Below are 53,640 nucleotides of genomic sequence, written 5' to 3'. Positions count from 1 at the left end.
GGTCCCCACCCCTCCAACTGTGGCAACACCAGAGGGGCACAACCAGCGGCGGGCTCGCCGTACCGCCACGACCCCGACCCACCCACCAACCGCGCACCCACCAGCCGCGCACCCACCAGCCGCGCGCCCACCAGCGGCGCGCCCACCAGCGGCGCGCCCACCAGCGGCGCACCCACCAACCGCGCACCCACCAGCCGCGGGCAAAAACGCCGTGTGCCGTCCACACCCGAGGATTAGGCTCCCCGCCATGCCCCCGGCCAAGAAGCGCGCGCGTACGTACGACCCCGTCAAGACCCGCACCGCGGTCCTCGCCCAGCTCGGGAACGTACGCCAGGCCGCAGGAACGCTCACCCCCGAACAGCTCGCGCTCCCCACCCGCCTCGGCGACTGGACCGTACGGGAGCTGATCGCGCACATCGGGATGGCGGTCACCGCCGTCCACCGGGGGCTCGACAAACCGGCCCCGCCCGCGCAGGACGCCGTGATCCTCGACTGGCCCTTCGCCACCGCCGCCAACTCCGAGGCCATCGCCGACTTCACCCGCACCCTCGCCGCACAGCACCCCGACCTCGACGCCTACCTCGCCGACGTCGAACGCACCCTCATCGCGCACCTCGACACCCACCCCGGCACCCGGCTGCTCGAAACCAACGTCGGCGCGATGCCCCTGGCCGACTACCTCGTCACCCGCACCGTCGAACTCGTCGTCCACACCGACGACCTCAACGCCGCCGTCCCCGGCCTCGACATCCCCTACGACCGCCAGGCCCTCGCCGCCTGCACCCGCCTGCTGGCCGACGCCCTGGCCGTGAAGGCCCCCGGCGGCTCGACCGAGGTGCGCGTCCCGCCGTACGCCGTCGTGCAGTGCGTCGAAGGACCCCGGCACACCCGCGGCACCCCGCCCAACGTCGTCGAGACCGACCCCCTGACCTGGCTCCGGCTCGCGACCGGGCGGACGCCGTGGAAGGACGCCGTAGAAGAGGCGAAGGTCAGCGCGAGCGGCGAGCGGGCGGATCTGAGCGGACTCCTGCCGATCATGGGGTGATCCGCGGAACCTCAAGGGCGCCAGGGAACCGCTCCCCCACCCCTCCCGTCCCATCCCCATGGACAAACAGCGATTCACCCTCGCCGTCCTGACCATCGTCCCGCTCGTGGTGGCGTGCGGCGGCGAGAAGGCCAACAGCGGTAGCGGATCCGTCGACGCGCAGCGGCCCGTCACCGGGGTCGACTGGCGGGTGCAGGGCATCACCGTGGACGGTTCGGCACGGCAGGTGCACGGCACACCGCGGCTCACCTTCGACGCCAAGAGCGGCGAAAACGGCAGGAGCGGCGGCAAGGTCGGCGGCCGGCTCGGGTGCAACGCCGTCAACGCGACGGCCACCGTACGCGCCGGGCACATCACGCTCGGCCGTCCGTCCACTACCCGAATGATGTGCGACGCCTCACTCATGGGCACCGAACGTGCCCTGCTCGGCCTCTTCGGGGGCCAGGTCGGCTACCGAGTCGATCACGACACCATCACGCTGACCAGCGGAAACGGCACGATCGTCCGCGCCGTCGCCGCCAAGTGATCCACTACCGGCGAGTAACCCGAATTCGGACCAGTGGTCGATCTCGCCTACACTCGGTGCCGTGCCACGTGGTGACGGTCGACTCAGTCATGATCTGCTCCCCGGCGAGAAAGGACCCCAGGACGCTTGCGGCGTCTTCGGAGTCTGGGCTCCCGGTGAAGAGGTCGCCAAGCTCACTTACTTCGGGCTCTACGCCCTCCAGCATCGAGGCCAGGAATCCGCGGGAATCGCGGTCAGCAACGGCTCGCAGATCCTCGTCTTCAAGGACATGGGCCTCGTTTCCCAGGTCTTCGACGAGACCTCCCTCAGTTCGCTCCAGGGTCATATCGCGGTCGGACACGCCCGCTACTCGACCACCGGCGCCTCCACCTGGGAGAACGCCCAGCCGACGTTCCGCGCCACCGCGCACGGCTCGATCGCGCTCGGCCACAACGGCAACCTGGTCAACACCGCCCAACTGGCGGAGATGGTCGCCGACCTGCCCAAGCAGGAAGGCCGTACGCCCCGCGTCGCGGCCACCAACGACACCGACCTGCTCACCGCGCTCCTCGCGGCCCAGGTCGATCCCGACGGCAAGCCGCTGACCATCGAAGAAGCCGCCCACGCGGTCCTCCCGCAGGTCAAGGGCGCCTTCTCGCTCGTCTTCATGGACGAGCACACCCTCTACGCCGCCCGCGACCCGCAGGGCGTCCGCCCGCTGGTCCTCGGCCGGCTGGAGCGCGGCTGGGTCGTCGCCTCCGAGTCCGCCGCCCTCGACATCTGCGGCGCCGCCTACGTCCGCGAGATCGAGCCGGGCGAGTTCGTCGCCATCGACGAGAACGGCCTGCGCACCTCCCGATTCGCGGAAGCGAAGCCCAAGGGCTGCGTCTTCGAGTACGTCTATCTCGCCCGCCCCGACACCGACATCGCCGGGCGGAACGTCTATCTCTCCCGCGTGGAGATGGGCCGCAAGCTCGCCAAGGAAGCTCCGGTCGAGGCCGATCTGGTCATAGCGACTCCGGAGTCCGGCACCCCGGCCGCCATCGGTTACGCGGAGGCCTCGGGCATCCCGTTCGGCGCGGGTCTGGTGAAGAACGCCTATGTCGGCCGTACGTTCATCCAGCCTTCGCAGACCATCCGGCAGCTCGGCATCCGCCTGAAGCTGAATCCGCTGAAGGAAGTCATCAAGGGCAAGCGCCTGGTCGTCGTCGACGACTCGATCGTGCGGGGCAACACCCAGCGCGCCCTGGTGCGCATGCTCCGCGAGGCCGGCGCCGCCGAGGTCCACATCCGGATCTCCTCGCCGCCCGTGAAGTGGCCCTGCTTCTTCGGCATCGACTTCCCCACCCGCGCCGAACTCATCGCCAACGGCATGACCGTCGACGAGATCGGCACCTCGCTGGGCGCCGACTCCCTGTCGTACATCTCCATCGACGGCATGATCGACGCGACCACCATCGCCAAGCCGAACCTGTGCCGCGCCTGCTTCGACGGCGAGTACCCGATGGAACTCCCGGACCCCGAGCTGCTCGGCAAGCAGCTCCTGGAGACCGAGCTGGCGGCCGGTCCGGCCGCCACGGCCGCGGCCGACGCGATCCGTCGCCCGTAAGCCCCGCCGTATCAATCAACGCGAAAGATCCCAGGCAATGTCTGCTGCATCCGATCAGTCGACTCCGTCGACGGGCTCCCCCTCCGGTGCTTCCTATGCGGCTGCCGGCGTCGACATCGACGCGGGCGACCGCGCCGTAGAACTCATGAAGGAGTGGGTGAAGAAGACCCAGCGCCCCGAGGTCCTCGGTGGCCTCGGCGGTTTCGCCGGGCTCTTCGACGCCTCCGCCCTCAAGCGGTTCGAGCGCCCCCTGCTCGCCTCCGCCACGGACGGCGTCGGCACCAAGGTCGACATCGCGCGCCGGCTCGGCGTCTACGACACGATCGGCCACGACCTGGTCGCCATGGTCATGGACGACATCGTGGTGTGCGGCGCCGAGCCGCTCTTCATGACCGACTACATCTGCGTCGGCAAGGTTCACCCCGAGCGTGTCGCGGCCATCGTCAAGGGCATCGCCGAGGGCTGTGTGCTGGCCGGGTGCGCCCTGGTCGGCGGCGAGACCGCCGAACACCCCGGTCTGCTCGGCCCGGACGACTTCGACGTCGCCGGCGCCGGTACGGGCGTCGTGGAGGCCGACCGGCTGCTCGGCGCCGATCGCATCCGGACGGGTGACGCCGTCATCGCGATGGCGTCCTCCGGACTTCACTCGAACGGGTACTCGCTCGTCCGGCATGTGCTCCTGAACCAGGCCGGTCTCGACCTGGAGGCGCGCATCGAGGAGCTGGGCCGCACGCTCGGCGAGGAACTCCTCGTGCCCACCAGGATCTACTCGCTGGACTGCCTGGCGCTGACCCGCACGACCGACGTGCACGCCTTCTCGCACGTCACCGGTGGCGGGCTCGCCGCCAACCTCGCCCGGGTGATCCCGGACGGCCTGCACGCGATCGTGGACCGCTCCACCTGGACCCCGGCGCCGATCTTCGACCTCGTCGGAAAGACGGGCCAGGTCGAGCGCCTGGAGCTGGAGAAGACCCTGAACATGGGCGTCGGCATGATCGCGATCGTCCCCGAGGAGTCGGCGGACGTGGCCCTCGACACCCTGGCCGACCGCGGGGTCGAGGCCTGGATCGCCGGCGAGATCACCGAGCGGGGCGACCACGCGACGGGCGCGGAGATGGTCGGCACGTATTCGATCTAGAAGTGCCGCTTCGATCCAGAAGTGCCGCGACCTGATCAAGGGCGGCACATGCTGATCAACGGCAGCACAAAACCCGGTCCGGCGGTGTAGCCCCGGACCGGGTGAGGTGCAGTTGTTCCGGAAATGGCGGAAACTGCGAGGGGCGCTGTTGCGTCAAGCGCCGCGACGTTGCGACTGGGGACCGGACTCGTCGTCCTCGTCCTCATCGTCGTCGTTATAGAGATCCGCGTACTGAGCGTACGGGTCGTCTTCTTCCTCGTCGTCGTCCTCGAACGGCTCGCCATTCGGCGGCTGGCTCGAAGTCGAAGCGCCCAGCTCATTGGCCAGACGCGAGAGGTCAGTCCCGCCGCTGCTGTACTTCAGCTGGCGGGCGACCTTCGTCTGCTTGGCCTTTGCCCGGCCGCGCCCCATGGCTCGACCCCCTCGGATACGGGGCTCGGTGGCCCCAGAGTCTTGACACGCGTTCATGTTCTGGAACGGACTCTCCGTGGAGAGACCGGTCCGTAGGGCTTCCACGGTACCTGAGCCCGCGCCCATACGGTACGTCGCCCGCAGCACGTGCCGGGCTCCAGGACCCGCGAGGTGCCCTGTACTCGCTGGTCAACCGCGATTTTAACCACTTCTTGGCAGGCGACCCGCCGACGAACGTGAGAGTTCTCTCTAAGTCGTCGCCGACGGGTACCGGCAAGCCCCTCCGAGCGGCCGAACGGAACCTCAGAATCCGCGTACCGCGGCCGCCTCGTGCATCCGCTGCTCGGCGATCCGGTCGGCCGCGGCGGCCGGCGGAATACCGTCTTCCTTCGCACGTGCGAATATGGCCAGCGTGGTGTCGAAGATCTTCGCGGCCTTCGCCTTGCACCGCTCGAAGTCGAACCCGTGCAGCTCGTCGGCGACCTGGATCACGCCGCCGGCGTTCACCACGTAGTCCGGCGCGTAGAGGATCCCGCGGTCGGCGAGGTCCTTCTCGACACCCGGGTGCTCCAGCTGGTTGTTGGCGGCGCCGCACACCACCGTGGCGGTCAGCACCGGCACGGTCGCGTCGTTCAGGGCGCCGCCGAGCGCGCAGGGGGCGTAGATGTCGAGTCCCTCGACCCGGATCAGCGCCTCCGTGTCCGTGACGGCGCTCACACCGGTCGGGTGCTTGTCGAGAATCCGTCGTACGGACTCCTCGCGCACGTCCGTGATCACGACCTCGGCGCCCTCGTCCCGCAGGTGCTCCACCAGGTGGTGCCCGACCTTGCCCACGCCCGCGATGCCGACCGTACGGCCGCTCAGCGACGGGTCGCCCCACAGGTGCTCGGCGCTGGCCCGCATCCCCTGGAAGACACCGAAGGCGGTCAGCACCGAGGAGTCGCCCGCGCCGCCGTTCTCCGGGGAGCGCCCGGTCGTCCAGTGGCACTCGCGGGCCACGACGTCCATGTCGGCGACATACGTGCCGACGTCGCACGCGGTGACGTACCGCCCGCCGAGCGAGGCCACGAACCGGCCGTAGGCGAGCAGCAGTTCCTCGGTCTTGTCGCGCTCCGGGTCACCGATGATCACGGCCTTGCCGCCGCCGTGGTCCAGACCGGCCATGGCGTTCTTGTACGACATCCCGCGGGCGAGGTTGAGCGCGTCGGCGACGGCTTCTTCCTCGCTCGCGTACGGGTAGAAGCGCGTACCGCCCAGGGCGGGGCCCAGGGCGGTGTTGTGGATGGCGATGACGGCCTTGAGGCCGCTGGCCCGGTCCTGGCAGAGCACGACTTGCTCATGACCGCCCTGGTCCGAGTGGAACAGGGTGTGCAGGACGCCGTTGTCTACGTCGGTCACGGTGGTGACTCCTGGGTAAGTGGCGGCGGTTGGAGACAGGCTCCCGTAAGGGTGGCGGGGTGCCGTGGCATGAGCGTAGAGCCTGCGTCAGGCCGCCATCCGTGCAGTGTTCAGGATCACCTACCGAAGGGGGGTGTCCGTGCGACGATTTGCATAGTTTTCCCGCGCGTTTGTGAGCGGGTTCCGGAGGTTTTCCTGGCGGACGGCGGGGGAGGGAGCAGGCGTGCCCAAGAAGGTGTCCTCGGTGATCGTCCCGTACGCGACCTATCTACGGGTCTACGAGCCGCTGGCCGCTTTCCCCGAGCCGGAGCGCGGCCACTGGACGCGCTACGCCCGCCGCCCCGACCGTCCGTCGTACCAGGACGAACTGCGCCGGGCGCTGGCCGACTTGCTGCCCACCCCGCCGGTCCCGGTGCCGGTGCACGAGAGCGCCGACGCCTTCGTGGTCGAGGTCGACGGCGTGGTCTGCGTCTGCCCCTGGCGCACCCGGCTGCGCGGCTGGCAGGCCCTGGGAGACCTCGTGGAGGAGCTTCCGCCGCCGGTCCTGGACGCCGTACTGCCGCCGCTCGTACGGCACCAGGCCACTCAGGACTACGAGCGCTGGCTGGCCCGGAATCCGGACGCCCGGCCGTGGATCCGCACGGCGACCTGGCAGGTGCCGCTGAACTGGTTCGTGCTCGTCGGCGACGAGGAGCGGCGCTACGACAAGGCCTCCGGGGACGACCCGCCCATGCTGCGGTACCGCACGCCGATGGTGCAGGCGCGGCGGCGCGTGGCGCGGGCGCTGCGGGCCCTGAAGGACGCGATGGACGACGGGCCGCTGATCGACGGTCTGGTGGACGTGGGGCGCTGGCTGGAGGAGTTCCATCCGCGGTCCCTGGTCGAGCTGGACTACGGCGGGCTCGTGCACGTCGTGCCGGCCGGCGAGCTGGAGGACGACCACTCGGCGGCGGACGTGGCCGCCGGCATCGAGGCGCTGCGGACCGGGGACGGGGCGGCGGCGGGCGAGGCGTACGGGCGGCTCGTGGAGCGCTGGCGGTCGGTCAGGGACCGGCGCTCGGCGAACTGACGCGGAGACGGACGGGGCCGGCGCGCCTTCGAACGTGGCTGACATCTTCGAACAGATGCGCATAGGATTCTTACGGTTCGTCAACACGGGACGTAGGTCCCGATCCGGACGATTGATGCCAAGCGTGACGGACCGCACGTGCAGATGCCTTGCGCCGCTTGCCCCTCCTCATGCCAAAATAGGACAAGGAGTCCGGGGAGGACTCCATCCGTCATGCTTTGGGCGGAATCTCGGCATTGCGCGCTTTGGGGGGTCTGGATGACTCCTGATCGCCCCTGTGACTGATCGTCACAGTGGTGTGACTGTCCGCTATGGCATGGTCCATCGGCTTCCGTCGCTGATGGACGCCTGGGAGGGCAATTCCATCGGTTTGGCCTACGCGGTTGGACAGATGGTGTAGTTGTAGTGCCGAGGACAAGCCGTTCGTCCTATAACCGACTCGACCCGCGTCCGCCATTTCGGGCAACGCGGGTCAAGGTGCAGAATTTAGAGGAATGAACCGAGAAGGTTCGGTTCTCCCGAGGAGGCCGCTCATGACCGCTCGCACCCCTGATGCCGAGCCGCTGCTGACCCCGGCTGAGGTCGCCACGATGTTCCGTGTGGACCCCAAGACGGTCACGCGGTGGGCGAAGGCCGGCAAGCTCACTTCGATTCGCACGCTCGGCGGACACCGCCGTTACCGCGAGGCGGAGGTCCGTGCCCTGCTCGCGGGCATTCCGCAGCAGCGCACGGAAGCCTGACCAACTGAATAAGGGCACAAGGCGGGCCCCCCAGCCGGCCGCGGTGTCCGACATCACAGCTCCAAGCGACGCGGGTTCTGCCCCAACAGGGCCCACGCCCAACGCTCTTGAGCCAAACGAACAGGGTGCGTCGTAGATCGCGCTGGACTCCGCCGGGTCCAGCGCGATCTTTTTTGTGCCTGGTGGGGGCTCCGTGTGTGCCGATCGCGCGGTCCTGTGAGGAACCTTGTCGGAGTCTGGGGAGGGGTGTCGGATCTCCTGTGGACCATCCCTCGTGGGGGTGCAATTGCACATATTAAATTGACCAGTTGTAGGTGAGTCGTAAGTTCCGACGTTTCAAAAACTTATGCGGTGACACCCGTCACATGCCAGATGGCTTGTTGCCTCTGACCTATGTGCGCTAGGAGGGTCCACTCTCCGGATCATCCTGAGGTTCCCGCGACTCCCACGGCGGAGGGGAGTCCATGGCCAGCCGCAGCAGGCGGTGGCAGATCGCGCAGTGCCGGGTCACGTGGCGGTAGGAGCTGGCGGCCGACAGATGCGCACGGAGCAACGCCCGCGTCTCGTGCCTGACCGAAACCGCCATGCGCCACCTCCAGTGGCCCTGCGTGGAACGGGCCCTGGTTTCTGGGTACCTGGCGGATGTGGGGGCGTCAAGGGCGCCGTAGAGGCCGTGAGGATGCCGGCACACACGAAAGCCCGGGTCCGAAGACCCGGGCTCTTGTTTGATCTACTGCGGTCCTGACGGGATTTGAACCCGCGGCCTCCACCTTGACAGGGTGGCGAGCACTCCAAGCTGCTCCACAGGACCTGGTTTCACGGCACTCGATGGTGCGCTGTGCCGCGAGATGAGACTGTACAGGAGGCGGGCCCGCCTGGTCGAACTCACCCAGTGTGCAGGCGCTGTTACGGTGCGGCCGCGTCGATCGCCTTCACGATCCGCTTGTCGGAAACCGCGTACGCCGTGCCCAGCGCGTGGGCGAAATAGCTGACCCGGAGCTCCTCGATCATCCAGGGGATGTCCCGGACGGAGGAGGGCACCGGGCGGCCCTGCGGGAGTTGCTCCAAGAGCCACGCGTACTCGTCCTGCATCTCGTGGACCTTCTCCATGCGTGTGGTGTCCCGCTGGACCCCCGTCGGCATCTGCTGGAGACGACGGTCGGCGGCCACCAGGTAGCGCATCAGGTCGGGCAGGCGACGTATCCCCGCCGCCGTGACGAAGCCCGGCTTCACGAGGGCGTCCAACTGGGCGCGTACGTCCGCGAGGTTGGGGAGGAGGGCGGGGCTGTGCGCTGCCTTCAGGCGGCGCTCACAGGCCTGCCAGGCGGCCAGCACCTGTTGGACCTGGCTCACGGCACGGACCGTCGTGTCGACGATCTCCGCTCGCACCTTCTCGTAGAGCTTCCGGTACGACTCCTCGTCCCACGCCGGCCCGCCGAAGTCACCGATCAGCTTGTCGGCCGCGGCCATCGCGCAGTCGTCGAACAGCGCCTGGCTCGAACCGTGCGGATTCGCGGACAGGGCGAGCTTCTGCGCGTTCGTGAGCTTCTCGGACGCGAACTTCGCCGGGTTGACCGGGATGTTGCGCACGATGAGCCGGCGCGTGCCCTTCCACATCGCCTCCGCCTGCTCCTCCTCCGTGTCGAAGAGCCGTACGGAGACGGTGTCGCCGTCGTCGACCAGCGCCGGGTACGCCTTCACCGGCTGGCCGGCCCGGCGGGTCTCGAAGACGCGGGTGAGCGAGCCGATCGACCAGTCGGTGAGGCCCTTGCGCTCCAGGGACTCCCCGCCCTCGCGCTCGGCCGTCGCCGCGGCCGCCTGCGAGATGGCCTGGCGCGCCTTCGGCTTCAGCCAGACCTTCAGCGCCTCCAGGTCCTTGTCCTCGGCGATCTTGCGGCGCCGTTCGTCGACGATCCGGAAGGTGATGAGGAGGTGGTCCGGGACCTTCGACCAGTCGAAGTCGTCGGCGGTGAAGGGGACTCCGACCATGCGCTTCAACTCGCGGGCCATGGTGGTCGGCAGAGGTTCCTGGAGCGGGACCGCGGCTGCCAGGAAGCGCTGGGCGAAGTTCGGGGCCGGGACGTAGTTGCGGCGGATCGGCTTCGGGAGGGAGCGGATCAGCTCCGTCACGACCTCCTCCCGCAGGCCCGGGATCTGCCAGTCGAAGCCCTCGTCCGTGACCTGGTTGAGGACCTGGAGCGGGATATGGACCGTGACACCGTCCGCGTCCGCACCCGGCTCGAACTGGTACGTCACCCGGAACTTCAGCCGCCCCTGATGCCAGGAGTCCGGATAGTCGTCCTTGCTGATGTCCCCCGCGCGCTCGTTGATGAGCATCGAGCGCTCGAAGTCCAGGAGTTCGGGCTCCTCATGGTGCTTGTGCTTCCACCAGGAGTCGAAGTGGGCGCCGGAGACGACGTGTTCGGGCACCCGCTGGTCGTAGAAGTCGTAGAGCGTCTCGTCGTCGACCAGGATGTCCCGGCGCCGGGCGCGATGCTCCAACTCCTCGACCTCGGTGAGGAGTCTGCGGTTGTCGGCGAAGAACTTGTGGTGCGTGCGCCAGTCGCCCTCGACGAGCGCGTTGCGGATGAACAGCTCGCGGGACGCCTCCGGGTCGATCCGGCCGTAGTTCACCTTGCGCTGGGCGATGATCGGGACGCCGTAGAGCGTGACCTTCTCGAAGGCCATCACGGCCGCCTGGTCCTTCTCCCAGTGCGGTTCGCTGTACGTCCGCTTCAGGAGGTGGCCGGCGAGGGGCTCGACCCACTCGGGCTCGATCTTGGCGTTGACGCGCGCCCAGAGGCGTGAAGTCTCCACCAGCTCCGCCGACATGACGAAACGCGGGGTCTTCTTGAAGAGCGCCGAACCCGGGAAGATCGCGAACTTGGCGCTGCGGGCGCCCAGATACTCGTTCTTCGCGCCGTCCTTCACGTCCTTCATGCCGATGTGCGAGAGCAGACCCGCGAGGAGGGAGACGTGGACGCTGTGCTCGGCCGCGTCCTCCTCGTTGAACTGGATGCCCATCTGCTTGGCGACCGTGCGGAGTTGGCTGTAGATGTCCTGCCACTCGCGGATCCGCAGGAAGTTCAGGTACTCCTGCTTGCACATGCGACGGAAGGCCGACGAGCCGCGCTCCTTCTGCTGCTCGCGGATGTACCGCCACATGTTCAGGAACGCGAGGAAGTCGCTCGTCTCGTCCCGGAAGCGCGCGTGCTGCTGGTCGGCCTGGGTCTGCTTGTCGGCGGGACGCTCGCGCGGGTCCTGGATGGAGAGCGCGGCGGCGATCACCATGACCTCGCGCACACAGCCGTTCTTGTCGGCCTCCAGCACCATGCGGGCGAGCCGCGGGTCGACCGGGAGTTGGGCCAGCTTGCGGCCCGTCTGCGTGAGCCGGTTGCGCGGGTCCTTCTCGCCCGGGTCCAACGCGCCCAGTTCCTGGAGGAGTTGGACACCGTCGCGGATGTTGCGGTGGTCCGGCGGATCGATGAACGGGAACTTCTCGATCTCACCGAGACCGGCCGCGGTCATCTGCAGGATCACGGACGCGAGGTTCGTCCGGAGGATCTCGGCATCGGTGTACTCCGGGCGGGCGAGGAAGTCCTCCTCGGAGTAGAGCCGGATGCAGATGCCGTCCGACGTACGACCGCAACGGCCCTTGCGCTGGTTGGCACTTGCCTGGCTGACCGCCTCGATGGGCAGCCGCTGCACCTTCGTACGGTGGCTGTAGCGGCTGATCCGGGCGAAGCCGGGGTCGATGACGTACTTGATGCCCGGGACGGTGAGCGAGGTCTCGGCGACGTTGGTCGCCAGAACGATCCTGCGGCCGGTGTGCTGCTGGAACACGCGATGCTGCTCGGCGTGCGAGAGCCGGGCGTAGAGCGGGAGGACTTCCGTGAACCGGTAGTTCTTCTTCGTCAGCGCGTCCGCCGTGTCGCGGATCTCGCGCTCGCCGGACAGGAAGACGAGGATGTCGCCCTTGCCCTCGCCCTGAAGCTCTTCCACGGCATCGCAGATCGCGGTGATCTGATCGCGGTCGGAGTCCTCGGACTCGTCCTCCAGGAGCGGGCGGTAACGCACCTCGACCGGATACGTCCGGCCGCTGACCTCGATGATCGGGGCCTCGCCGAAGTGCCGGGAGAAGCGCTCGGGGTCGATGGTCGCCGAGGTGATGACGACCTTCAAGTCCGGCCGCTTGGGCAGCAGTTGGGCGAGATAGCCGAGGAGGAAGTCGATGTTGAGGGACCGCTCGTGGGCCTCGTCGATGATGATCGTGTCGTAGGCGCGCAGTTCGCGGTCGGTCTGGAGTTCGGCGAGCAGGATGCCGTCCGTCATCAGCTTGATGAACGTCGACTCCTGGTTCACCTGGTCCGTGAAACGGACCTTCCAGCCGACGGCCTCGCCGAGCGGGGTGTCCATCTCCTCCGCGATGCGCTCGGCGACGGTGCGCGCGGCGATACGGCGGGGCTGGGTGTGCCCGATCATGCCGCGGACGCCGCGGCCGAGTTCGAGACAGATCTTGGGGATCTGGGTGGTCTTGCCGGAGCCGGTCTCACCGGCCACGATCACGACCTGGTGATCACGGATCGCTGCCGCGATGTCCGCCTTCTTCTGGCTGACCGGCAGTTGCTCCGGATACGAGATCGCGGGGATACGGCGGCGCCGCTCGGCCATCCGCTCCTCGCCGCGGGCCACCTCGGCCTCGATCTCGGCGAGCACGGCAGCGCGGGCCTCCGGTTTACGGATCTTGCGCGCGCCTTCGAGCCTGCGCCCGAGCCGGTGCGCGTCGCGCAGAGTCAGCTCGGTCAGGCGGGGGGCGAGGTCGCCGAGGGCGGGAGCGCCGGGTGCGGAGGCGGGGTGCGTAGACATACGCCGTCCAGGATCTCACCTCGCCGAAATTCCTGGCGAACGAATTGTCCGCGACGGCTCGGCGGGTTGCCTGCGACGGCTCGGCAGGGGTCGTGCGGGTGGGTCAGGGTGCCGTTGTCGGAGCAGTGGGGGAGGGGATGGTGGCCGTTCCCGGGGGCTCCGCCCCCAGGCCCCCGTCGGCCTGAACGGCCTCGTCCTCAAGCGCCGGACGGGCTGAATTCTGCCGACCGGCGTCTTGCTGCCTGGCCGCTTCCTTGGACATCGACTGGGCCGTGTTCGACACGGCCTTGATGCCCAGGTACGCCGTCGTCAGGCTGGCCATCGCCGTGAACGCCGAGGTCAGGACGCCTACGATCACCGCCCGGTCGCCGTTCAACTGCCATACGCCGAACATCGCCACCACGGTGATCCCGACATTGCTGAGAATCACCGCGAGCAATCCGTACCGAGCCCGCACCTTCTCCAGGTCCGTGTCCCGGATGCCTCTCGCCTCGTCCTGGCTCATCGCGCCCCGCCCCGTGGTTCCGGTTACGACGAAAGCCCCGTCCCGGTGGGACAGGGCTTTCGATCCGGTGGCTGGGGCCGGGGTCGAACCGGCGACCTATCGCTTTTCAGGCGATCGCTCGTACCAACTGAGCTACCCAGCCACGAGATTCCTTGCGGAACCTCAGCGGTCCTGACGGGATTTGAACCCGCGGCCTCCACCTTGACAGGGTGGCGAGCACTCCAAGCTGCTCCACAGGACCAAGCTGTTGCGCGCGAACTGGCAGAGCCAGTGTCGCACACGGTATTGCGTGCCCCCAACGGGATTCGAACCCGTGCTACCGCCTTGAAAGGGCGGCGTCCTGGGCCACTAGACGATGAGGGCCAACTTCCGTACTGCTCTGCTTCGTCTAGGTGTCCCAGGAGGACGTGAGAAGCATGTGACTCCGCTTTCCCCCGAAGGGTTCTGCTTCTCCTGGCTCCCTGCGGAGTTTCGGACGGTCAAGCCCTGACCGGCGCCCTTGGGCACGACGAGACTGTACTACGGCGTTTGGGCCGGAGCCAAACCGAAAAGACGCCGTGTGCTCAGGGCAGGTTCTCCTTCGGGAGGTGGCGGCTGACCTCTGCCGTCGTCAGGCCCAGGCCGCCGAGTTTGATCTCGTCCCAGGCCTGGAGGCGGTGGGTGTCGCGGTCGATGTAGAGGATCGACGCCTCGATCGGGTCGGGGTACTTGCCCTCCACCGCGCGCAGGCCGCTGCCGCCCGTCGAGCCCTCGATGCGCAGCCGGGTGCCGTGCTTCATGACCTCGGTGCCCTCGTGGTGGAGGTGCCCGGCCAGGACCAGCGGGACCTCGCCGTCGGTCTTGCGTGCCGCCGACGGTTCGTGGACCAGGGCGATGTCGACCGGGGTGCCGGCGGCCCGCTGGTCGCGGAGAGCGGAGGCGAGCTGGTCGCCGGCGAGTTCCTCGGCCGCGTTGCCGCCCGTGGCGACCGAGCGGTCGGGGGTGAACTGGGGGTCGCCGATGCCCGCGAAGCGCACACCCGCGACCGTCTCCGCGCGGCCCGCGTCCAGGACGTGCACGTTCTTGATGTGTCCGAGGTAGCGCTGGGTCGCGAGGGAGTCGTGGTTGCCCCTGACCCAGACGTAGGGCGCGCCCAGGTCGGCGATCGGGTCGAGGAAGCCGTTCTCGGTCGTCGTGCCGTGGTCCATGGTGTCGCCGGTGTCGACGATCACGTTCACCTTGTACTGCTCCACCAGCGACGCGATGATCTTCCAGCTCGCGGGGTTCAGGTGGATGTCCGAGACGTGCAGCACGCGGATCGTGCCCGGGTCCGGCTGGTACGCGGGGAGCGTGGACGTGACGTCGTAGAGCTTGGTCACGTTCGTCACCAGGCGGGCCAACTCCTTCTGGTAGACGTCGAATTCGGTGACGATGTTGCGTGCGTTGCCGACCAGGGACGGGGCGGAGGAGAGCAGGCCGGAGAACTTCGGTTCCAGGATCGACTTGGGGTTCCAGGTCGCGTAGGCCGTCGCTCCTGACGCGGCGAGGAGGGCCAGGGCCAGGCCGCCGGCCGCGATGGCTCGGCGGGGGCGGCGGTAGACCGCGAGGCCGAGGGTCGTCGCGCCCAGGACTACGGCCGCGCACGACCGTACGGCCAGGTCGAGGGTGCCGTGTTCGACGTCCCGGGCGACCTCGTCCTGGAGGCCGGAGATGCGCTCGGGGTGGTCGACGAGGGCCTGGGAACGCTCCGGGTCGAGTTGGTCGACGTTGACGTCCAGGCGGACGGGGGCGTGGTGGCTGTCGAGGGACAGGGCGCCGAGCGGGGAGACGTTGATCTTCGTGCCGCCGGTGAGGGACGGGCGCAGGGTCATGGTCGTGTTCATGGGGCCGACCTGGGTCCGTACGTTGCCCACGATCAGCAGGCCGAGCCAGGCCCCGAGGACGACGACCATGACGAGGCCGAGGGCGCGGGGCCAGGGGTGGGGCTGGGGGACGAGTTCGACGGTGGGGCGGGGACTGCGGGCGCGGTAGTGGCGGGTCAGGGCGTGCTGGGCTCGGCGGAGGCGGTTCAGGGCTGCGACGGGGACGCTGGCCATTGGTCCCGTATGCCCAGGGGTGGGGGCAGGTATGCGGGACGGGTCGTGGGAGTGGGGTCAGCCCCAGCCGAGTTCGTGCAGGCGCTCGTCCTCGATGCCGAAGTGGTGGGCGACTTCGTGGACGACGGTGACGGCGACCTCGTGGACGACGTCCTCCGTGGTCGCGCAGTGGCGGAGGGTCGGGCCCATGTAGATCGAGATCCGGTCGGGCAGGACCCCGGCGTACCACTCGCCGCGTTCGGTGAGCGGTGTCCCCTCGTAGAGGCCGAGCAGCTCGGGGTCGGACGGTTCGGGTTCGTCCTCGACGAACACGGCCACGTTGTCCATGACCCGCGTCAGCTCCGGCGGGATCCGGTCCAGGGCCTCACTCACCAGCTCTTCGAACGCCTCGCGTGTCATTTCCAGCACAGGCCCATTGTCCGGGACGAACGCCGGTTCGGGGCGGCGGTCGCGCATGTGGGTCCCTGCGGTCGCGTAGGTGGGGCGTGGAGGTGGGGGATCAGGGCGGCTGTGCGTTCCATCTGCCGGCGCTGGGAGGGCAGGTCCAGGGCGGCCAGGCGGGTGACGAGGTGCCGGGCGCCGGCGGTGACGTACCGGTTCAGGCGGTCGGTGACCTGCTCGGCGGTGCCTGCGACGACTGCCTGGATCCTCTCCAGTTCGGGCAGGGGCATGCCGTAGGCGGCGCGGGCGTAGTCGGCGAGGGCGGCTCGGGCGGATTCCGGGTCGTCGTCGATTCGTACGGTGACGAAGAGGGCCGGGGTGATGTCCCCGGGAGTGCGGCCCGCGGCGGTCGCCGCCTGGTGGATGTCGTGCAGGCCGGTCGTGTAGTCGGCGGGGTCGGGTGGGTAGGGGAGCCAGCCGTCGTAGAGGCGGCCGGTGCGGGTCAGTGCCGTCGGGGTGGCGCCGCCGAGCCAGATGGGCGGGCCGCCGGGACGGGACGGTCGTAGCGAGGGCGGGATGTCGGTGAAGTGGTGGAACTCGCCGCGGAAGGAGTCGGCGCCCCGCCACAGCGCCCGCCACAGCTCGACTGTCTCGTCGAGGCGGGCGAAGCGGCGTGGCCAGGGGACCTCGGAGAGGTCGTAGAAGGGGCGTCCGAAGCGGCCGGGGTAGCCGGCGCCGACCGCGAGCGCGAGGCGGCCGCCGGAGAGGAGGTCGATCGACGCGAGGGACTGGGCGGCCTGGATCGGGCGGCGCAGGAACGGGAGCAGGGCGCCGGTGCCGAGGGTCGCCGTCTCGGTCGTCGGGGCGAGGGCGGCGAGCATCGTCAGGGCTTCGACGCGGGGGCTGATCAGGGAGTCGTTGACGAAGAGGGAGGTGAAGCCGAGGTGTTCGGCGGTGCGGCCGAGGGCGATCAGTTCGCGTGGGTCGTCGTCCTTGGCCCACTGGGCGGTTCCGGTCGGGAGCAGTACGCCGATGTCCATGCCGGTGATGTTCGTGACCGGCCGGCATGGCTTCAATTCCCTGCGGGGAATGGCCGGTTGGCGTGGGGCGTCGTAGAACTGGGTGGTGGACTTCTGCCAGGTGCTCCGTGAACGTCGTACGGGTCGTCGGCTCAGTCAGCTGGAGTTGGCGCTGCGGGCCGGTACCACTCAGCGGCATGTCAGTTTCGTGGAGTCGGGGCGGTCCGCGCCGGGGCGGGCGATGGTCGTACGGCTGGCGGAGGCGCTCGAACTGCCGTTGCGGGAGCGGAACGAGTTGCTGTCGGCGGCCGGGTTCGCGCCGGTGTACGCGGAGAGTTCGCTGGATGATCCGGTGCTGGCTCCGGTGCGGGCGGCGATCGGGCACATCCTGCGGGGGCATCTGCCGTACCCGGCCCTGGTCGTGGACCGGGTCGGAGATCTGGTCGCCGCGAACAGCGCGTTCGGGGTGATCACCGAGGGGGCGGCGGCCGAGCTGCTGGGGCCGGGGGCGAACGTGTACCGACTGGCGCTGCATCCGGACGGGTTGGCGCCGCGGATTCTCAATCTCGCGGAGTGGGCACGGCACATCCTGGCCCGGCTTGGGCAGTTGGGGGAGCTGCGGGCGGAACTTGCCGGGTACGTGCCCGAACTTGGTTCGGCGGAAGGGCAGTTGGGGTTCGCGGTGCCGTTGCGGCTGCGGTCGTCGTACGGCGAGCTGCGGTTGATGACGACCGTGACGACCTTCGCGACCGCTGTGGACGTGACGCTCGCGGAGCTGAAGTTGGAGGCGTTCCTGCCGGCGGACGCGGCGACGGCGGAGGCGTTGGCGGCTGCCGCGTCCGCGGTGGGGGATCAGGCTCCGGGGAACATGTAGTCCGTGCGGATGCGGCCGTCGGTGTCGAGTACGAGCACCTCCAGGCCGCCGCCGACCACATCGCCGCTGCCGACGGCCACCGTGTCCCAGTGGAACCGGATCAGACCGTCGAGGCGTACGGCGTCGGTGCGTGGCCGGAAGGTGAACTCGCCCTTCTCGACGAACCGTTCGTACCCGCGTGTGACACGGATCTCGATGGCGTCGTACCCGTGGGCCCGCAGGGTCGGGTGGTCGAACCCGAGGCCCGCGGCGATCTCGCGGATCTCGGCGGGCGGCTGGAGGACGTGCGTGCCGTCCTCGGTCCAGAGGCTCTCGATCGCCGCCCGGCGGCGGGTGGCGTCCGGTTCCGTCCACTGGGCGATGTAGCGGGCCGCCAGACGTCGGGGGTCGGTCTCGGTCATCCGTGGCTCCTTGAGGAAATCCCTGCGAGGCTGGTCGGTTCGCGGTCGATCGTGCGGGGTGCGCGGGGAGGGGGCAATTCCCGGCCAGGAATGGGCGACGGCCGCGCGGCGCGTGTCTTCCGGTGGGCGGTGGGAGTTGAGAGGGGGACTCCCTTTTTCCGCCCTCGGAGGTGGCCCCGTGCGCCCCATGTACGTACCCGTCCGTCTGGCCGCCGCGGTCGCCGTCGTCGCCGCTGCCGCCGGCTGTATGAGCGTGGGCGACGACGCGGGCGGCGGTGCCAAGCCGTCCCACTCGGCCGGGCAGCATGCCGGTGAGGCGCCCGACGGCGGTTCGGGGGTGCCGGGGGGCGGGCTCGGGTTCGGCGGTTCGGCGGGGGACGGGAAGCACGGGCACGGGAAGCCGGAGCCGGGGGAGTCGGCCTCGGGCTCGGCCTCGCCGTCCGCGCCGGGGGGTGCGGCGTGTCCGTCCGCCTCCAAGGCGCCCGGACCGGGCACGAGCGGGAAGCCGGGGGCGCCGACCACGGCCGCGCCGCAGCCGACCCCGACGCGGACCACCCCGTCCCCCGACCCGACGCCGCCCCCGCCGCCGCAGTCCCCCAGCCCGACCGTCGCGGAACCCTCGTCGTCGGCCCACGAGGACCCCGCACCGCAGCTCGTGGACCGTGAACCGGCGCCCGCGGCCGGGTCGCCGGCCTGAGTCGCCGGCCTGAGGTGCGTGTGACGCACGTCAATCCGGGCCGGTTTGCCTTGGGGGGTGGTGGGTGCGTAAGGTGGTAGATCGTTTGATCCCATTGCCCGGCGCCACTGTAGAGCGCGCCGTGTGGCGCGTACTCTCCCTTGCCGTGGCGGACCGCATTGAGGCGGTCGATAGCGAATCACGGAGTTGACGGGCGCGTGCCGACGGATACTCCGGAAGGTTTCGCATTCGCATGTCCATTTCCAGTACTGATCACATCGTCATGCCCGAGAACGAGAACGAGGGCGACGAGACGGCCGTAGAGGCCACCACCGAGGCGGCCCCCGAGGTCACCTTCGCGTCCCTCGGTCTCCCCGAGGGCATCGTGCGCAAGCTCGCGCAGAACGGTGTGGTCGCCCCCTTCCCGATCCAGGCGGCGACCATCCCGGACGCCCTGGCCGGCAAGGACATCCTCGGCCGCGGCCGCACCGGCTCCGGCAAGACCCTCTCCTTCGGTCTGCCGCTGCTGGCGACGCTGTCCGGCGGCCACACCCAGAAGAAGCGCCCGCGCGGCATCATCCTCACCCCGACCCGCGAGCTCGCGATGCAGGTGGCGGACGCCCTGCAGCCCTACGGCGACGTCCTCGGCCTGAAGATGAAGGTCGTCTGCGGCGGTACGTCGATGGGCAACCAGATCTACGCCCTGGAGCGCGGCGTCGACGTCCTCGTCGCCACCCCGGGCCGCCTGCGCGACATCATCAACCGCGGCGCCTGCTCCCTGGAGGACGTGCGCATCGCGGTCCTCGACGAGGCCGACCAGATGTCGGACCTGGGCTTCCTGCCCGAGGTCACCGAGCTGCTCGACCAGATCCCGGCCGGCGGCCAGCGCATGCTGTTCTCGGCGACCATGGAGAACGAGATCTCCACGCTGGTCAAGCGCTACCTCAAGGACCAGGTCACGCACGAGGTCGACAGCGCGCAGGGCAACGTCACGACGATGTCCCACCACATCCTCATCGTGAAGCCCAAGGACAAGGCGCCGGTCACCGCCGCGATCGCCTCCCGCAAGGGCCGCACGATCATCTTCGTCCGCACCCAGCTGGGCGCCGACCGCATCGCCGAACAGCTGCGCGACTCCGGTGTGAAGGCCGACGCGCTGCACGGCGGCATGACGCAGGGCGCCCGTACGCGGACGCTGGCGGACTTCAAGGAGGGTTACGTCAACGCGCTCGTCGCGACCGACGTGGCCGCCCGCGGTATCCACGTCGACGGCATCGACCTGGTCCTGAACGTGGACCCGGCCGGCGACCACAAGGACTACCTGCACCGCGCGGGCCGCACGGCGCGTGCCGGTCGTACGGGCACGGTTGTTTCCCTTTCCCTCCCGCACCAGCGCCGTCAGATCTTCCGGCTGATGGAGGACGCGGGCGTCGACGCCGGGCGTCACATCATCAACACCGGTACGGCCTTCGAGCCCGAGGTCGCCGAGATCACCGGCGCCCGTTCGATGACCGAGGTCCAGGCCCAGTCGGCGGGTGACGCCGCGCAGCAGGCCGAGCGCGAGGTCACCCAGCTCACCAAGGAACTGGAGCGGGCCACGCGCCGCGCGTCCGAGCTGCGCGAGGAGTCCGACCGCCTGATCGCCCGCGCCGCGCGCGAGCGGGGCGACGACCCGGAGACCGCGGTCGCCGAGGCCGCCGCGGTGGTGGAGGCCGCGGCAGCGGCGACCGAGCAGTCGGCCGCCGCCGAGGCGCCGGTGCGCGAGGAGTCCTCTTCCTACGACCGTCCGCGCCAGCAGCGTGACGACCGCGGCAACTACGAGCGCCGTGACCGTCGTGACGGTGACCGCGGTGGCCGTTCCTTCGAGCGTCGCGACGACCGCCCCTCGGGTGGCTTCCGTGGCGGCAACGACCGCGGCAACGACCGTGGCGGCCGTTCTTTCGAGCGTCGTGACGACCGTCCGTCCGGTGGTTTCCGCCGTGACGACCGCGGTGGCAGCGACCGTCCGTCCTCGGGCGGCTTCCGTCGCGACGACCGTCCCTCGACCACCGGTCACCGGGGCAGCGACCGCCCGTTCAACCGTGACCGCCAGGGCGGCGACCGCCCCGGCGGCCACGACCGTCCGGGCCACCGCGGCACCACCGGCACGGGCACCGGCACCGGTTCCTTCGGCCGCCGCGACGACAAGCCCCGCTGGAAGCGCAACGGCTGAGGTCATGTGACCTGACGTAGTGCGGTGGCCCCTGCCCGGGTTCGGGTGGGGGCCACTTGCTTGTGCGCGGGTTCCTGCGTGTGGGTTCCGTTGGTTGGGTTCTTGTGCGCGGGTTCTTGTGCGAGGGTTCTTGTGCGAGGGGGCGCTTTTTGGCCACATCGAGTCCTTATCGATTCCTTAAGTGGCGCATGTCACGCCCCCGGTGAGGGAATCGCTGGGGGCATGACAGATGACGCCATAGCGAGTGGGCTGTCAAAGGGAGATCCCCCCGGTCTCTCCGACGAAGAACGGCTTGCCCAACTCGGCTACACGCAGGTTCTCGCCCGCCGCATGTCGGCGTTCTCCAACTACGCGGTCTCCTTCACGATCATCTCGGTCCTGTCGGGCTGCCTGACGCTGTATCTGTTCGGCATGAACACGGGCGGCCCGGCCGTGATCATGTGGGGCTGGGTGGCCGTAGGCCTGATGACGCTGTTCGTCGGCCTGTCGATGGCCGAGATCTGCTCGGCCTACCCGACGTCGGCGGGCCTGTACTTCTGGGCCCACCGCCTGGCGCCCCCGCGCACGGCGGCGGCCTGGGCGTGGTTCACGGGCTGGTTCAACGTGCTCGGCCAGGTCGCCGTGACCGCCGGCATCGACTTCGGGGCGGCGTCGTTCCTGGGCGCGTACCTGAACCTCCAGTTCGACTTCACGGTGACGCCGGGCCGGACAGTGCTCCTGTTCGCGGCGATCCTGATCCTCCACGGCCTGCTGAACACGTTCGGCGTGAGGATCGTCGCCCTCCTCAACAGCGTGAGCGTGTGGTGGCACGTGGTCGGTGTCGGCGTGATCGTCGGCGCGCTGACCTTCGTCCCCGACCACCACCAGTCGACGACCTTCGTCTTCACGAAGTTCGTGAACAACACGGGCTGGGGCAGCGGGGTCTATGTGGTGTTGCTGGGCCTGCTGATGGCGCAGTACACCTTCACCGGCTACGACGCCTCGGCCCACATGACGGAGGAGACCCACGACGCGTCGACGGCGGGCCCGAAGGGGATCGTCCGCTCCATCTGGACGTCATGGATAGCCGGCTTCGTACTGCTGCTGGGCTTCACGTACGCGATCCAGTCGTACAACGGGGAACTGAAGTCGGCGACGGGCGCACCCCCGGCCCAGATCCTCCTCGACGCCCTGGGAGCGACCTCGGGGAAGCTGCTCCTCCTAGTGGTGATCGGCGCCCAGCTCTTCTGCGGGATGGCGTCGGTGACGGCCAACAGCCGCATGATCTACGCCTTCTCACGCGACGGCGCGCTCCCCTTCTCGCACGTCTGGCACACGGTGAACCCGCGCACCCGGACACCGGTCGCGGCGGTGTGGCTGGCGGCGGCGGGCGCGCTGGTGCTGGGCCTGCCGTACCTGATCAATGTGACGGCGTACGCGGCCGTCACGTCCATCGCCGTGATCGGCCTCTACATCGCGTACGTCATCCCGACGCTGCTGCGGCTGGGCAAGGGGGACGCGTTCGAGCGGGGGCCGTGGCATCTGGGCCGTTGGTCGCGGCCGATCGGGGTGGTGTCGGTGGTGTGGGTGGCCGTGATCACGATTCTGTTCATGCTGCCCCAGGTCTCGCCGGTCACGTGGGAGTCCTTCAACTACGCGCCGGTGGCGGTACTGGTCGTCCTCGGTTTCGCGGCGGCCTGGTGGTTCGCCTCGGCCCAGCACTGGTTCCTGAACCCGGAACACGCCCGCACGAAGGCGCGGGAGGCGGCGCGGGCGGGGGCGCCCGAACCGGTAGATCCGTAACACTCCGGACCCACCCGGCCGCCTTCCCCTCATCCGGCGCGGCCGTGTCCCCGATACCCGATCGGGAGACACGGCCACCTCCCGCTATGCTCGGGGAGGCAACATCGCCTGGGCCCTTAGCTCAATTGGCAGAGCAGTGGACTTTTAATCCATTGGTTGTGGGTTCGAGTCCCACAGGGCCTACGGTGCGGGTGACGGGGGTATCCCCTTTGACCTGCTGTGCAGCGTCCGGGTCGGCTTCGGCTGGCTCGGGCGCTGCTTCGTTTTCGGGGGCTTGCGTGTACGAGTGCGCAGTGCGGCATGGTGGACCGACATCACGACCGCGCGGACAGCCTGGGGGCGAGCAGCTCCAGCACTTCCTCCCAGCGGTAGCGGTCGGCTCCGCCTGCGGCCTTGGGTCGGTGAGGTTCGTACGAGGCGATCAGGACGCCCATTTCGCGCAGTCGTTCCAGGCTCTGGCGGTACGCGGGGTGGGCGGCCTGGGCCGAGTTCAGGTACGGCAGTACGGCGATCGGTACGTCCATGGCGGGTGCTTCGCACAGGATGCCCAGGGCGAGGTTGTCGGAGATCCCGGCGGCCCACTTGTTGACGGTGTTGAAGGTGGCCGGGGCGACCGCGATCGCATCTGCGGGCCGGGTTGGGCGTGGTTCTCCCGGTGATCGCCAGGCTGAGCGGATGGGGTGGCCTGTCTGCGCCTCGATCGCCCCCGCGTCGAGGAAGTCGAGTCCTTGTGGAGTGGCGACGACGCCGACGTCCCAGTGCCGTTCCTGTGCCGCGGTGATCAGCTTTCCGACATCGGTTGCGACACCGGCCGCGCAGACCACGATCTGGAGGAACGGCTTGTCGGGCTGTACGTCCATCAGGTTCTCTCCATAGAGGTTGTAGGTCCAGGCTCGGAGGGGGCCCCGAGGCTTGCCCGGATCACCCTGTCGCTCGTGCGCAGAGCCGCCGTCAGTTCTCCTTGCAGTTGGTCCGGGATGGTTCCCGCTCCGAGGGCACAGGTACTCACCAGCGCACGGCAGTCCTGCGCTTGCCGGTCTGTGGCGATCGCGGTGAACAGAGGGTGCGCCAGGTTCTCGCGGGCCGCGTAACCGTCTTCGGCGTCCGTCATCCTCCGGTGCAGGTCGTCGACGATGCGGTAAGCGGCGGGTGCCCCGGCGGAACCGATCGCGTCGAGGACGGTAAGTCCGAGCCGGGTGTCGAAGACGGTCATCCCGGGTTCGCTCTTCCGCTCGGAGTAGGTCGTCACCAGGCCCGCCAGGCGGCCGTCGAACGGTTGCCGGGCGTCTCGGCGGCACAGGACGGACAGGCTTGTGGTGACGGCTTGCTCCCATGGATCGCCGGGCATCGTGGCGGCGAGGAGAGCAGTGGCCTGTGCCGTGTCACCCTCAACAAGGCTGGCCAGTACGGCGACTTGGCGCCCGTCGAGCATTCGCTTGCCTACGCCGCGGTGAGCTTCGATGTGTGTCAGGGCCTCGGCCCAGCGTCCCTCGGTGGTGAGGGTCCGCGTGCCGTCGGCGAGGAGCACACGCCACAGCCACGCCCGGACTTCCTGGCGGTCCTCGTCGGTCGCAGTGAGGTCCGCCGGTACCGCGATGCCCTCGAACCGAGCCGCTGCGCCCGCGCCGACGGCCTCGTAAAGGTCGAGCAGTCGTTGACGTCCGTCGTCGCCGTGGCCTGCACGGATCTGGAGGCGGGCGAGGTTGACGACCGGTTCCAGCCCTCGAATTGCACTCATGCCGGGCAGCGGGCAGGCGTGGAGGTAGGCGGCGGCGTGCTGGTGGCACATCTCGCGTGCGAGGTCGGGGAGGCCGAGATCGGAGGCGATGAGCGCGGCTTGGTTGTAGACGGCTGATGCGAGGCCCTGGTCGGTCTTGTTCGCTGCGGTGTGGGCCAGGTCGGTGAGGGCGCGTACGCGCTGCGGCAGAGGCAGGCAGGCGGGCCGGAACCGGGCAACGAGTGGGAAGCGCTGGGCTACGGGTCCGTGCGGGCCCATGGACTCCCCGGGCGTGAGTGGGAACTGGTGAGGAGACGGTGGCCGCCAGTCGTACGCCGGCGGCCACCTTCCGCTACGTGCCGGGCATCACTGCCAGTCGACGACGATGCGGTTCAGCGGGGTGTCGAGAGCGAAGAGGCCGGGGCGCTGGTCGATGGCGGGGGCGTCGAGGGGCTGGATCTCGAACTTGGCCTCGCGGCTGCGGTATTCGCGGTCCCAAGCGCGGATGGCGTCGGCGACCTTCGCGGCCAGCTCGTCGCTGCCGGGGCCGTGGCCGATGACCCCGAACTCCCAGAGCTTGCCGCCCTCGGGGGTCTTCTCCTTCGACGGGCGCCGCGCCAGGTAGGTGACGGCGCCCTTGTCCACGACAGCGGTGGAGGAGGGGTAGGGGTCTTCGGTGAGCAGGGCGCCCTTGGCGCTCTGAGGGAACAGCATTCGGATCAGGCCGGAGGGGAGGGAGCAGGTGACGAACAGTTCCATCCACTCCGGTGACTCCATGGCCTGGACTGTCATGCCGGTCCATTCCTCGGTGCGCGGCTGGTCGAGGACACCGGTAAGAGCGTCGGCGTTGATGTTCTGCCCGGCGGGGCCTGGAGCCGTACGGTGCCGTCGGTGCTGAGGGGGATGGTTCGGCGGTCGTCGTCGGCGATGCCCCGCCTGAGCGGCATGAAGGTGTTCATCTCGCTGCCGAGGGAGGCCCATCGGCCGTCGCGCTGCTCGTAGGCGATGGAGCGGGAGACCGTGCCCTTGAGTCGCTGGGGGACGAGGAGCCGTCCGCCGGGGGCGAGTTGCCGCAGCCAGGCGTGCGGTACGCCGTGGGCGCCGACGGTGGCGATGATCCGGTCGTACGGTGCCCCCTCGGCGTAGCCGAGTGCTCCGTCGCGGGTTACGGCCTCGACGTTGGTGATCCCGGCGGCGGCGAGGTGTGTGCGGGCGCCGTCCACGAGGTCGTCGTCGACGTCGAGGGTGGTCACGTGTCCACTCTCGCCGACCAGGTGGGCGAGCAGTCCGGCGTTGTAGCCGGTGCCGGCACCGAGTTCGAGGACGCGCTCGCCGGGTTGGACGCCCAGCTGGTCCAACATGAGGGCGACGACGCTCGGCTGGGAGGCGCAGGAGATCGATGTGCCGTCGGCGTCGTACTTGATGTGCACCGGCGCGTTGGCGTAGGCGTCTTCGAGTGACGCGTCGGGCACGAACACGTGGCGGGGCACGCTCCGCAACGCGCTCTCGACGGCGGTCGTCCGGGCGTGCCCGTCCGCGCGCAGCTGGTCGACCAGGGCGTTGCGGAGACGCTCGGCGTCCGCCGCGGGGGTGGCGATCGTGTCGGTGTTCACCGCCCTGACGCTATCGACGCCGGCGTTTGCCGCGCCGGTCGACGCGGTGTTGTCACTCGTTCCCATGACTACCTCTCGTGCGATGTTGGACAGTGCGCTCTGGTCGTCCCGGAGGAGACCGGCGCGGTTGGCGTGGAAGATCACGTGGTGGGCGATGACGGCTCGCAGGCCGCGGGTGAGCCCGGCACTCGCGGCGAGGGAAGCGAGTGCAGTGCCCGCCCTCTCGAAGGCGGAGACCCAGTCGTCGTGCCCTGCGAGTGGGCCGTTGGGGCGGCACAGTCCGCGGGCTTCGGTGGTCATCAACTTCCGCATCGCGGGCACCAGTTCGGCAACCCGCCCGATGGGCGGAGGAGTGGCGGTCGGCTCCGCCGGCGTCTCGCTGACCCGCCTCACCGTCAGCCAGCTGTCAGGGGCCGACTTCAGCAGCGTGGCCGGTGCGCGGAACGTCACGCTCGCCGACGACGTCTTCGAGGGCGGCGGTGTCTCAGCCGCAGGTACTACGGGGATCGACCTCGCGGGCGACACCCTCTCGACGGTCTGCGGCGACGCGATCAGTCTGACCGACGGCAGTTCGGGGTCGGTGGAGAACACGGTCGCGCTTCCCCTCGGCACGACGACGTGCTCCGGCACCCCGGCCGAGATCACGGTGGACGCCGCCTCCGCCGCTCAGGTCACCGCGGACTACAACGCGGTCAACCCGTCGTCGACCGGGGCCGACTACGACTGGGCCGGCACCGTGTACGCCACCGCGCAGGCGTTCCGGGCAGCCACCGGACAGGGCACCCACGACCTGGATCAGACGAATCTGACGCTCCCCGGGTTCGGGCTGCCCGCGGAGCACTCACCGCTCGTCGACTCGGCCGACTCCGACGCTCCCGGTGAGCTGTCCACGGACATCGACGGCCGTTCCCGCGTCGACGACCCGCTGGTCCCCGACACCGGTACGGGCGCCGGCCACGACGACCGGGGTGCCACGGAGTTCCAGGACCCGCTCACCGCGAGCGGGATCGACATGACCTCAGGCGGGTACGTCGGTCTTCCGGTCACCGCCAGCGCGCAGTTGAGCAATCCGTGGTCGGACTCGACGGCCGGATTCACGTACACCTTCGACTTCGGCGACGGCACCACCGCCACCTCCACCACCGGCTCGGCCACGCACACCTACACCCAGGCCGCCGGGAGCAGTGGAGTCGAGGTCGTCGTGGTGGTGGACAGGGCCGACGGCAAGAGGGTCGGCGCCGCCGACCTCCGGTATGCGGTGGATCCGGTACCGGACCTCACCTCGACCGTCGGCTGTGCGACCAGCCCCTCGGCGCCGGACACCGCCGGCTGCTACTACGACGTCGACTCCGATCCCTACGCGATCACCAGTGACCGGATCACCTACGGCGACGGCTCGACGGCCGTCTCCGTCACCGCTCTCAGCGACACGGTGGAGCACACCTACGCGGCCCCCGGCACGTACACCGTCACGCAGACGATCACCGACTCCGGCGGGCGGACCACCACCACGACCACCAAGGCCACGGTCGGCGCGGCCTTCGTCACCGCGGGCCCCGAGCGGCTGCTGGACACCCGGTCCGGGACGGGCGCGCCCAAGCGGCCGGTCGGCCCCGGCGGCGTGATCCGGCTGAAGGTCCTCGGCGTGGGCGGCATCCCGGCGTCCGGGGTGACGGCGGTGACCCTGAACATCACCGACGCGGGCGCCACCGCCGTCGGCTATATGACGGTCTACCCGGACGGCACCACCCGCCCGAACGCCTCGAACCTCAACTTCCAGACCGGACAGGACAACCCGAACCTGGTCACTGTCAAGGTGGGCGCCGACGGCTACATCGACCTCTACAACGCGCACGGCGACGTCAACCTCATCGCCGACCTGGCGGGTTACTACACCACGACCAAGCCCAGCAGCGACGACCCGTACATGTCCGGCCTGGCCGCGGTGACCCCGACGCGGGTGCTGGACACGCGCAACGGCACCGGCGCGCCCAAGGGCGAGGTAGGGCCCGGCAGCACCACGACCGTCACCCTGCCGACGTACGCCCAGGGCGAGGCGACCGTCGGCGCCGTCCTCAACGTCACCGTGACCGGAGGCACCGGCAGCGGCTACATCACCGTCGCCTGCGACGGCCCCAACCCGCCGACCACGTCCACCCTCAACTACCGGGCCGGGCAGACCGTCTCCAACCTGGCCGCCCCCTGCGCGTACTCCGGCACGCTCCACATCTACAACAGCGCCGGGCACGTCCACCTGATCGCCGACCTCCAAGGGGCGTACACCAACGACCTGGCGAACTCGGGCGATGACCCGGACGCCCCCCGCGGCGGCCCCTTCGTGGGGACCACACCGACCCGTTTCCTCGACACCCGCGACGGCCTGGGCGCACCGGACAAGTCGCTGGGCGCGGGCGGCACCCTCACCGTGAAGGTCGCCGGTGTCGACGGGGTCCCCGCGGGAGCCTCGGCCGTGCTGGTCAACCTGACGGGCGTCGCTCCGACCGTCAACACCCACCTGACCGCCTACGGCGACGGAAGCCTGCCGAACGTGTCCAACGACAACCTGACGGCGGGCCAGACCCGACCGATCCTCGCCGTGGTTCCAGTGGGAGCAGACGGCTCCATCCACATCTACAACGCGCTCGGCTCGGTCAACGTCGTCGCCGACCTGGAGGGCTACTTCGGCTGACGCGTCGGCGGTCGTCCTCGCTCGGCCTCGCTCGTCCTCGCTCGTCCTCGCTCGTCCTCGCTCGGCCGTGTGAGCGAGCGATGCGGGTCCGATGCGTGAGCGGACGCGGCGATCGGCGCGCGCGACAGCAGGCCATGCCCAGGCCGTTCAGGGCGAGGGCCGGGAGCTGCCCCGAGGCGAGCCGGTCAGCCATCGTGGAGACGCGTTCACTGTTGCCGAAGACCTCACGTACTCGTGCACGGGGCGTCACTCTGTGCTCCGCGCTGCCGCAGGAGGGCGGGCGTCTGTCGCGTAGGGTCGAGGGAACACAGGGATCATGACGCCTACGCGGCAGGGTTCACCGACGCGGCTGAACCCGTGCCACCGAAGGGACACGCACCGTGGCTCAGCCCACGCCCGGCGATCAGCTCAACGCCCTCCAGCCCGCCTACCCCTCCATGACCCTCCTGGCCGCCGCCGTCATCGTCCACGACAAGGCCGCGGGCCGTGTCCTCGTCCTCCAGCGGGGCGAGCACGCCAAGTTCGGTCGTGGGATGTGGGATCTCCCTGTCGGCAAGAGAGAATCCGGTGAGCCCGTCACCGAGACCGCCGTGCGCGAGCTGTACGAGGAGACCGGGGTCGTCGTGGAGGCGGAGTCGCTGAAGGTCGTGCATGTCATCCATGCCGCCCTCGGGGTCGAGGCGCCCAGCGGGTTTCTCACCGTCGTCTTCGTCACCGACAAGTGGACCGGCGAACCCGAGAACCGTGAACCCCTCAAGCACGCGCAGGTCCGGTGGGTCCAAGTCGACGCCGTGCCCGAGGAGTTCGTGAGGGGCAATGGGCGGGCGCTTCGGCAGTACCTCGACGGCGTCGAACCGCAGGTGTCCCTGCACGGGTGGGCGTGAGCGTCGGGAGTAGGTTGAGCGGATGTCCACGTCGCCGGTGATCCTGTTGCTGTCGGGGAGTCTACGGGCCGGCTCCTCCAACGAGGCCGTGCTGCGCACCGCTTGTGCCGTGGCGGCGGACGTGAGGGTGGGCGCCGTGCTGTACGGCGGTCTCGCGGAGCTTCCGCACTTCAACCCTGATGACGACACCGACCCGTTGCCGGCGTCCGTGGCCGGACTGCGGGCGGGGTGGCTCGCGTCGTTGCGCGGGGTGGCCGATGCCGTGCCGGTCTCCAGGCCGCCCAGCAGGGTCGCGCCGGCCGCGACAGCCGCCGTACGGCCGAGGAGGTCGCGGCGGTCGAGGCCTTCGGGGGAGGGCGTCGGGTGTTGTGTGTCTCGCGGGTCCACTGAGTCTCCCGGTCAGTTGAGGACGGGTCGCCTCATGCTGTTGCGGGGGTCCGGGAACCGCCTAGCCTGCGGTCGTTACTCACAGCTTCCATCGGTGCAACTTAGGTTGCGTGGTGGAGGGGTTGACAGCCGTGGTGCTCAATTCACCCATCACAAGGCCGACTTGATCGTGCGCAGCACCGCGTCCGCCATGCCCCGCTCCCCTCGCGCGTTCGGGTGCACCGGCGCCGCGGGGCTCTCCGGTACGAGCGGTTCGATCCAGCGGGTGTCCTTCGCCGCGCAGGCGCTGTGGTCGGCGGACGGCGTGTACGTGTCGACGTAGCCGGCCCCCGCCGTCGAAGCCCGTTGCCGCAGCATCGAGTTGAGCTGTTGCTCCTTCTCCCGGAGGAAGGTCACGTCGCCCGGTGCGAGGGACATCTCCCGGCCGCAGTCGGCGCCGTCGGCCGGCAGGATCGCCGGGTACGAGACGACGTAGACCCGGGCCTCGGGGGCGCGGCGTCTGACCTCCTCCAGTACCCGGGTGAGCCGGGCGCCCGCCGTGTCGATCTTCTTCTTCACCGCGTCGGAGTCCCCGGTGACGTAGTTCCGTTCGCAGGGCGCGTCCTCGTCGATGTACTTGCCGCTGCCCGTCATCTCGTACAGCGCGCCCATCGCCACGCACCGTTTGATCATCGAGCTGAAGTCGATGTCGTTGCCGCCGATGCCGAGGGTGACCAGGCGGGTGGTGGACGAAAGCGCCCTGAGCTGGGGCGAGTTGGTGCCGTCGTTCGTGTTCTGCGCTGCCGTGAGGTCGGTGGTCGTGGCGCCGCTGCAGCTCACATCGTGGAAGTCCCCTCCCTTCAGGCCGAGTTCGGCGGCCACGAGGGCCGGGTAGTTGCCGGCGGAGCGGTCGCAGCCGGCGGGGGTGCCGGTGGGGTCGGTGATGCCGGGTCCGGCGGTGTAGGAGTCGCCGAGGGCCACGTACGGGCCCTTCGACGGGGCCGAGTAGGCGATGCCGGTGTGGCTGTCGTCGTTGCCGTCGCCGCCGCGGGTGACCAGGACGACGGTGAGCAGCGTGCCGCAGGCGAGGAGCCCGGCCACTCCGGCCTGTATGGAGGTTTTCAACGAAGTGCCCTCTCTGGCTGGTGAGTTGTGGACGTCCGCGGGCCCGGCGACGGGCGGGGGGAGTGCCCCGTCGACGGGCCCGGGACTTGTGCCGGTCCCCGTCCCCACGGGATCCGGCACCGCGAGGCCGCCTCCGCTCTCGGCGGCCCCGGTCTGCGGGGGTCCCTACGGGACCGGTGTGAGGCGGGCGGTCGGAGTGTCGGCGACCGGCGCCGGGACCTTGCGGCTCAGGGCCTCGCCCTCGACGTCCATGCGGGGCAGGACCCGGTCGAGCCAACGGGGCAGGTACCAGGCCTTGTTGCCGAGCAGGGAGAGGACGGCGGGCACGATCGCCATCCGGACGACGAACGCGTCGAAGAGCACCGCGATGGCCAGCCCGAAGCCGATCATCTTGATCATCGAGGCGCCCGCGCCGATGAAGCCCGAGAACACCGCCATCATGATCAGCGCGGCGGCCACGACCACCCGGGCGCTGTGCCGGAACCCGGAGACGATCGCCTGACCGGGCCCGTCCCCGTGGACGTACGCCTCACGCATCCGGGAGACCAGGAACACCTCGTAGTCCATGGCGAGGCCGAAGACGATGCCCACCAGGAAGATCGGCATCAGGCTCATGATCGGGCCGGTCTGGCCGACGCCCAACAGGCTTGCTCCGTGGCCCTGTTGGAAGACCGCCACGACCGCGCCGAGTGCCGCGAGCACGGAGAGCAGGAAGCCGAGCGCCGCCTTCAGCGGCACGAGCAGCGAGCGGAAGACCAGGAGCAGGAGGACGATCGCCAGGCCCACCACCAGCGCCAGGTACGGGATCAGCGCGTCCTGGACCTTCTGCGCCACGTCGATGTTCAGCGCGGTGGTGCCGGTGACCTCGAAGCTCGCGCCCGCGTCGGCGGCGATGGTCGGGCGTTCGTCGCGGATCGTCTGGACGAGTTCCTTGGTCTTCTCGTCGGTGGGACTGGTGGCCGGGGTCGCGGCGAACACCGCAGTGTCGCCCGCCGAGTTGAAGCGGGCCGGTGAGACGGAGACCACGCCGTCGGTGGCCGCGATCTCCTTCGAAATCGTCGCTACGGCGCTCTTCGCGTCGTCGGCCTTCTTGGCGTCCACGACGATGGTCAGGGGGCCGTTGAAGCCGGGGCCGAAGCCCTGGGCGAGGTCGTCGTAGGCGCGGCGTTCGGTGGTGGCCGTGGACTTGGCCTCGTCGCCGGGCATGCCGAGCTGGAGGCCGAGGGCGGGAAGAGCCATCGCGCCGAGGCCTACGACGCCGAGCAGCAGCACGGGGATCGGGCGGCGGACGACGAGCCGGGCCCAACGGCTGCCCCCGTTCTCGCCGTTGCCGTTGCCCTTGCCCCGATCGGCCTTCGCTTTGCGTTCGCGGCGGGAGAGGACGGCGTTCGGCCAGAAGCCGAGGACGGCCGGGACGAGGGTCAGGCAGATGAGGACCCCCAGGAGGACCGCGCCCGCCGCCGCCAGGCCCATCTTCGTCAGCATGGGAATGCCGACCACCGACAAACCGGCTAGTGCGATGACAACGGTTAGACCGGCGAACACCACTGCCGAACCCGCCGTACCGGCCGCCAGTCCTGCTGCCTCGCGCGGCGCGTGGCCCTTCTCCCGTTCCTCCCGATAGCGGGAGACGACGAACAACGCGTAGTCGATACCGCAGGCGAGGCCGAGCATCGTGGCCAGCGTGCCCGTGGTCTCGGAGAGGCCGAAGGCGCTGCCCAGGGCGAGGACCGCGGACATGCTGATGCCGACGCCGAGGATCGCGGTGAGGAGGGGCAGGCCGGCCGCGGCCAGCGAACCGAAGGTGATGAGGAGGACGACGGCGGCTATCGCGATGCCGATCGCCTCGGCGCTGCCGCCCGCCGCGGGCTGGGTCGCGAGGGCGTCGCCGCCGACCTCGACGGTCAGGCCCGCGTCCCGGGCCGTGTCGATGGCCCGCTCCAGGTGGGTCTTGGCCGCGCCGGTGAGGTCGTCGGCCTTCACCTTGAAGGTGACGGTGGAGTACGCCGTCGACGTGTCCTTGCTCACCGCCTTCGCGGCGAACGGGTCGACAGCGGAGGCGACTTGGGAACCGTCGGCCGCCTCCGTGACCAGCTTCTCGATCGCCGCCCTGTTCTCGGTCGCGGTGACCTTCCCGCCGTTCGGGGCGACGAAGACGATCCGGGCGCTCGCGCCGTCCGCCGCGGTGCCGGGGAAGCGCTGCTCCAGCAGGTCGAAGGCGCGCTGCGACTCGATGCCGGGCATCGTGAAGCCGTCGTCCGGGGCGGCGGGGGCCTTGGCGGCGGCGAATCCGACGGCGCCGAGGACCGCCACCCACAACAGGGTGACGAACCAGCGCCACCGGAAGGCCACACGGCCCAAGCGGTAAAGGAGAGTAGCCATGGCTGGGGAAGGCCTCCACGTCGGCGGTCGGTCGAGATCCAGATCGAGTTCGAGTTCGAGCTCGTGATCGTGGTCCCAAGCCTTCCGGCGGCGGCTCTACGGCACGAGGGAGTGCCCTCCCGAATGAATGGTGTAGCCCGCTACACCATCACGGCGCTGCTCAGCCCCTGCTCAGCCCCTGTCCAGGCCCTTCAGCCCGCGTTCAGCTCCGTCAACTGGCCCAGCGGCAGCGTGTGATGGGTCTGCAGGACCTTCGCGCGCAGATACCGGACGTTGTGGGCGGTGGTGAAGACGCCGGTCGGGACGCGGTCGTGGACATCGATGCCCAGGCCGCGCAACTGGTCCGCCTTGTCAGGGTTGTTGGACAGCAGGTCCAGGGACGTGATCCCGAGGGCGCTGAGCATCTGCGCGGCGGCCGTGTAGTCGCGGGCGTCCTCGGGCAGGCCCAGCGCGGTGTTCGCGGCGTACGTGTCGAGGCCCTGGTCCTGGAGGGCGTACGCGTCGAGCTTGTTGTAGAGGCCGATGCCCCGGCCCTCCTGGCGCAGGTAGAGCAGGACACCGCCGCGCTCGGCGATGCGCTCGACGGCCTCGCGCAGCTGGGGCCCGCAGTCGCAGCGGGCGGAGCCGAAGACGTCGCCGGTCAGGCACTCGGAGTGCAGCCGGACCAGCGGGGTGGTGCCGGGGGCGGGGTCGCCGAGGACGACGGCCACGTGTTCCTGGCCGTCGGTCAGGCCGTGGAAGGTGACGAGTTCGGCGTCGACGCCGTAGCCGTCCTGGAAGCGCAGCGGTACCCGGACGCGGGCACGCGGGGTGGCGGCGGGGAAGTCGGGCATGCGGGTCTCCGTGGTCCGGCGGCGGGTACTCCGGGATGTGCTTCAGTTTTGAAGCACATCCACGATCACGGACACTACCTCATGCTTGAAATTTGAAGCAACAGAATTGTGCCGCGGGTCACGAAGATGAAATACGGCTCACGAAGACGAAAGATGGGGTCACGAAGGTGAAAGACGGGTCACGAGCATGAAGGAGTGGAGCGGCGGCGCCACGGCACGTCCTCCGGTTCCTCCAGCGCCCGCGCGATCCCGGCACTGATCTCCTCCAGCTGGCCCACCTGCTCCGGGGTGAGATGGTCGAAGATCGCGGCACGGACGGTCTCGACGTGGCCCGGCGCCGTACGCTCCAGGACGGCCATCCCCTCGTCGGTCAGGACCGCGGTGCTGCCGCGCTTGTCCGACGGACACCCCTCTCGCCGCACCAGCCCGTCCTTCTCCAGCCGGGTCACGGCGTACGTCAGCCGGCTCCGGGTGATCTTCGACTTCTCGGCGAGGTCGGTCATCCGCAGTCGGCGGTCCGGCACCTCGGAGAGGTTGGCGAGGATGGAGTAGTACAGGTGGGGCATGCCGGCGTCCTGCTGGAGCTGCCGGTCGATCGCGTCCTCCAGGAGGTGCGTCGCGGCGATGTACGCGCGCCAGGCGCGCTGCTCCTCGGCGGTGAGCCAGCGAGTCGTCATGCCCCCAGTGTAGGTTTGTTTCAAACTTGAACCAAGCCCCACCGTGCCCAAGCCCCACCACGCCCAAGCCCCGCCCGCCTCCCACAGAGAGCGCGTCGATGTCCTTCCCCCACGTCCTGCTGTCCGCCGCCGTCTCCCTCGACGGCTACCTCGACGACACCGGCCCCGACCGGCTGCTCCTCTCCGGCCCGGCCGACTTCGACCGCGTCGACGAGGTCCGGGCGTCCGTGGACGCGATCCTCATCGGCGCCGGCACGATCCGCGCGGACAACCCCCGCCTCCTGGTCAACTCCCCTGAGCGCAGGGCCAGTCGCGTCGCCGCAGGCAAGCCGGAATACCCCCTCAAGGTCACGGTCAGCGGCTCCGGCGACCTGGACCCGACGGCCAACTTCTGGCACACGGGCGGCGACAAGGTCGTCTATACGACGGACAAGGGCGGGGAGCGGGCACGCGGGCTCGGCCTCGCCGCGGACGTCGTCACCCTCGGCCCCGACCTCGACTGGCGCCGGCTCCTGGAGCACCTGCACGAGGTCCGGGGAGTGGACCGCCTGATGGTCGAGGGTGGCGGCACGATCCACACCCAACTCCTCCAGCAGGGTCTGGCCGACGAACTCCAGTTGGTCCTGTCCCCGCTCTTCGTAGGCGACAGCAAGGCCCCCCGTCTCTTCGGCCCGGGCACGTACCAGGCGGGCCGTCTCCGACTCCTTGAGACCCGCCCCATCGAGGACGTGGTCCTCATGCGCTACGAACCCACCGCCCCCGGCACCGGCGACCTCCCCTCCGCCGCCGACCACCACTGGCTCGCGCTGGCCTGCGACCTGGCGGCGGACTGCCCGCCCTCGGAGACGGCGTTCAGCGTCGGCGCGGTGGTGGTGGCGGAGGACGGCACGGAGTTGTCCCGCGGCCACTCCCGCGAGTCCGGCGACCCGGTGGTCCACGCGGAGGAGGCGGCCCTGGCGAAACTGGACCCGCAGGACCCGCGCCTCCCCACGGCGACGGTCTACACCAGCCTGGAACCCTGCACCCACCGAGCCTCCCGCCCCAAGCCCTGCGCCCGCCTGATCCTCGACGCGGGCGTACGACGCGTGGTCACGGCCTGGCGCGAGCCGGACACGTTCGTGGCGGGGGCGGACGGGAGCGGGGCGCTGGCCGCGCAGGGGGTGTCCGTGGTCGTACTCCCGGAGTACGAGGAGCGAGCGAAGGCACCGAACCGCCATCTGACAGGCTGAGCGAAATCCAGCCCGTCCGGCGTTTGAGGACGAGGCCGTTCAGGCCGAAGCGGGGGTCTGGGGGCGGAGTTCCCAGCTGCGCCGACACCAACACCGGCTCGCCCCAACACCGCTCACCACGACCAATCGGCCCATCAGATCCTGCGCCCCACCGCCCACCGGGTCACGCTCGCAAGGAACCGGTGCGGACAACGCGGAGGTAGGACACATGAGGGCAGTGGGCCGGCGGCACGCCATCACCATGCTGGGCGCGTCCGTAGTCGTAGGGCTACTCGCCTCGTGCGGGACGGCGGACACCGGTACGCGAACCATGGCACGGGCACTGCCCGCAGACGCCGCGTTCACCCACCCCGGAGTCCTGGTCAGCAAGGGCCAGTTGGACGCCGTACGGAAGAACGTGGCTGCCGGCAAGCAACCCTGGCTGAAGGCGTACTTCGGGATGCGGGACAGCAAGTACGGGTCGTACAAGTACACGGCGAAGCCGTACGCCGACGTCGACTGCCCATGGAACGGCAAGGCCGCGCACGGCTGTGTCGAGGAGCGCGAGGACGCGATCGCGGCGTACACGCAGGCCCTGTTGTTCAGCATCACCGGGAAGCAGCATCACGCGCTCAAGGCGCGGGAGATCATGGACGACTGGTCGGCGAAGATGAAGGAGCACACCTCCGACGACGCCGGGCTGCAGACCGCGTGGGCCGGGTCTACCTGGGTGCGGGCGGCGGAGATCGTGCGGTACGCGCCGGGGGCCGGATGGCCCGCGGACCGGGTCAAGCGCTTCGAGACCATGCTGCGTACGGCCTACGAGCCGGAAGTCACCAAGAACCTGCCGGACTACAACGGCAACTGGGACCTCGCGATGACGGACGCGGCGATCGGCATCGCCGTGTTCCGCGACGACCACAAGGCCTTCGACGCGGCCGTCAAACGCTTCCGCGACCGCGTGCCCGCCTACTTCTACCTCGCCAAGGACGGCAAGGTGCCGCTCACCCCGGTGGGCTCGAAGGTCACCACCCCGCAGAAGCTGACGACGTACTGGTTCAAGCAGACGACCTTCAAGGACGGCGTCGCGCAGGAGACCTGCCGCAACTTCAAGCACGTCGGGTACTCGCTGGCGGCCACCGCCCATATCGCCGAGACCGCCTGGCACCAGGGCGTCGACCTCTACGACGGCGTCAAGGACCGGCTCAAGGCGGCCCTGGAATTCCACGCCCGCTACCAGCTCGGCGAGGCCGCGCCCGCGTGGCTGTGCGGCGGCAAGGTCGACCGGAACATGGGGCCCGACCTGGAGGTCGCCCTCAACCACCTGGAGGGCCGGCTCGGCGTGAAGGTGCCCGCCGCGCACAAGCTCGCCGAGTCCACCCGGCCGGCCGGCAGCGACGACCTCTTCGTCTCCTGGGAGACCCTCACGCACGCCGGAAACACCGCCGACTGAAACCTGTGTGACTTCGGACCCCGCGAATGGCGTATAGTTGCAATCACAACGGCGCGGGGTGGAGCAGCTCGGTAGCTCGCTGGGCTCATAACCCAGAGGTCGCAGGTTCAAATCCTGTCCCCGCTACTAAGGCCAAGGGCCGGAATCCAGAAATGGATTCCGGCCCTTGGTGTTTCTCCCCCTCTTTGATCCCCCGTGATCTCCCCGATCGGCCCACACCGCTCGCAGCCCTCCCCCCACCGGGAAAAACTGGATCCGTGGAGGCGGAGGGTCCGTACGTGCGAGCCGGCGGGCGTCTGCCCGGCGATCCCGTGCCCGACCCGGGCCTCGGCCCCGTCGAGGGACGGCGGATCTCCTACGCCCGCACCTTTGTCCGCCGGCTGCCGACGCTGCTGCTGGTCGTCGGGGCGTTCTACGACTACTTCACCCCGCAGGACTTCACCGCGGCCCCGTTCTTCACCGCCGCCCCGCTCGTCGCCGCCCCGCTCTACTCGCGGCGCGGCACCGTGCTCACCGGCCTGGTCTCCGTCGCCGTCGTCCTCGCGATCCACGTCAGGCTCGGCATCGTCTTCCACACCGACGCGGTCACCGAGGTGATCACCGTGGCGACGGTCGCCGTGCTCGCCGTCCTCATCAACCTCCTGGTCCGCCGCAGCAGCGAACAGCTCGCCTCCGCGCGCGAGATCGCCGAGGCCGCCCAGCGCGCCGTCCTGCCCGAACCGGCCGAGCGGATCGGCGGGTTCGAGATCGCCGCACGGTACGAGGCGGCGCAGGAGGGCGCGTTCATCGGCGGCGACCTGTACGCGGTGCAGGACACCCCGCACGGCGTACGGCTGGTCGTCGGCGACGTGCGCGGCAAGGGCATGGGCGCGGTCGCCGCCGTGGCCGTGGTGATCGGGGCGTTCCGGGAGGCCGCCGAGCAGGAGGCCACCCTGGAGGCGGTCGCCCAGCGGCTGGAGCGGGCGCTGGCACGCGAGGGCACCCGGCGCGACGGGCTCGACGCGTTCGAGGGGTTCACCACGGCCGTCCTCGCCGAACTCCCGCACGGCGACGGCGTCGTACGGATCGTCGACCGGGGCCATCCGCCGCCGCTGCTCCTGCACGAGGACGGCACCGTGCGCACGTTGCAGGTCCAGGAGCCCGCACTGCCGCTGGGCATGGGCGAGTTGGGGGTCTGGCCCGACCGCGCCGAGGAGTTCGCGTTCCCCGGCGGGGCCACCCTCCTCGTCCACACCGACGGGCTGTCCGAGGCGCGCGACTCCCACGGCGTCTTCTACGACCCCGGGGCGCGGCTGGCCGGCCGGACCTTCCGCAGTCCCGAGGCGCTGCTCGGCATCCTCGCCAAGGAGGTGCGCCGGTACTCCGGGGGCTGGATGACGGACGACATGGCGATGATCGCCGTACGGCATCCGTAGACAGGCAACTACGGCGGTTGTCACCGGTGGTGACCGGGTGAGAGCCCTCCGCATAACAACTGACATGCCGTCAGTACCTGTGGAAATTCCGAGACTTGGCCAACTCGCCCGTTTTTCGCCGGTGGTGGGCCGTTCGTCCAGCAAGGAAAGGTTAATGATCAAGCCGAACAGCTTGGAAACGGGCGCCCGTGTCTATTAACGTTCGATAACGCAGCGCGGTCGTCCCAGCCGTCACAAGAGACAGCTCCGTGCGCACGCGCCGAATCCCGCGAGGGAACCGGGGAACCACCACTTGGGGTGAATCGCTCGTCGACAGCCGTGGCGACACGGCAGGTTTACGCGCGTAGGAGACCTTCCTGCTCCGAACCCGTCAGCTAACCCGGTAGGCGAGAAGGAAGGAAAGGAGCACGCCCACGTGGCGTCCAACCAGGCTGCCCCAGAAGCCCCTGTCGTCTACGGCGGTTTCCGCCCCGACGAGGGCCCCTGGGAGGAGTGGAATCCCAGCGCGGAGTCCGTTCCTCCCAACCGCGGCAAGCACCGTGTCGCCAAGCAGCGTGGTGGCGGAGGATTCGCCCGCAGCTCCACCGTCCTGGGCGTCGGTGTCATAGCCGCCGTCAGCGCGGGCGGTATGGCCAGCGCCAACACCGGCAAGCCGCCGGTCTCCATCTCCCTGCCCGACCTGCCCTCGGTGGGTCATCTGCTGGACGACTCGTCCAGTAGTACCCCCAAGGGTTCCGCGACCGCGCTCAGCAGCGTCGGCGTGACCACCACCGAGACCGCCAAGGGCGCCTCGGACGCGGGCGAGCTGCTGCGCAACCGGATCATGGCGCAGGCCGAGTCGCAGCAGGTGCAGGTCGAGGGCAAGTCGAAGGCCGCCGTCGAGGCCGCCGTCGCCAAGCAGGTCGACGACGCCGCCGCCAAGGCCGAGAAGGACGCCGCGAAGAAGGCCGCCGACGCGAAGAAGGCCGCGGAGGCCGCCGCCAAGAAGAAGGCCGAGGCCGCGAAGCTCGCCGCGCTCGCCAAGCAGTACACGCTGCCGGTCGTCTCGTACACGATCACCGGCACCTTCGGCCAGGCCGGATCGATGTGGTCCTCCGGCTACCACACCGGGCTCGACTTCGCCGCACCCACCGGCACGCTGATCAAGGCCGTGCACAGCGGCACGGTCACCGAGGCGGGCTGGGCCGGGTCGTACGGCTACCGCACGATCATCACCCTCGACGACGGCACCGAGCTGTGGTTCTGCCACCAGTCCTCGATCAACGTCAGCGTCGGGCAGAAGGTCGCCACCGGCGACGTCATCGGCCGCGTGGGCGCCACCGGCAACGTGACCGGGCCGCACCTCCACCTGGAGGTGCACATCAACGGCGCCGCCACCGCGAGCGACCCGGCGCCCTGGCTGCGCAGCAAGGGCCTCAACCCCTGAGCGTCTGGAATATCCGGTTCCGGTCCGGCTGTTGAAGAGGGTCATGACTTCTCTTCGCAAGCTGGGCCGGTCCGACCTCGAGGTCTTCCCGCTCTCCCTCGGCGGCAACGTCTTCGGCTGGACCGCCGACGAGGCGGCCTCCTTCGCCGTCCTCGACGCGTACACGGCCGCGGGCGGCAACTTCGTCGACACCGCCGACTCGTACTCGGCGTTCGCGCCGGGCAACCACGGCGGCGAGTCCGAGACCATCATCGGCAAGTGGGTCAAGGCCCGAGGCAACCGCTCCGACGTCGTCATCGCCACCAAGGTCAGCCAGCACCCCGACTTCCCGGGCCTGAGCGCCGCCAACATCAAGGCCGCCGCCGACGCTTCCCTGCGCCGCTTGGACACCGACCACATCGACCTCTACTACACCCACTTCGACAAGGTCGAGGTGCCGGTCGAGGAGATCATCGGCGCGCTGGACGAGCTGGTGAAGGCGGGCAAGGTGCGGCACATCGCCGCCTCCAACATCACCCCGGAGCGCCTCCGGGCGTCCCTCGACTTCTCCGAGCGCGAGGGCCTGGCGCGCTATGTCGCCCTCCAGCCCCACTACAACCTGGTCTCGCGCGGCACATACGAGGGCGAGCTGAGCGAGCTCGCCGCGAAGGCAGGCCTGTCCGCGGTCCCGTACTTCGCGCTGGCCTCCGGCTTCCTCACCGGCAAGTACCGCCCCGGTACGACGGTCGACAGCCCGCGTGCCGAGGGCGCCGCGAAGCACCTGAACACCGAGCGCGGGCAACAGGTCCTCACCGCCCTCGACGAGGTCGCGCAGGCCCACGACGCCCCGGTCGCCACGGTGGCCCTGGCCTGGCTCGCCGCCCAGCCCACGGTCGCGGCCCCGATCGCCTCCGCCCGCACGGTCGAGCAACTGCCCGCACTGCTCGGCGTGGCCGAACTGACGCTGACGGACACGGAGATCGCCCGCCTCACACAGGCGTCGGCCTAAGGGCCGTAGAGGGCGTGTAGAGGGCCAGAGGTTGTACGGGTCGTAAGGGTCGCCGAGACCGTCGGGTCAGGACCGGTACGGGTTGTACAGGGGAGTCCCGTACGACCCGTACACCGGCGGCCACGGCGGTACGACCACCGGTACCGGCGGTGCCATGCGCCGTGCCGCGTAGTCCAGCGCGGGCCGCGCCACCTCCCGGCGCAGCCACAGCTCGTGCAGCAACTCCCTTTCCCGTACGACGAAGTCGGCGCCGGCGCGGCCCCGCCCGGCCCGGTGCCGCAGGAACGCCAGGGAGGTCGCGTACGCCTCGTACTGGGCGACCGAGCGGCCGGCCGGTCTGCCGAGGTGGTGGCGGGCGTACTCGCGGGCCAGCCGGCGGGCCTTCATCGAGCCGAGCACGAACGGTTCGGCCGGGATCAGCCAGCCCGCGTAGACGTAGGCGGGCAACTCCTCGCGCACGGTGCGCAGTTCGCGCTGCCGGGTCCAGATCGCGAGCCAGGTCAGCAGGCCGAACGCGGGGAGCATGAAGACGCCGTAGACCTCGAAGAAGCCGTACTGGCCGAACGTGGAGGAGCCGTTCCAGATCGCGTGCATGCCCATCGCGAGGAGCAGGCCGGTCAGGGGGACCAGGACGCGTCTGATGTGGTGCCGGTCGGGGGAGAGGGCGGCGATGCCGAAGCCGATGCCGGTGAGGACGGTGAACAGGGGGTGCGCGAAGGGGGACATGACGATGCGCACGAAGAAGGTCGCCGCGGTGACGGAGGTGAAGCCGCGGTCGCCGGTGAGCTGGTCGGTGCCGAAGGCGGTGCCGAGGTAGAGGATGTTCTCGGTGAACGCGAAGCCGGTGGCGGTGACCCCGGCTATCACCACCCCGTCGACGATCCCGGTGAAGTCCCGTCTGCGGAACAGGAAGACGAGGAGGACGGCCGCCGCCTTCGCCGACTCCTCGACGATCGGGGCTATGACAGTGGCGCCGAGGGTGTCCGCGCTGGTCGGGTCGGCGGTCGTGGTCGCTATCCATCTCGTCGCGAAGCTGTTGGCGACGATCGCTATCAGCGCGGCGGCGCAGGCACCCCACGCGAAGGAGAACAGGAGATTCCGCCAGGGCCCGGGATCGACGCGGTCCAGCCAGCGGAAGGCGGCGACGAGCAGCGGAACGGGCAGTACGGCGAGCCCGAGGCCGACCAAGAACCCTTCCGTGCCGGTCTGTTGGCGGACCAGCGCGAGGATGACGAGCCCGGAGAGCGTGAGCAGGGCGATCAGCGCGCCGTAACGGACCCAGTTCCGCTGCCACCAGCGCCCCCGCGGCCCGTGCCCGGGCACACCACCGGCGGGGTGGCCGGGGTGTGGGGGGTACGGCGGAAACGTGGCCACGGCATCGACCCTAACGAGGTACGGGCACGGCCCGCGATGGAGCCTGGCGTCAGCGCTGGTCCTCGTGGGGTACGCGACGGAAGAGCAGATCGTTCACGACATGTCCCTTGTCCAGTCCCTGGCCCTCGAAACGAGTCAGCGGCCGGAAGTCCGGACGGGGCGCAAAACCGCCGTCAGGTTGGCTGTTCTCGAAGTCCGGGTGCGCACCGAGCACTTCGAGCATCTGCTCCGCGTACGGCTCCCAGTCGGTCGCGCAGTGCACGGTCGCACCGGGCTTGAGCCGGGTCGCGGCGAGCGACAGGAACTCCTCCTGGATCAGCCGCCGCTTGTGGTGCCGCTTCTTGGGCCAGGGGTCCGGGAAGTACACGCGCAGCCCGTCGAGCGAGTCCGGGGCGAGCATCTCGCGCAGCAGGATGATGGCGTCCCCGTTGGCGACGCGGATGTTGGACAGGCCGTGGTGGTCGGCGAGGCCCAGCAGGTTGCCCTGGCCCGGGGTGTGCACGTCGGCGGCGAGGATGTTCGTCGCGGGGTCCGCGGCGGCCATCTGCACGGTGGCCTCGCCCATCCCGAAGCCGATCTCCAGCACGACCGGGTTGTCGTTCCCGAACAGCTCGGTCAGCTCGACGACCCGCTGCCCGTCGATGTCCAGCCCCCATTTGGGCCACAGCCGTTCCAGCGCGTCCGCCTGCCCGGCCGTCACCCGACTCCTGCGGGGCTGGAAACTCCGGATGCGCCGCTCGAAGTGGGAGCCGGCGGGGTCGGGCTTGGGGCCGTCGGGGAAACGGGGTTCGCCCTTGGCACGGATTCGCTGCGCGGGCTCGGTGGGGACGTGACCTAGGTCATCCGTGGTGGGCCGAGGGGCGTCGGGGGCGTTGATGGAGTCAGACACAATGCGTCGATTTTACGGGGAGCCGGGGGCTGGATGGCGTCCGCCCAAGCGTCTGCGTGATTGCGGTGTGCCCGCGGGTGCGGGTTCGTCGTGGCTGGTCGCGCCCACGCGGCGGAGCCGCACATGTCACAGCCCCGCGCCCCTTAGGGGGCTGCCCTTCCCGGCGTTTGGAGTGGCTGTCGCCCCTGGTGCAGTACGGCCAAGGCCCGGTGGGCCACCTCCCTTCCGATGGGCAGGGAGGCGGTCGCCGCTGGGCTGGGGGCGTTGAGGACGTGGATGGCGCGGGGGCCCTCCTTGATCAGGAAGTCGTCTACGAGGGTGCCGTCCCGCAGCACCGCCTGCGCCCGCACCCCGGCCGCCGAAGGGACCAGGTCGTCCGGTGTCACGGCCGGGAGGAGGCGCCGTACGGCCTCCGTGAACGCGGCCTTGGACACCGAGCGCCGCAGCTCTCCCGCCCCGTACCGCCAGTGCTGCCGGGCCATGCGCCATACGCCGGGCCAGGCCGCCGTCGCCGCGATCTCCCGGGGGCGTACGACGCCCCAGTCGTAGCCCTCGCGGGCCAGGGCCGGTACCGCGTTCGGGCCGAGGTGGACGCTGCCGTCCATCCCGCGCGTGAGGTGCACGCCCAGGAACGGGAACGCCGGGTCCGGTACCGGGTAGACCAGGCCCCGGACCAGTTCGGGACGGGCCAGGGTGTAGTACTCGCCACGGAACGGCACGATCCGCATCTCCGGGTCGTCGCCGGTGAGACGGGCCACCTCGTCGCAGTGCAGGCCCGCGCAGTTCACCAGCACGCGGGCGCGGACGACGTCACCGCCGGTCGCGGTCACCGTGCGGACGGCGACCCCGCGCTCCGGGCGCCGGTCGATGTGGGCCACGCGCGCGCCGTAGCGGATCTCCGCGCCGGAGGCCTCGGCCAGCCGCCGGGCGACCTCGGTGTAGTCGCAGATCCCGGTCGTCCCGACGTGTATGGCCGCGAGGCCGCGCACCTCCGGTTCGTACTCCGCTATCTGGGTGGCGCCCAACTCCCGGACCGGGATGCCGTTCTCCCGGCCGCGCTGCACGAGCGCGTGCAGGCGGGGCAGCTCGGCGCGCTCGGTGGCGACGATCAGCTTGCCGGTCACGTCGTGCGGGACGCCGTACTCCGCGCAGAACGCGACCATCTCGGCAGCGCCCCGCACCGCGTACCGCGCCTTGAGCGACCCGGGCCGGTAGTAGACCCCGCTGTGGATCACCCCGCTGTTGCGGCCCGTCTGATGCCGGGCGGGCCCGGATTCCTTCTCCAGCACCGTCACCCGCGTACCCGGCGCGGCACGAGTGATCGCATACGCCGTCGACAGCCCGACAATCCCGCCTCCGACCACGAGCACGTCACAGTCGTACCCGACCACGGTGCACCACCTCCCGGCTTCGATAGTGCACTGCGCCACTGACAGTGCCTTCAAACCCCGGGAGGGCAGAACCCCGCAAGGGGCGCGGGGCCGTATCGATGTGCGGCTCCGCCGCGTGGGCGCGACAAGCCACGACGAACCGGTACTCGCGCACCCACCGCACCACGCAGACGCTCAGGCGGGCGCCATCAACAACGGCCGAGCCCTCTCCCGCAGCTCAACAACCTGCGGCTCGTCCCCATACGGCTCCAGCCGATGCAGGAGATCCTTCACATACTCGGTCGTACGGGCCGAAGAGATGCGCCCCGCGACCTCCACCGCCCGCACGCCCTGCTCGCATGCCGCGTCGAGGTTGCCCGACTCCAACTCGGCGACCGCCGAGACGACCAGCCGGAGACCATGCGAGCGCACGAACTCCTCCGTCGGCTTCGACAACGCCTGCTCCGTGAACCGCCGGACCTGACGCGGTGCCTTCAAGTCGCGGTAGCACTCGGCGGCATCGGCCGCGAACCGGTCGTAGGAGTAGAAGCCGAGCCAGGACGGATCGTTGTCGCCCTCCCGGGACCGCTCAAGCCACCCCTCGGCCGCCTTCAGGGCCGCACCGGCCGCCTGGGCATCCCCCGCCTTCGCATGGGAGCGTGCCTCGACGAGCCGGAAGAAGCTCATGGTGCGGGCGGTCGCGAGCCCCCGGTTGCGTTCCAGGGCCGCCTGCGCGAGGTCGACGCCCTCGTCGCCGAAGCCCCGGTAGGTCGCCTGCAACGACATCGAGGCGAGAACGTAGCCCCCTAGGGGCACGTCCGCCGCCGCGCGGGCAAGGCGCAGCGCCTGGATGTAGTACCGCTGGGCCGCCTCCTGCTGACCGGTGTCGAAGGCCATCCACCCGGCGAGGCGGGTGAGTTCGGCACTCGCGCCGAACAGGGCCCTGCCGACCTCGTCGGAGTACGAGCCGAGCAGCAGCGGTGCCGCCTCCACCCGCAGACACTCCGGCACCATCGACGAACGCCAGTCGCCGCCCCCGTACTTGGAGTCCCAGCGCCTGGCGTCCTCCGCGGCCTCCCGCAGCTTCTGCACATCGCTGTGGCCGACTTTGAGCGGTGTCCCGGAACTCTCGACGGAGTTCGCCTCGCGGGCCACCGAACTGTCGGCCGGGGTTATCAGCCACCGTGAGGCGGGCGTTGCGTATGCGCTGACTGCGAACGACCCGGCAAGGGACTGCCAGATGCCGCCGGAACCGGCCCGGCGGCCGGCGAGGTCGAGCCGGTACAACTCCGTTGCGGAACGCACGGCTTGACCGACGTCCCTGGGGAAGGCGAGGCCCACTTCCGGTGCGGGATCCGCGTCCGCCAGGCCGATCTCGTGGAGCGGCACAGGGCGGCCGAGCTTCTGGCCGATGGCGGCCGCGATGAGGTGCGGAGCGGCGCCCTGGGGCACCATTCCCTTCGACACCCAGCGCGCCACCGACGTCTTGTCGTAGCGAAGTGTCAACCCGCGTTGAGCGCCAAGATCGTTGACGCGACGCGCGAGTCCTGCGTTGCTGATTCCCGCGAGGGCGAGAACGGTGCCGAGTTTTTCGTTCGGCCCGCGTTGCTCCCTGGACATGCGCCACCCCTCGACACAGACGGCTGCCGCGCTGGCATAACCACCCGGCATTCGTAAACCCAGCGTAGTTCGCCGCATCCCAAGCGTTAAGGGGCATTGTTCCGGTTGGCGGGATTGTGGTCCGTACGCGAGTGCGGGGTTTGCACGCAGGGTTGCGACGTGCCCCCGTCGTGTGGCCGTGCGCCCGTGTGTGCGCTCTTCTCCGGCCATCCCGGGAGCGCTTCGATGGATCGTGCGTGGGTCGGCCCGCTGTACTGGATCCAGTGGGCTGGGGGACACCGCCGCCTACATCCCCGCGGGCGGCGGACCGGTCCGGGAGGCGTACTCCGCCTCCCGGACTGTGCGCGGTGCGAAGCGGTGCGCACGGCATGTACGGAGCGTGCGCGAGCCTGTGCTTGTTACGCCGATTTGGCCGAAAAGCACCCCTGCCTCCCGAGGTCGAATACCGCTCCTACCATGGGAGTTGAGGGCGCGTTAGGTGTTTTGGGGGAGCGTATCGGGGGCGCATTCGCGTCGCGGACGTAGGGTCATGGTTGTCCGGTTGTCCCTCGTCCAGGGCGTCTTCACGCGATCTCAAGCGGCTTCTCCGGCCCTCCGGAAGGCGTCCTTCATGGCAGCATGGTGCCCAGTTCGTGCGGTGCACTGGTTGTCCACAGCCTGTGGAGGCGTCGATGCGGTGGTTGGTGGGATGGAGCAGTACCGCCGCTGGAGCCGCCGCGATCGGTTCCGCGGGGGCGACTGGGCTCGACGGTGAGACGGTGCACCCGGTGGGGTCCCAACTCCTGTGGGGCGACCCGGATCCGCTGTGGGCGGTCGGCGACTGGCGGCCCGACGAGGTACGGGTCGTGAAGGTCGACGCCGAGACCCGCATCGCCGTCCTCGGCACCTGCGGCGCCTCCGATGAGGAGCTGCGGCTGAGCCTGTTCTCCGCGCGCGGAGGGGCACTTCGGCATCTGACGGCCTGGTCCGGCAGTTACACGGCGGTCGTCAAGGTCGGCCGCCGCACCATGGTCTGCGGTGATCTCGCGGGCGCCAAGCCGGTGTTCTACACCCCCTGGGCCGGCGGTACGGCGTACTCCACGGCCGCGCTCCCGCTCGCCGACCTCATCGAGGCCAACCTCGACTTCGGGCACCTCGCCGCGCTGCTCGCCGCCCCGGACGTCCCGGCCGCGCTGCACGACTCGACGCCGTACGACGGGGTGCGGCGCATTCCGCCGGGGCATGCGCTGGTCCTGCGCGCCGGGGCGCGCGAGATCGCCGGGTACGAGCCGGTCGCCTCCCTCGCGGTCGCGGCGGCGGCCGTCGACCCGGACAGCGCGGTGGACGCCGTACGGGACGCACTCGTTGACGCCGTGCGCGCCCGCCTCTCCGCACCGCGCCACGTCCCCGACATAGACCCAGGGCCTGTCCCGGGCATGGGCCCCGCCGAACGGCGTGCCGCGCGCGGGATGCCGGTTCCCGGGATCGGGGCCGACCTCTCCGGGGGGCCCGCCTCCGGGACGCTGGCCCTGCTCGCCGCCGGGCTGCCGGGGGCACCGGGCACGGTCCTCGGGCACGGCACCGGCGCGGGCGAACGGCTCCTCGCCGTCACGTTCAACGATCTCGCCGTCCCCGGCCGCGAGTCCGAGGTGGAGCGCGCGGGCACCCTCGCGGCCAACCCCCGCCTGCACCACGTGGTGGTCACCGGCGGCGAGGACGTCCTGCCGTACGCCGAACTCGACGGCCCCCTCACCGACGAACCCGGCCCCTCCCTGATCACCGCCGCCCGCCACCGCGCGCGGCTCGCCGCGGGCAGCGCCGACCACTTCACCGGGTACGGCGCCCGCCAGGTCCTGGACGCGCACCCGGCCCGCCTCGCCGACCTGCTGATGGACCGCAAACGGCGCCATCTGGTGCGCCCGGTGGCCGCGTTGGCGAAGGCGGACGGTTCGGTGATGGTCCCCGGGCGCGTCTACGGCGCGGCCCGCCGCCTCGCCCGCACGCCCTACGGCGCGGGACTCGAAGTCCTCGCCGACCGGCTGATGAACCAGCGCTTCGACGAGCCCGGAGGCGCCGTCGGAGCCTCCCTCGCCGCGCTCACCTGGGCCAGACCGGGCCCCGCCGCACGCTGGCTGACCGGTGAGGCCCTGGCTGAAGTATCGGTTCGCCTGCAGAGTGCGCCCAGCCGTCAGGGCAGCGGCCCGGGCCAGCGCCCCGGCGACTTCCGCGCGCGTGCCGCCCTCGCCCGCCACGCATCGGATCTCCGGGTCCTGGAACAGGCCGCCGAGATCCGCTCCCAGCGCCTGCACACCCCGTTCCTCGACAACCAGGTGGTCCGCGCCTGCCGCTCCCTCCCCGAGGCGCTACGGGTCCAGCCGGGCGCCCGCGCGGCGATCCTGCGCACGGTCCTGGAGGGCGCCGGCGTGGGCGACCTCCCGCCCGGCTGGGGCGCCCCCTCCCACGCCTCGGCGGCAGCCGCGGCCCGCAAGGGTCTCCGGGTGTCCGCGGACTCCCTGATGGACCTGTTCGCCACGCCCCTGCTCGCGCAGGCGGGCCTGGTGGAGGCCCGAGTCGTCCGCAAGGCCCTGCGTGCGGCGGCCCAGGGGGAGCCGTTGCCCTTGGACGGCCTCGCCGACCTGGTGTCCCTGGAACTGTGGCTGGGACGCCTGCTGGCCCGCCGGGGCACTTGCTGGACGGGAACACCGGCACGCGCGCGTGCGGTACCGGAGGGGATCAGGCCGCAGCGGGGGGCGTTGGCTTCGGGCGCGTGAGCCGGGGTGGTGTGATCGGGAGCGGGCGGCGAGGATGACAGGTCCACGTAGGCGTCAGCGCCCCAAAGAGGCGCGGGGCTGTGTCGATATGCGGCTCCGCCGCGTGGGCGCGACCAGCCACAAGGGCGCCGCAGCCGACCAACAACCCACCGCGCTACGGCTTCAACCCGCGCAACGCCAACGTCAGCAACCTGTCCGCCAGTTCAGGACCCCCGGGGCCCAGGTCGGCCGTCGTCACCGCGCACACCCCGAACCGCCCCGAACCGCCCCATCCACCCGCCCCGCCGCGAAACCCCGTGCCCCCGTCCCGCCCGCCCGGCGACAATGGTCCGGTGCGGTACAAAATCCTGGGTAGCACCCGGGCGGAGGACGAACAGGGCACCGGCGTACCCCTCGGCGGTGCGCGGCTGCGCGCCCTGCTCGCCGTCCTAGCCCTGCACCCGGGCCGGATCGTCCCCTTCGGCACCCTGATCGACGAGGTGTGGGCGGACGACCCTCCCCAGGACGCCCCGGCCGCCCTCCAGGCCCTGGTCGGCCGGCTCCGCCGCACCCTCGGTAAGGACGCGATCGCCTCCGACCCCGGCGGCTACCGCCTCGCCGCGACCCGGGACGAGGTCGACCTGTTCGTCTTCGAACACCTCGTACGCCGGGGAACGGCAGCCCTCGACCGGGGCGACGCGACCGTCGCCGCCCGCGACCTCGGCGAGGCGCTCGCCCTGTGGCGCGGGCCCGCGCTCGCCGACCTCCCGGACCGGTCTGCCGCCGCCCGCCCCGACGCGCTGCGCCAGGAGGCCACCCGCGCGCGGGCCGAGGCCGACCTGCTGCTCGGCCGCGCCGCCGACGTCGTACCGGAACTGAGGGAACTGACCGCGGCGCATCCCTACGACGAACCGCTGCGCGCCCTCCTCATCCGCGCCCTGCGCGACGCGGGCCGCGGGGCCGACGCGCTCGCCGCGTACGAGGCGGCCCGGCGCGCACTCGCCGAGGGGCTCGGCACCGACCCGGGGCCGGAACTCCGCGCGCTGCACGGGGAGTTGCTCACGTCGACGGCACCGGCGAGCGCGGCGCCCGCTGCCCCCGGGCGCCCCGAACGCAACGGCAACCTGCGTCCGCGGCTTACCTCTTTCGTGGGCCGGGAACCCGAGATCGCCGCCGTCCGTTCCGAATTGCACAGGGCCCGCCTGGTCACGCTCACCGGACCGGGCGGCTCCGGAAAGACCCGTCTCGCCGAGGAGGCCGCCGCCGGGCTCCCGCAGGCGTGGCTCGTCGAGCTGGCCCGGCTCGACCGGCCGGAGGCGGTGCCGGGCGCGGTGGTCAGTGCCCTCGGTCTGCGCGAGACCGCGCTGCTGACCACCGAGTTGGTGACCACGCAGGACGACCCGGTCGCCCTGCTGGTGGAGTACTGCGCCTCGCGCGGCCGACTCCTGATCCTTGACAACTGCGAACATGTCATCGGCGCGGTGGCCGACCTCGCCGAAACGCTCCTGACCCGCTGCCCGGGGCTCACGATCCTCGCCACCAGCCGTGAACCCCTGGGCGTCCCCGGCGAGTCCGTGCGCCCGGTCGAGCCCCTCGTCCCCGACCAGGCGCACCGCCTCTTCACGGAGCGCGCCGCCGCCGTCCGCCCCGACGCACAGGCCGTGCTCCAGGACACGGAGGCGGTCGCGGAGATCTGCCGCCGCCTCGACGGCCTGCCCCTGGCCATCGAACTGGCCGCCGCCCGGCTCCGGTTGCTCACCCCGCGGCAGATCGCCGACCGCCTCGACGACCGCTTCCGCCTCCTCACCTCCGGAAGCCGTACGGTGCTGCCCCGCCAGCAGACCCTGCGGGCCGTCGTCGACTGGTCCTGGGAGCTGCTCGACGAGCCGGAGCGGACGGTGCTGCGCGAGGTCTCCGTGTTCGCCGGCGGCTGGGACCTCCCGGCGGCGGAGGCCGTGTGCACCGGCCCCGCGGCTCATCTCATCGGCTCCCTGGTCGACAAGTCCCTGATCGTGGCCACCCCGGGGGACGCGGCCGGCGGCATGCGCTACCGCATGCTGGAGACCATCCACGAGTACGCCGTGGAGCGCGCCGCCGAGACCCCGGAGCTGCGGTCGGCGGCCGAGCGAAGACACCGCGCCTGGGTGCGCGCCCTCGTCGAGGAGGCCGAGCCCCTGCTCCGCTCCGGCGACCAACTCCCGTGGATAGCCCGCCTGGAGACCGAGCTCGACAACATCCGGGCCGCCCTCGCCCGCTCCGTCGCCGACCGCGACGAGGCGGAGGCGGGCGCCCTGGCCCTCGCCGTCGGCTGGTTCTGGTGGCTGCGCAACTACCGCCCCGAGGGCGCGGACTGGGTGGTCCGCATCCTCGCCCTGACCATGCCGGACGGGCCCGCCCAGGACCCGTTCGAGACCTACGTCGAGAGCTACGTCGCCGACCCGGAGGCGGATGCCCGGCACCCCCTGCACACCCAGCGGATGGACCTCCGGCTGCTGAATCTCTTCCTCAGGGCCGAGTCCGAACTCCTGGGCCGGACGGCGGACGGCCTGCTGGACGAGCGGATGCGGCAGTACATGAAGCTGATCCAGGACTTCTTCGCCGCCGGCGGCCCGCAGGCGGCCCGTATGCCGGGGCTCATCTGGCCGCTCACCGCCTACTTCCTCACCGAGACGATGGACATCCGGCCCGCCATGGAGGCGGCGGTCGTCAACGTCCGTGTCCACGGCGGCGACTGGGAGAACGCGGTCCTGCTGATGTTCCGCACCCACCTGCTCGTCGACTCGCCGGGCGGCATGGCGGGCATCGACGAGGACCTGAAGACGCTGAAGGCGCTCTGCGGACGCGTCGGCGACCGCTGGGTGCGCGCCCAGCTGTCCAGCGCGGTCGGCGAGGCCGCCATGGTCCGCGGCCGCTTCGAGGAGGCGAGGACGGCCTACGAGGAGGCGCTGGCGCTCGCCTACGAGGTCGGCGCCTACACCGAGACCCCGTTCCTCATCGCCCGCCTCGCCGAACTCGCCTTCCGCGCGGGCGACCGCGCCAGTGCCCTCGCCGGCCTGGAGGAGGCGACCGAGGAGTCCGAGCGGCACGGCGTGCCGGACGCCCGCGCGTTCGTCCTGATGCTGCGCGCGCACATCGCCCTGGAGGACGGGGAGATCGCCCGCGCGCGGGAGTTGAGCGACCGGGCCTCGGCGGAGAGCGAGAAGGGCACGCCCCCGCCGCAGTTCACCGCCGGCCTGCACACGGTCGCCGCTCTGGTCACGGCCGCCGAGTCCGGTCCGAAGCGCGGACTGGAGATGATGTCCGCCACCCTGCGCGAGGCCGTCGATCAGCACTGCGCCGACGCGCTGATCGCGATGCTGGTGGACCAGACGGCCCTGCTCTCCGCGGAACTCGGTGAACTGCCGCGCACGGTACGGCTGTTGGCGGTAGGCGACCGCTGGCGCGGCGGCCACCCGCGCCCCATGCCGGAGCGCGCCCGCGTCGAGCGCGCCGAGGCCACCGCCCGCGCCGGCCTGGGCACCGAGCGCTACGCCGCCGAACGCGCCCGCGGCGAGACCCTCACCATGGACGAGGTCCTGGCCGAACTGCCCGTCCCGGCGTAGCACCGACGTAGTGCCCTATCGGCACGCGCCTACTGGCACGTGAACTTCGACTCCGCCCAGTCCGCCAGCGCCAAGTTGTCGAAGGAACTGTGCGGTTCGACCACGAGCCGTACGGTCCTGCGCCCGGCGAGGTTCACATGGACGGGCACCGCCGCGTCCCCGCCGTCGATCTCCCCGGACTGCCACAGCCGGACCCCGTCGGCGTACACCGAGAAGTAGACCTTGCCGAGCCCCAGCATCATGTCGTCGACGCCGACCGTCGCGTCGTAGGAGACGCACTGGCGGTTGAGGGCGATCGTGACGGAGGAGCGGCCGTGCACGGTCGCCCCGTGCGCGTACCGGGTGCCGCCGATCGAGACGCCGTAGCGCTGCCACACCCAGCTGCTCTCGCCGAGCTGGATCTCCGGTGCGGTGCCGTCGCCGTTGACGTTGTAGGAGAGTTCGCTGACCTGGAAGATCGTCGGCGCGGGTGGGGGCGTCGGGGTCGGGGTGGGGGTCGGTGTCGGCGTGGGCCTGGGGGTCGGCTTCGGAGTTGGGGTGGGCTTCGGGGTCGGTGTCGGCCGGGGGGTGGGCG

General features: G+C 70.5%; 39 protein-coding genes, 6 tRNA genes, 2 pseudogenes and 1 riboswitch. Of the genes and pseudogenes, 22 read left to right on the top strand and 25 right to left on the bottom strand.

Annotated features, from left to right (window positions below):
- The 5 genes and pseudogenes from ACFWP5_RS26510 to purM all read left to right on the top strand — a co-directional run.
- Window positions 1–237 (top strand): annotated as a pseudogene (locus ACFWP5_RS26510) (hypothetical protein); the annotation flags it as partial.
- Window positions 238–247: 10 nt separating this feature from the next.
- On the top strand, window positions 248–1,045 hold the full coding sequence (locus ACFWP5_RS26505) for a sterol carrier family protein (protein WP_384161414.1): 798 nt from the start codon (window positions 248–250) through the stop codon (window positions 1,043–1,045).
- A 58-nt stretch (window positions 1,046–1,103) separates the two neighbouring features.
- Complete coding sequence (locus ACFWP5_RS26500) at window positions 1,104–1,571, top strand: META domain-containing protein (RefSeq protein WP_384161411.1); 468 nt, start codon at window positions 1,104–1,106, stop codon at window positions 1,569–1,571.
- Between the two features lie 61 nt (window positions 1,572–1,632).
- Window positions 1,633–3,159 (top strand): amidophosphoribosyltransferase, encoded by a 1,527-nt coding sequence (gene purF / locus ACFWP5_RS26495; RefSeq protein ID WP_384161408.1) that lies wholly within the window; start codon window positions 1,633–1,635, stop codon window positions 3,157–3,159.
- A gap of 37 nt (window positions 3,160–3,196) precedes the next feature.
- Window positions 3,197–4,297: a phosphoribosylformylglycinamidine cyclo-ligase gene (gene purM / locus ACFWP5_RS26490; protein ID WP_384161405.1), complete on the top strand. Its 1,101-nt coding sequence runs from the start codon at window positions 3,197–3,199 to the stop codon at window positions 4,295–4,297.
- A gap of 153 nt (window positions 4,298–4,450) precedes the next feature.
- Here purM and ACFWP5_RS26485 read toward each other — a convergent pair whose 3' ends face one another.
- Window positions 4,451–4,708 (bottom strand): DUF3073 domain-containing protein, encoded by a 258-nt coding sequence (locus ACFWP5_RS26485; protein WP_019061825.1) that lies wholly within the window; start codon window positions 4,706–4,708, stop codon window positions 4,451–4,453.
- A 303-nt stretch (window positions 4,709–5,011) separates the two neighbouring features.
- Complete coding sequence (locus tag ACFWP5_RS26480; RefSeq protein WP_384161401.1) at window positions 5,012–6,106, bottom strand: Leu/Phe/Val dehydrogenase; 1,095 nt, start codon at window positions 6,104–6,106, stop codon at window positions 5,012–5,014.
- 223 nt (window positions 6,107–6,329) lie between these two features.
- Between ACFWP5_RS26480 and ACFWP5_RS26475 the strand changes: the two genes are divergently transcribed.
- Window positions 6,330–7,175: a hypothetical protein gene (locus ACFWP5_RS26475; RefSeq protein ID WP_384161398.1), complete on the top strand. Its 846-nt coding sequence runs from the start codon at window positions 6,330–6,332 to the stop codon at window positions 7,173–7,175.
- Between the two features lie 533 nt (window positions 7,176–7,708).
- Window positions 7,709–7,915 (top strand): developmental transcriptional regulator BldC, encoded by a 207-nt coding sequence (gene bldC, locus ACFWP5_RS26470; protein ID WP_033321412.1) that lies wholly within the window; start codon window positions 7,709–7,711, stop codon window positions 7,913–7,915.
- A gap of 400 nt (window positions 7,916–8,315) precedes the next feature.
- On the opposite strand, the gene ACFWP5_RS26465 is transcribed toward bldC, so the two are convergent.
- The 10 genes from ACFWP5_RS26465 to ACFWP5_RS26420 form a co-directional block, all read right to left on the bottom strand.
- Entirely contained in the window at window positions 8,316–8,501 is a 186-nt protein-coding gene (locus ACFWP5_RS26465) for a DUF6274 family protein (RefSeq protein WP_384161395.1), read from the bottom strand.
- A 150-nt stretch (window positions 8,502–8,651) separates the two neighbouring features.
- Window positions 8,652–8,726, bottom strand: a tRNA-Asp gene (locus ACFWP5_RS26460).
- Between the two features lie 95 nt (window positions 8,727–8,821).
- Window positions 8,822–12,781: an ATP-dependent RNA helicase HrpA gene (gene hrpA, locus ACFWP5_RS26455; protein WP_384161392.1), complete on the bottom strand. Its 3,960-nt coding sequence runs from the start codon at window positions 12,779–12,781 to the stop codon at window positions 8,822–8,824.
- Between the two features lie 103 nt (window positions 12,782–12,884).
- Window positions 12,885–13,286: a hypothetical protein gene (locus ACFWP5_RS26450; protein ID WP_384161389.1), complete on the bottom strand. Its 402-nt coding sequence runs from the start codon at window positions 13,284–13,286 to the stop codon at window positions 12,885–12,887.
- Between the two features lie 68 nt (window positions 13,287–13,354).
- Window positions 13,355–13,428, bottom strand: a tRNA-Phe gene (locus ACFWP5_RS26445).
- 24 nt (window positions 13,429–13,452) lie between these two features.
- Window positions 13,453–13,527: transfer RNA gene (locus ACFWP5_RS26440), tRNA-Asp, on the bottom strand.
- A 49-nt stretch (window positions 13,528–13,576) separates the two neighbouring features.
- Window positions 13,577–13,649 (bottom strand) — tRNA-Glu (locus ACFWP5_RS26435).
- Window positions 13,650–13,849: 200 nt separating this feature from the next.
- Window positions 13,850–15,361, bottom strand: a complete 1,512-nt coding sequence (locus ACFWP5_RS26430) for a metallophosphoesterase (RefSeq protein ID WP_384161386.1) — start codon at window positions 15,359–15,361, stop codon at window positions 13,850–13,852.
- A 57-nt stretch (window positions 15,362–15,418) separates the two neighbouring features.
- Window positions 15,419–15,769 carry a metallopeptidase family protein gene (locus ACFWP5_RS26425; RefSeq protein WP_384161383.1) on the bottom strand — a complete coding sequence of 117 codons (351 nt, stop codon included), beginning with the start codon at window positions 15,767–15,769 and terminating at the stop codon, window positions 15,419–15,421.
- Window positions 15,757–16,782 (bottom strand): LLM class flavin-dependent oxidoreductase, encoded by a 1,026-nt coding sequence (locus tag ACFWP5_RS26420; RefSeq protein WP_384161380.1) that lies wholly within the window; start codon window positions 16,780–16,782, stop codon window positions 15,757–15,759. The genes ACFWP5_RS26425 and ACFWP5_RS26420 overlap by 13 nt, the downstream gene beginning before the upstream one ends.
- Before the next feature lie 85 nt (window positions 16,783–16,867).
- Between ACFWP5_RS26420 and ACFWP5_RS26415 the strand changes: the two genes are divergently transcribed.
- Entirely contained in the window at window positions 16,868–17,635 is a 768-nt protein-coding gene (locus tag ACFWP5_RS26415; protein WP_384161377.1) for a helix-turn-helix domain-containing protein, read from the top strand.
- Here the strand turns inward: ACFWP5_RS26415 and ACFWP5_RS26410 are convergent.
- Window positions 17,614–18,036: a hypothetical protein gene (locus ACFWP5_RS26410; protein WP_384161374.1), complete on the bottom strand. Its 423-nt coding sequence runs from the start codon at window positions 18,034–18,036 to the stop codon at window positions 17,614–17,616. The two genes, ACFWP5_RS26415 and ACFWP5_RS26410, sit on opposite strands and share 22 nt — an antisense overlap.
- Before the next feature lie 187 nt (window positions 18,037–18,223).
- On the opposite strand from ACFWP5_RS26410, the gene ACFWP5_RS26405 reads away from it, so the two are divergent.
- From ACFWP5_RS26405 to ACFWP5_RS26390, 4 genes are all read left to right on the top strand, one after another.
- Window positions 18,224–18,733, top strand: a complete 510-nt coding sequence (locus ACFWP5_RS26405) for a hypothetical protein (protein ID WP_384161371.1) — start codon at window positions 18,224–18,226, stop codon at window positions 18,731–18,733.
- 232 nt (window positions 18,734–18,965) lie between these two features.
- Window positions 18,966–20,924 (top strand): DEAD/DEAH box helicase, encoded by a 1,959-nt coding sequence (locus ACFWP5_RS26400; RefSeq protein ID WP_384161368.1) that lies wholly within the window; start codon window positions 18,966–18,968, stop codon window positions 20,922–20,924.
- Window positions 20,925–21,146: 222 nt separating this feature from the next.
- Window positions 21,147–22,706, top strand: a complete 1,560-nt coding sequence (locus ACFWP5_RS26395; RefSeq protein ID WP_384161365.1) for an amino acid permease — start codon at window positions 21,147–21,149, stop codon at window positions 22,704–22,706.
- 110 nt (window positions 22,707–22,816) lie between these two features.
- Window positions 22,817–22,889 (top strand) — tRNA-Lys (locus ACFWP5_RS26390).
- 131 nt (window positions 22,890–23,020) lie between these two features.
- Here the strand turns inward: ACFWP5_RS26390 and ACFWP5_RS26385 are convergent.
- The 3 genes and pseudogenes from ACFWP5_RS26385 to fxlM all read right to left on the bottom strand — a co-directional run.
- Complete coding sequence (locus ACFWP5_RS26385; RefSeq protein WP_384161362.1) at window positions 23,021–23,566, bottom strand: flavoprotein; 546 nt, start codon at window positions 23,564–23,566, stop codon at window positions 23,021–23,023.
- A complete protein-coding gene (locus tag ACFWP5_RS26380; RefSeq protein WP_384161359.1) occupies window positions 23,566–24,702 on the bottom strand; it encodes a hypothetical protein in 1,137 nt (378 codons plus the stop codon). The genes ACFWP5_RS26385 and ACFWP5_RS26380 overlap by 1 nt, the downstream gene beginning before the upstream one ends.
- An 87-nt stretch (window positions 24,703–24,789) precedes the next feature.
- A pseudogene (gene fxlM, locus ACFWP5_RS26375) lies at window positions 24,790–26,381 on the bottom strand (methyltransferase, FxLD system); the annotation flags it as partial.
- On the opposite strand from fxlM, the gene ACFWP5_RS26370 reads away from it, so the two are divergent.
- Together ACFWP5_RS26370 and ACFWP5_RS26365 are read left to right on the top strand one after the other, a co-directional pair.
- Window positions 26,329–28,725, top strand: a complete 2,397-nt coding sequence (locus ACFWP5_RS26370; RefSeq protein ID WP_384161357.1) for a PKD domain-containing protein — start codon at window positions 26,329–26,331, stop codon at window positions 28,723–28,725. The pseudogene fxlM and the gene ACFWP5_RS26370 overlap by 53 nt on opposite strands.
- Before the next feature lie 380 nt (window positions 28,726–29,105).
- A complete protein-coding gene (locus tag ACFWP5_RS26365) occupies window positions 29,106–29,609 on the top strand; it encodes an NUDIX domain-containing protein (RefSeq protein ID WP_384161354.1) in 504 nt (167 codons plus the stop codon).
- A 537-nt stretch (window positions 29,610–30,146) separates the two neighbouring features.
- Here ACFWP5_RS26365 and ACFWP5_RS26360 read toward each other — a convergent pair.
- The 4 genes from ACFWP5_RS26360 to ACFWP5_RS26345 form a co-directional block, all read right to left on the bottom strand.
- Entirely contained in the window at window positions 30,147–31,100 is a 954-nt protein-coding gene (locus ACFWP5_RS26360) for an SGNH/GDSL hydrolase family protein (protein WP_384161351.1), read from the bottom strand.
- Window positions 31,101–31,265: 165 nt separating this feature from the next.
- A complete protein-coding gene (locus tag ACFWP5_RS26355) occupies window positions 31,266–33,482 on the bottom strand; it encodes an MMPL family transporter (protein ID WP_384161348.1) in 2,217 nt (738 codons plus the stop codon).
- Between the two features lie 191 nt (window positions 33,483–33,673).
- Window positions 33,674–34,315, bottom strand: coding sequence for a GTP cyclohydrolase II (ribA, locus tag ACFWP5_RS26350; protein WP_384161345.1), 642 nt, complete (start codon window positions 34,313–34,315; stop codon window positions 33,674–33,676).
- Window positions 34,316–34,494: 179 nt separating this feature from the next.
- Window positions 34,495–34,992 carry a MarR family transcriptional regulator gene (locus ACFWP5_RS26345; protein WP_352113240.1) on the bottom strand — a complete coding sequence of 166 codons (498 nt, stop codon included), beginning with the start codon at window positions 34,990–34,992 and terminating at the stop codon, window positions 34,495–34,497.
- Window positions 34,993–35,090: 98 nt separating this feature from the next.
- Here ACFWP5_RS26345 and ACFWP5_RS26340 point away from each other — a divergent pair, with 98 nt between their 5' ends.
- From ACFWP5_RS26340 to ACFWP5_RS26315, 6 genes are all read left to right on the top strand, one after another.
- Window positions 35,091–36,221 carry a dihydrofolate reductase family protein gene (locus tag ACFWP5_RS26340; protein WP_384161342.1) on the top strand — a complete coding sequence of 377 codons (1,131 nt, stop codon included), beginning with the start codon at window positions 35,091–35,093 and terminating at the stop codon, window positions 36,219–36,221.
- Window positions 36,222–36,429: 208 nt separating this feature from the next.
- The gene (locus ACFWP5_RS26335; RefSeq protein ID WP_384161339.1) at window positions 36,430–37,653 is read left to right on the top strand and encodes an alginate lyase family protein; all 1,224 of its coding nucleotides are present in this window, start codon (window positions 36,430–36,432) and stop codon (window positions 37,651–37,653) included.
- 52 nt (window positions 37,654–37,705) lie between these two features.
- A tRNA-Met gene (locus ACFWP5_RS26330) sits at window positions 37,706–37,779 on the top strand.
- 131 nt (window positions 37,780–37,910) lie between these two features.
- A complete protein-coding gene (locus tag ACFWP5_RS26325) occupies window positions 37,911–39,068 on the top strand; it encodes a PP2C family protein-serine/threonine phosphatase (protein WP_384161336.1) in 1,158 nt (385 codons plus the stop codon).
- Window positions 39,069–39,315: 247 nt separating this feature from the next.
- Window positions 39,316–39,472: riboswitch (cyclic di-AMP (ydaO/yuaA leader) on the top strand.
- Between the two features lie 11 nt (window positions 39,473–39,483).
- On the top strand, window positions 39,484–40,494 hold the full coding sequence (locus tag ACFWP5_RS26320; protein ID WP_384161334.1) for a M23 family metallopeptidase: 1,011 nt from the start codon (window positions 39,484–39,486) through the stop codon (window positions 40,492–40,494).
- Window positions 40,495–40,537: 43 nt separating this feature from the next.
- The gene (locus ACFWP5_RS26315) at window positions 40,538–41,482 is read left to right on the top strand and encodes an aldo/keto reductase (protein WP_384161331.1); all 945 of its coding nucleotides are present in this window, start codon (window positions 40,538–40,540) and stop codon (window positions 41,480–41,482) included.
- 66 nt (window positions 41,483–41,548) lie between these two features.
- Here ACFWP5_RS26315 and ACFWP5_RS26310 read toward each other — a convergent pair whose 3' ends face one another.
- The 4 genes from ACFWP5_RS26310 to ACFWP5_RS26295 form a co-directional block, all read right to left on the bottom strand.
- Window positions 41,549–42,856 (bottom strand): PrsW family intramembrane metalloprotease, encoded by a 1,308-nt coding sequence (locus ACFWP5_RS26310; protein WP_384161328.1) that lies wholly within the window; start codon window positions 42,854–42,856, stop codon window positions 41,549–41,551.
- A gap of 49 nt (window positions 42,857–42,905) precedes the next feature.
- Window positions 42,906–43,745 carry a tRNA (guanosine(46)-N7)-methyltransferase TrmB gene (gene trmB, locus ACFWP5_RS26305; RefSeq protein ID WP_384161325.1) on the bottom strand — a complete coding sequence of 280 codons (840 nt, stop codon included), beginning with the start codon at window positions 43,743–43,745 and terminating at the stop codon, window positions 42,906–42,908.
- Between the two features lie 143 nt (window positions 43,746–43,888).
- Window positions 43,889–45,136 carry an L-2-hydroxyglutarate oxidase gene (gene lhgO / locus ACFWP5_RS26300; RefSeq protein ID WP_384161322.1) on the bottom strand — a complete coding sequence of 416 codons (1,248 nt, stop codon included), beginning with the start codon at window positions 45,134–45,136 and terminating at the stop codon, window positions 43,889–43,891.
- A gap of 174 nt (window positions 45,137–45,310) precedes the next feature.
- Window positions 45,311–46,735: an MFS transporter gene (locus ACFWP5_RS26295; protein WP_384161319.1), complete on the bottom strand. Its 1,425-nt coding sequence runs from the start codon at window positions 46,733–46,735 to the stop codon at window positions 45,311–45,313.
- A 671-nt stretch (window positions 46,736–47,406) separates the two neighbouring features.
- Between ACFWP5_RS26295 and ACFWP5_RS26290 the strand changes: the two genes are divergently transcribed.
- Together ACFWP5_RS26290 and ACFWP5_RS26285 are read left to right on the top strand one after the other, a co-directional pair.
- Window positions 47,407–49,485 (top strand): asparagine synthase-related protein, encoded by a 2,079-nt coding sequence (locus tag ACFWP5_RS26290; RefSeq protein WP_384161314.1) that lies wholly within the window; start codon window positions 47,407–47,409, stop codon window positions 49,483–49,485.
- A 332-nt stretch (window positions 49,486–49,817) separates the two neighbouring features.
- Window positions 49,818–53,066 (top strand): BTAD domain-containing putative transcriptional regulator, encoded by a 3,249-nt coding sequence (locus tag ACFWP5_RS26285; protein WP_384161311.1) that lies wholly within the window; start codon window positions 49,818–49,820, stop codon window positions 53,064–53,066.
- A gap of 29 nt (window positions 53,067–53,095) precedes the next feature.
- Here the strand turns inward: ACFWP5_RS26285 and ACFWP5_RS26280 are convergent.
- Window positions 53,096–53,640, bottom strand: a 545-nt coding sequence (locus tag ACFWP5_RS26280) for an NPCBM/NEW2 domain-containing protein (protein WP_384161308.1), incomplete at its 5' end; no start/stop codon positions are given.

Source organism: Streptomyces sp. NPDC058469, from assembly GCF_042721125.1.
Classification (GTDB): domain Bacteria; phylum Actinomycetota; class Actinomycetes; order Streptomycetales; family Streptomycetaceae; genus Streptomyces.
The sequence above is the reverse complement of the archived record's forward strand: the minus strand, read 5'-3'. Positions and strand labels throughout refer to the sequence as shown.

Coding starts and splice junctions, on each gene's coding strand:
- ACFWP5_RS26335 (WP_384161339.1), top strand. CDS start 36,430: ATGAGGGCAGTGGGCCGGCGGCACGCCATCACCATGCTGGGCGCGTCC.
- ACFWP5_RS26355 (WP_384161348.1), bottom strand. CDS start 33,482: ATGGCTACTCTCCTTTACCGCTTGGGCCGTGTGGCCTTCCGGTGGCGC.
- ACFWP5_RS26505 (WP_384161414.1), top strand. CDS start 248: ATGCCCCCGGCCAAGAAGCGCGCGCGTACGTACGACCCCGTCAAGACC.
- ACFWP5_RS26405 (WP_384161371.1), top strand. CDS start 18,224: ATGTACGTACCCGTCCGTCTGGCCGCCGCGGTCGCCGTCGTCGCCGCT.
- ACFWP5_RS26500 (WP_384161411.1), top strand. CDS start 1,104: ATGGACAAACAGCGATTCACCCTCGCCGTCCTGACCATCGTCCCGCTC.
- ACFWP5_RS26410 (WP_384161374.1), bottom strand. CDS start 18,036: ATGACCGAGACCGACCCCCGACGTCTGGCGGCCCGCTACATCGCCCAG.
- ACFWP5_RS26345 (WP_352113240.1), bottom strand. CDS start 34,992: ATGACGACTCGCTGGCTCACCGCCGAGGAGCAGCGCGCCTGGCGCGCG.
- ACFWP5_RS26400 (WP_384161368.1), top strand. CDS start 18,966: ATGTCCATTTCCAGTACTGATCACATCGTCATGCCCGAGAACGAGAAC.
- ribA (WP_384161345.1), bottom strand. CDS start 34,315: ATGCCCGACTTCCCCGCCGCCACCCCGCGTGCCCGCGTCCGGGTACCG.
- ACFWP5_RS26290 (WP_384161314.1), top strand. CDS start 47,407: ATGCGGTGGTTGGTGGGATGGAGCAGTACCGCCGCTGGAGCCGCCGCG.
- purM (WP_384161405.1), top strand. CDS start 3,197: ATGTCTGCTGCATCCGATCAGTCGACTCCGTCGACGGGCTCCCCCTCC.
- ACFWP5_RS26340 (WP_384161342.1), top strand. CDS start 35,091: ATGTCCTTCCCCCACGTCCTGCTGTCCGCCGCCGTCTCCCTCGACGGC.
- ACFWP5_RS26395 (WP_384161365.1), top strand. CDS start 21,147: ATGACAGATGACGCCATAGCGAGTGGGCTGTCAAAGGGAGATCCCCCC.
- ACFWP5_RS26385 (WP_384161362.1), bottom strand. CDS start 23,566: ATGGACGTACAGCCCGACAAGCCGTTCCTCCAGATCGTGGTCTGCGCG.
- ACFWP5_RS26380 (WP_384161359.1), bottom strand. CDS start 24,702: ATGGGCCCGCACGGACCCGTAGCCCAGCGCTTCCCACTCGTTGCCCGG.
- ACFWP5_RS26420 (WP_384161380.1), bottom strand. CDS start 16,782: ATGGACATCGGCGTACTGCTCCCGACCGGAACCGCCCAGTGGGCCAAG.
- ACFWP5_RS26295 (WP_384161319.1), bottom strand. CDS start 46,735: ATGTCCAGGGAGCAACGCGGGCCGAACGAAAAACTCGGCACCGTTCTC.
- ACFWP5_RS26315 (WP_384161331.1), top strand. CDS start 40,538: ATGACTTCTCTTCGCAAGCTGGGCCGGTCCGACCTCGAGGTCTTCCCG.
- ACFWP5_RS26430 (WP_384161386.1), bottom strand. CDS start 15,361: ATGGCCAGCGTCCCCGTCGCAGCCCTGAACCGCCTCCGCCGAGCCCAG.
- ACFWP5_RS26450 (WP_384161389.1), bottom strand. CDS start 13,286: ATGAGCCAGGACGAGGCGAGAGGCATCCGGGACACGGACCTGGAGAAG.
- ACFWP5_RS26485 (WP_019061825.1), bottom strand. CDS start 4,708: ATGGGGCGCGGCCGGGCAAAGGCCAAGCAGACGAAGGTCGCCCGCCAG.
- bldC (WP_033321412.1), top strand. CDS start 7,709: ATGACCGCTCGCACCCCTGATGCCGAGCCGCTGCTGACCCCGGCTGAG.
- hrpA (WP_384161392.1), bottom strand. CDS start 12,781: ATGTCTACGCACCCCGCCTCCGCACCCGGCGCTCCCGCCCTCGGCGAC.
- ACFWP5_RS26465 (WP_384161395.1), bottom strand. CDS start 8,501: ATGGCGGTTTCGGTCAGGCACGAGACGCGGGCGTTGCTCCGTGCGCAT.